The organism is Actinosynnema sp. NPDC050801 (assembly GCF_040673975.1).
Lineage (GTDB): Bacteria > Actinomycetota > Actinomycetes > Mycobacteriales > Pseudonocardiaceae > Actinosynnema.
In genome coordinates this window covers 173,015-230,685 of sequence record NZ_JBFAQZ010000012.1, presented here as the reverse complement: position 1 = coordinate 230,685, position 57,671 = coordinate 173,015, and the positions used below count along the sequence as shown (strand labels likewise).

At 69.9% G+C, this 57,671-nt stretch carries 47 protein-coding genes and 17 tRNA genes (1 of these 64 cut by a window edge); 35 read left to right on the top strand and 29 right to left on the bottom strand.

Features of this window, described 5'->3' with window-relative positions; all coding sequences use genetic code 11:
- Positions 1-180: 180 nt before the first annotated feature.
- Positions 181-879: a TetR/AcrR family transcriptional regulator gene (locus tag AB0K14_RS26205; RefSeq protein WP_360462944.1), complete on the bottom strand. Its 699-nt coding sequence runs from the start codon at positions 877-879 to the stop codon at positions 181-183.
- Between the two features lie 156 nt (positions 880-1,035).
- Between AB0K14_RS26205 and AB0K14_RS26200 the strand changes: the two genes are divergently transcribed.
- Positions 1,036-2,379 carry a serine hydrolase domain-containing protein gene (locus tag AB0K14_RS26200; RefSeq protein ID WP_360462941.1) on the top strand — a complete coding sequence of 448 codons (1,344 nt, stop codon included), beginning with the start codon at positions 1,036-1,038 and terminating at the stop codon, positions 2,377-2,379.
- A 263-nt stretch (positions 2,380-2,642) separates the two neighbouring features.
- Here AB0K14_RS26200 and AB0K14_RS26195 read toward each other — a convergent pair whose 3' ends face one another.
- A complete protein-coding gene (locus AB0K14_RS26195) occupies positions 2,643-3,746 on the bottom strand; it encodes a M60 family metallopeptidase (protein WP_360462939.1) in 1,104 nt (367 codons plus the stop codon).
- Positions 3,747-5,422: 1,676 nt separating this feature from the next.
- Here AB0K14_RS26195 and asnB point away from each other — a divergent pair.
- Positions 5,423-7,258: an asparagine synthase (glutamine-hydrolyzing) gene (asnB, locus tag AB0K14_RS26190; protein ID WP_360462936.1), complete on the top strand. Its 1,836-nt coding sequence runs from the start codon at positions 5,423-5,425 to the stop codon at positions 7,256-7,258.
- Positions 7,259-7,376: 118 nt separating this feature from the next.
- Here asnB and AB0K14_RS26185 read toward each other — a convergent pair whose 3' ends face one another.
- Positions 7,377-8,720, bottom strand: a complete 1,344-nt coding sequence (locus AB0K14_RS26185; protein WP_360462933.1) for a cytochrome P450 — start codon at positions 8,718-8,720, stop codon at positions 7,377-7,379.
- Positions 8,721-9,459: 739 nt separating this feature from the next.
- Here AB0K14_RS26185 and AB0K14_RS26180 point away from each other — a divergent pair.
- Positions 9,460-10,701: a cytochrome P450 gene (locus tag AB0K14_RS26180; protein WP_360462930.1), complete on the top strand. Its 1,242-nt coding sequence runs from the start codon at positions 9,460-9,462 to the stop codon at positions 10,699-10,701.
- Between the two features lie 299 nt (positions 10,702-11,000).
- Here AB0K14_RS26180 and AB0K14_RS26175 read toward each other — a convergent pair whose 3' ends face one another.
- Complete coding sequence (locus AB0K14_RS26175; protein ID WP_360459355.1) at positions 11,001-12,434, bottom strand: MFS transporter; 1,434 nt, start codon at positions 12,432-12,434, stop codon at positions 11,001-11,003.
- Positions 12,435-12,546: 112 nt separating this feature from the next.
- Between AB0K14_RS26175 and AB0K14_RS26170 the strand changes: the two genes are divergently transcribed.
- On the top strand, positions 12,547-13,101 hold the full coding sequence (locus tag AB0K14_RS26170) for a helix-turn-helix domain-containing protein (protein ID WP_360459353.1): 555 nt from the start codon (positions 12,547-12,549) through the stop codon (positions 13,099-13,101).
- Positions 13,102-13,325: 224 nt separating this feature from the next.
- Here the strand turns inward: AB0K14_RS26170 and AB0K14_RS26165 are convergent, their stop codons facing one another.
- The 4 genes from AB0K14_RS26165 to AB0K14_RS26150 form a co-directional block, all read right to left on the bottom strand.
- Entirely contained in the window at positions 13,326-13,484 is a 159-nt protein-coding gene (locus tag AB0K14_RS26165; RefSeq protein WP_360459351.1) for a hypothetical protein, read from the bottom strand.
- 52 nt (positions 13,485-13,536) lie between these two features.
- Entirely contained in the window at positions 13,537-14,460 is a 924-nt protein-coding gene (locus AB0K14_RS26160) for a hypothetical protein (protein ID WP_360459349.1), read from the bottom strand.
- Complete coding sequence (locus AB0K14_RS26155) at positions 14,457-14,792, bottom strand: PadR family transcriptional regulator (RefSeq protein WP_360459347.1); 336 nt, start codon at positions 14,790-14,792, stop codon at positions 14,457-14,459. Before AB0K14_RS26155 ends, AB0K14_RS26160 begins: the two co-directional genes overlap by 4 nt.
- 291 nt (positions 14,793-15,083) lie before the next feature.
- Positions 15,084-15,557 (bottom strand): cupin domain-containing protein, encoded by a 474-nt coding sequence (locus tag AB0K14_RS26150; RefSeq protein WP_360459345.1) that lies wholly within the window; start codon positions 15,555-15,557, stop codon positions 15,084-15,086.
- Positions 15,558-16,020: 463 nt separating this feature from the next.
- On the opposite strand from AB0K14_RS26150, the gene AB0K14_RS26145 reads away from it, so the two are divergent.
- On the top strand, positions 16,021-16,530 hold the full coding sequence (locus AB0K14_RS26145; RefSeq protein WP_360459343.1) for a hypothetical protein: 510 nt from the start codon (positions 16,021-16,023) through the stop codon (positions 16,528-16,530).
- Between the two features lie 56 nt (positions 16,531-16,586).
- On the opposite strand, the gene AB0K14_RS26140 is transcribed toward AB0K14_RS26145, so the two are convergent.
- Positions 16,587-17,030 (bottom strand): GNAT family N-acetyltransferase, encoded by a 444-nt coding sequence (locus tag AB0K14_RS26140; RefSeq protein ID WP_360459341.1) that lies wholly within the window; start codon positions 17,028-17,030, stop codon positions 16,587-16,589.
- A 106-nt stretch (positions 17,031-17,136) separates the two neighbouring features.
- Positions 17,137-17,814 carry a hypothetical protein gene (locus AB0K14_RS26135; protein WP_360459340.1) on the bottom strand — a complete coding sequence of 226 codons (678 nt, stop codon included), beginning with the start codon at positions 17,812-17,814 and terminating at the stop codon, positions 17,137-17,139.
- Positions 17,815-17,979: 165 nt separating this feature from the next.
- Here AB0K14_RS26135 and AB0K14_RS26130 point away from each other — a divergent pair, with 165 nt between their 5' ends.
- Positions 17,980-18,783: a hypothetical protein gene (locus AB0K14_RS26130; RefSeq protein WP_360459338.1), complete on the top strand. Its 804-nt coding sequence runs from the start codon at positions 17,980-17,982 to the stop codon at positions 18,781-18,783.
- Positions 18,784-19,193: 410 nt separating this feature from the next.
- On the opposite strand, the gene AB0K14_RS26125 is transcribed toward AB0K14_RS26130, so the two are convergent.
- The 7 genes from AB0K14_RS26125 to AB0K14_RS26095 form a co-directional block, all read right to left on the bottom strand.
- Positions 19,194-19,910, bottom strand: coding sequence for a hypothetical protein (locus AB0K14_RS26125; RefSeq protein ID WP_360459336.1), 717 nt, complete (start codon positions 19,908-19,910; stop codon positions 19,194-19,196).
- Positions 19,911-20,050: 140 nt separating this feature from the next.
- On the bottom strand, positions 20,051-20,578 hold the full coding sequence (locus AB0K14_RS26120) for a hypothetical protein (RefSeq protein WP_360459334.1): 528 nt from the start codon (positions 20,576-20,578) through the stop codon (positions 20,051-20,053).
- Positions 20,551-20,997, bottom strand: a complete 447-nt coding sequence (locus tag AB0K14_RS26115) for a hypothetical protein (RefSeq protein ID WP_360459333.1) — start codon at positions 20,995-20,997, stop codon at positions 20,551-20,553. Before AB0K14_RS26115 ends, AB0K14_RS26120 begins: the two co-directional genes overlap by 28 nt.
- A 64-nt stretch (positions 20,998-21,061) precedes the next feature.
- A complete protein-coding gene (locus AB0K14_RS26110) occupies positions 21,062-22,462 on the bottom strand; it encodes a hypothetical protein (RefSeq protein WP_360459331.1) in 1,401 nt (466 codons plus the stop codon).
- A gap of 48 nt (positions 22,463-22,510) precedes the next feature.
- Complete coding sequence (locus tag AB0K14_RS26105; protein ID WP_360459329.1) at positions 22,511-23,560, bottom strand: hypothetical protein; 1,050 nt, start codon at positions 23,558-23,560, stop codon at positions 22,511-22,513.
- Positions 23,561-23,989: 429 nt separating this feature from the next.
- A complete protein-coding gene (locus tag AB0K14_RS26100; protein ID WP_360459327.1) occupies positions 23,990-24,130 on the bottom strand; it encodes a hypothetical protein in 141 nt (46 codons plus the stop codon).
- 92 nt (positions 24,131-24,222) lie between these two features.
- A complete protein-coding gene (locus AB0K14_RS26095) occupies positions 24,223-24,816 on the bottom strand; it encodes an RICIN domain-containing protein (RefSeq protein WP_360459325.1) in 594 nt (197 codons plus the stop codon).
- A 394-nt stretch (positions 24,817-25,210) separates the two neighbouring features.
- Between AB0K14_RS26095 and AB0K14_RS26090 the strand changes: the two genes are divergently transcribed.
- The 22 genes from AB0K14_RS26090 to AB0K14_RS25985 all read left to right on the top strand — a co-directional run bounded on the left by AB0K14_RS26090 (position 25,211) and on the right by AB0K14_RS25985 (position 35,494).
- Positions 25,211-28,126 (top strand): tetratricopeptide repeat protein, encoded by a 2,916-nt coding sequence (locus AB0K14_RS26090; RefSeq protein WP_360459323.1) that lies wholly within the window; start codon positions 25,211-25,213, stop codon positions 28,124-28,126.
- Between the two features lie 126 nt (positions 28,127-28,252).
- Entirely contained in the window at positions 28,253-28,774 is a 522-nt protein-coding gene (locus AB0K14_RS26085; RefSeq protein WP_360459322.1) for an NUDIX hydrolase, read from the top strand.
- Between the two features lie 314 nt (positions 28,775-29,088).
- Positions 29,089-30,816, top strand: coding sequence for a carboxypeptidase-like regulatory domain-containing protein (locus AB0K14_RS26080; protein WP_360459320.1), 1,728 nt, complete (start codon positions 29,089-29,091; stop codon positions 30,814-30,816).
- A 313-nt stretch (positions 30,817-31,129) separates the two neighbouring features.
- Complete coding sequence (locus tag AB0K14_RS26075; RefSeq protein WP_360459318.1) at positions 31,130-32,356, top strand: hypothetical protein; 1,227 nt, start codon at positions 31,130-31,132, stop codon at positions 32,354-32,356.
- A gap of 121 nt (positions 32,357-32,477) precedes the next feature.
- The gene (locus AB0K14_RS26070) at positions 32,478-32,750 is read left to right on the top strand and encodes a hypothetical protein (RefSeq protein WP_360459316.1); all 273 of its coding nucleotides are present in this window, start codon (positions 32,478-32,480) and stop codon (positions 32,748-32,750) included.
- Between the two features lie 576 nt (positions 32,751-33,326).
- Positions 33,327-33,399 (top strand) — tRNA-Arg (locus AB0K14_RS26065).
- Positions 33,400-33,433: 34 nt separating this feature from the next.
- Positions 33,434-33,506, top strand: a tRNA-Gly gene (locus tag AB0K14_RS26060).
- Between the two features lie 21 nt (positions 33,507-33,527).
- Positions 33,528-33,602 (top strand) — tRNA-Arg (locus tag AB0K14_RS26055).
- Positions 33,603-33,639: 37 nt separating this feature from the next.
- Positions 33,640-33,712: transfer RNA gene (locus AB0K14_RS26050), tRNA-Asp, on the top strand.
- Positions 33,713-33,871: 159 nt separating this feature from the next.
- Positions 33,872-33,943: transfer RNA gene (locus tag AB0K14_RS26045), tRNA-Glu, on the top strand.
- Positions 33,944-34,006: 63 nt separating this feature from the next.
- Positions 34,007-34,080, top strand: a tRNA-Thr gene (locus AB0K14_RS26040).
- A 38-nt stretch (positions 34,081-34,118) separates the two neighbouring features.
- Positions 34,119-34,191 (top strand) — tRNA-Leu (locus AB0K14_RS26035).
- Positions 34,192-34,198: 7 nt separating this feature from the next.
- A tRNA-Pro gene (locus AB0K14_RS26030) sits at positions 34,199-34,270 on the top strand.
- Between the two features lie 17 nt (positions 34,271-34,287).
- Positions 34,288-34,360 (top strand) — tRNA-Gln (locus tag AB0K14_RS26025).
- Between the two features lie 15 nt (positions 34,361-34,375).
- Positions 34,376-34,459, top strand: a tRNA-Leu gene (locus AB0K14_RS26020).
- Positions 34,460-34,470: 11 nt separating this feature from the next.
- Positions 34,471-34,557, top strand: a tRNA-Ser gene (locus AB0K14_RS26015).
- 115 nt (positions 34,558-34,672) lie between these two features.
- A tRNA-Ser gene (locus AB0K14_RS26010) sits at positions 34,673-34,761 on the top strand.
- Position 34,762: 1 nt separating this feature from the next.
- Positions 34,763-34,839: transfer RNA gene (locus tag AB0K14_RS26005), tRNA-Lys, on the top strand.
- 3 nt (positions 34,840-34,842) lie between these two features.
- Positions 34,843-34,915 (top strand) — tRNA-Arg (locus AB0K14_RS26000).
- Positions 34,916-34,926: 11 nt separating this feature from the next.
- Positions 34,927-34,998: transfer RNA gene (locus AB0K14_RS25995), tRNA-Asn, on the top strand.
- A gap of 123 nt (positions 34,999-35,121) precedes the next feature.
- Positions 35,122-35,194, top strand: a tRNA-Val gene (locus tag AB0K14_RS25990).
- 228 nt (positions 35,195-35,422) lie between these two features.
- Positions 35,423-35,494: transfer RNA gene (locus tag AB0K14_RS25985), tRNA-Cys, on the top strand.
- 76 nt (positions 35,495-35,570) lie between these two features.
- On the opposite strand, the gene AB0K14_RS25980 is transcribed toward AB0K14_RS25985, so the two are convergent.
- Positions 35,571-35,933, bottom strand: coding sequence for a helix-turn-helix domain-containing protein (locus tag AB0K14_RS25980; protein ID WP_360459314.1), 363 nt, complete (start codon positions 35,931-35,933; stop codon positions 35,571-35,573).
- 71 nt (positions 35,934-36,004) lie between these two features.
- On the opposite strand from AB0K14_RS25980, the gene AB0K14_RS25975 reads away from it, so the two are divergent.
- Positions 36,005-36,415 carry a RidA family protein gene (locus AB0K14_RS25975; RefSeq protein ID WP_360459312.1) on the top strand — a complete coding sequence of 137 codons (411 nt, stop codon included), beginning with the start codon at positions 36,005-36,007 and terminating at the stop codon, positions 36,413-36,415.
- 69 nt (positions 36,416-36,484) lie between these two features.
- The gene (locus AB0K14_RS25970; RefSeq protein WP_360459310.1) at positions 36,485-37,282 is read left to right on the top strand and encodes a hypothetical protein; all 798 of its coding nucleotides are present in this window, start codon (positions 36,485-36,487) and stop codon (positions 37,280-37,282) included.
- 294 nt (positions 37,283-37,576) lie between these two features.
- On the opposite strand, the gene AB0K14_RS25965 is transcribed toward AB0K14_RS25970, so the two are convergent.
- The 7 genes from AB0K14_RS25965 to AB0K14_RS25935 all read right to left on the bottom strand — a co-directional run bounded on the left by AB0K14_RS25965 (position 37,577) and on the right by AB0K14_RS25935 (position 45,460).
- Complete coding sequence (locus tag AB0K14_RS25965) at positions 37,577-38,029, bottom strand: SRPBCC family protein (RefSeq protein WP_360459308.1); 453 nt, start codon at positions 38,027-38,029, stop codon at positions 37,577-37,579.
- The gene (locus AB0K14_RS25960; RefSeq protein ID WP_360459307.1) at positions 38,026-39,294 is read right to left on the bottom strand and encodes a hypothetical protein; all 1,269 of its coding nucleotides are present in this window, start codon (positions 39,292-39,294) and stop codon (positions 38,026-38,028) included. The genes AB0K14_RS25965 and AB0K14_RS25960 overlap by 4 nt, the downstream gene beginning before the upstream one ends.
- Positions 39,287-40,681: a hypothetical protein gene (locus tag AB0K14_RS25955; protein ID WP_360459305.1), complete on the bottom strand. Its 1,395-nt coding sequence runs from the start codon at positions 40,679-40,681 to the stop codon at positions 39,287-39,289. Before AB0K14_RS25955 ends, AB0K14_RS25960 begins: the two co-directional genes overlap by 8 nt.
- A 56-nt stretch (positions 40,682-40,737) precedes the next feature.
- Positions 40,738-42,024: an AarF/UbiB family protein gene (locus tag AB0K14_RS25950; protein WP_360459303.1), complete on the bottom strand. Its 1,287-nt coding sequence runs from the start codon at positions 42,022-42,024 to the stop codon at positions 40,738-40,740.
- A 293-nt stretch (positions 42,025-42,317) separates the two neighbouring features.
- A complete protein-coding gene (locus tag AB0K14_RS25945) occupies positions 42,318-43,064 on the bottom strand; it encodes a hypothetical protein (protein WP_360459301.1) in 747 nt (248 codons plus the stop codon).
- Positions 43,065-43,321: 257 nt separating this feature from the next.
- Positions 43,322-44,281: an endo-beta-N-acetylglucosaminidase H gene (locus AB0K14_RS25940; protein ID WP_360459357.1), complete on the bottom strand. Its 960-nt coding sequence runs from the start codon at positions 44,279-44,281 to the stop codon at positions 43,322-43,324.
- A 189-nt stretch (positions 44,282-44,470) separates the two neighbouring features.
- A complete protein-coding gene (locus AB0K14_RS25935; RefSeq protein ID WP_360459299.1) occupies positions 44,471-45,460 on the bottom strand; it encodes an RICIN domain-containing protein in 990 nt (329 codons plus the stop codon).
- A 330-nt stretch (positions 45,461-45,790) separates the two neighbouring features.
- Between AB0K14_RS25935 and AB0K14_RS25930 the strand changes: the two genes are divergently transcribed.
- The 5 genes from AB0K14_RS25930 to AB0K14_RS25910 all read left to right on the top strand — a co-directional run bounded on the left by AB0K14_RS25930 (position 45,791) and on the right by AB0K14_RS25910 (position 50,170).
- Positions 45,791-46,147, top strand: a complete 357-nt coding sequence (locus AB0K14_RS25930) for a response regulator (protein ID WP_360459297.1) — start codon at positions 45,791-45,793, stop codon at positions 46,145-46,147.
- Positions 46,147-47,877, top strand: a complete 1,731-nt coding sequence (locus AB0K14_RS25925) for a histidine kinase (protein ID WP_360459295.1) — start codon at positions 46,147-46,149, stop codon at positions 47,875-47,877. The genes AB0K14_RS25930 and AB0K14_RS25925 overlap by 1 nt, the downstream gene beginning before the upstream one ends.
- A complete protein-coding gene (locus AB0K14_RS25920; protein WP_360459293.1) occupies positions 47,868-48,512 on the top strand; it encodes a response regulator transcription factor in 645 nt (214 codons plus the stop codon). The genes AB0K14_RS25925 and AB0K14_RS25920 overlap by 10 nt, the downstream gene beginning before the upstream one ends.
- Positions 48,513-48,611: 99 nt before the next feature.
- Positions 48,612-49,406: a hypothetical protein gene (locus tag AB0K14_RS25915; RefSeq protein ID WP_360459291.1), complete on the top strand. Its 795-nt coding sequence runs from the start codon at positions 48,612-48,614 to the stop codon at positions 49,404-49,406.
- 218 nt (positions 49,407-49,624) lie between these two features.
- Positions 49,625-50,170, top strand: a complete 546-nt coding sequence (locus AB0K14_RS25910; RefSeq protein WP_360459289.1) for an EF-hand domain-containing protein — start codon at positions 49,625-49,627, stop codon at positions 50,168-50,170.
- A 57-nt stretch (positions 50,171-50,227) separates the two neighbouring features.
- Here the strand turns inward: AB0K14_RS25910 and AB0K14_RS25905 are convergent, their stop codons facing one another.
- The 4 genes from AB0K14_RS25905 to AB0K14_RS25890 form a co-directional block, all read right to left on the bottom strand.
- Positions 50,228-50,929 (bottom strand): hypothetical protein, encoded by a 702-nt coding sequence (locus tag AB0K14_RS25905; protein WP_360459288.1) that lies wholly within the window; start codon positions 50,927-50,929, stop codon positions 50,228-50,230.
- Positions 50,930-51,084: 155 nt separating this feature from the next.
- Positions 51,085-52,119: a hypothetical protein gene (locus tag AB0K14_RS25900; protein WP_360459286.1), complete on the bottom strand. Its 1,035-nt coding sequence runs from the start codon at positions 52,117-52,119 to the stop codon at positions 51,085-51,087.
- 54 nt (positions 52,120-52,173) lie between these two features.
- The gene (locus AB0K14_RS25895) at positions 52,174-52,494 is read right to left on the bottom strand and encodes a hypothetical protein (protein ID WP_360459284.1); all 321 of its coding nucleotides are present in this window, start codon (positions 52,492-52,494) and stop codon (positions 52,174-52,176) included.
- A 3-nt stretch (positions 52,495-52,497) separates the two neighbouring features.
- Positions 52,498-57,671, bottom strand: partial view of a polymorphic toxin-type HINT domain-containing protein gene (locus AB0K14_RS25890; protein ID WP_360459282.1) — the 3' portion only. Its footprint extends 1,276 nt past the window's final position; 5,174 of the gene's 6,450 nt are visible here — the last part of the coding sequence; its start codon lies off the right edge, out of view; its stop codon occupies positions 52,498-52,500.

The window sequence follows — 57,671 nt, the reverse complement described above, 5'->3', positions numbered from 1 at the left end:
GAGAACGCACTACTTCGTCGAGGAAGATCCTCAAACGCCAAAGATTTGTTGCCCCCTCCCCCGCGAGGCGCCGTCCCGACTGAAGGCGGCAGCTCGCCCTGACGCACAGCCGCACCTCGGCGAACCCCGCCCTGCATCGGGGGTCGTGCCGAGCGCGGTGTCAGCGCCATGGCTGTCACCTCACGGGCGTCGTGCGGCCAGGCCGTCGAGCATCGCTTCCAGGCCGTAGTCGAACGTGTCCTGGTCGGAGTTCTCCTGCGCCGCGGTGAACGCCGCCACCAGGCGCGGGTACGGCGCCGCCGCGGCCAGGGTCACCGGCTTCAGGCGTTCGGTCCACTCCTCTTCCGTCAGTCCGCTGCGGGCCAGTGACGTCAGCCACGCCGCCTCGCCGACGCCGGCGCCGATGACGTAGGCGAGCAGCACGGACAACGCCTTCTCCGCCGCACCCGGCGAGAACCCGGCCTTCTCCAACAGGCCGAGCATGTGGTTGCTCAACCGCATCACGTTGGGGCCCAGGTAGGACAGCCCGATCTGGCCGAGCACCGCGGCGACCCACGGGTGCCGCTTGATCATCTCCCGCACCGAACGGGCACTGATGATCAGCCCTGCCCGCCACTCGGCATCGGGTGAGGACTCGCCGACCTCGCCGTAGACCTCGTCGATGGCGAACTCGATCAGCTCTTCCTTGCTCGCGACGTGCCGGTAGAGCGACGTCGCGCCCGCGCCCAGCCGTTTGCCCAGGTTGCGCATGCTCAGCGCCTCCAGGCCGTCACTGTCCAGCAGCTTCACCGCCTCAGCGACGATCTGCTCCCGGCTCAGCGCCGGCTGTTCGCGGCCCCGTCTCGGGCGCGCCCACACCGACGGGATGTCACTCGTCATGCGCCCACCGTAGCGCACGGCGTTCGCTCTTGCGCCATCGTTCGCATCGTGCGTACAGTGTTCGCAAGAGGGCACGATGTACGCAGGCTGAACGCCGGCCTTGCGCTCGCAAGCCTCTGAGATTCGCGAACACCCGACACGGCAAAGGACGCCATCATGAACACCACGCACTGGCAGAAGCGCCTCGACGACCTCCGCGCCACCTACCATGTACCCGGCGCCTCGCTCGCCATCCTGGTGAACGGCGAGGTCCACGAACTGGCCAGCGGTGTGCTGCACCGGGGCACGGGGGTCGAGGCCACCCCGGACTCGGTCTACCTGCTCGGCTCCATCGCCAAGGTCTACACCGCGACCCTGGTGATGACCCTGGTCGAGGAGGGCAAGCTCGACCTGGACGCGCCGGTCGTGGACGTCCTGCCCGAGTTCGCCACCGCCGACCCGGAGGCCACGCGGACCATCACCACGCGCCAGCTGCTCACCCACACCAGCGGTCTGACGTGCGACTTCATGCACGACGGCGGCCGAGGCGACGACTGCCTCGCCAACTACGTCGAGGCCGCGAAGGGCGTGGCGATGGACTGCCCGCCCGGGCTCACGGTGTCCTACAGCGGCGTCGGGTACGTCACGCTCGGCCGGATCGTCGAGGTGCTGACCGGCCAGACCTGGGACCAGGCGTTGCGGGAGCGGGTGTTCCAGCCGCTCGGCCTGACCCACTCGATGACGCTGCCGGAGGAAGCGCTGAGCTTCCGGGCCGCGATGTCCCACCTCGGCGAGCCGGGCGCCTACCCGGAGCCCGCACCGGCGTGGGACCTGATCCCCCGCGCGGCCGGACCGGGTGCCCGCGTCATCGCCTCCGCGGGCGACGTCGTCCGGCTCGCCAGGATGCACCTCGACGGCGGCGCGGGCGTGCTGCGGCCGGAGACCGTCGCGGCCATGCAGCAGCGCGCGGTCGACGTCCCGGACAAGTGGACGGTCAGCGCCGACGGCTGGGGCCTCGGCTGGACGCTGTACGACTGGGACGGTCGGTCCGGCTACGGCCACGACGGCGCCGCGGTCGGGCAGTACGCGTACCTGCGCGTGATCCCGGACGCCGGCGTGGCGATCGCGCTGACCACCAACGGAGGCGGCGCCCGGCAGCTGTACGCGGCGCTGTTCCGCGAGCTGCTCGACGAGCTGGCCGGGGTCACGATGCCGGAGCCGTTCGCGCCCGCCGCGACGCCACCCGCGGTCGAGGTCGGCAGGTACGCGGGCACGTACAAGCGGGAAGGCGTGCTGATCACGGTGACCGGGGACGCCCACCTGACCTACGAGTTCGTCGACGGCATGGCGGGCCTCGCGCCGCCGATCGAGGCCGACCTGGTGCCGATCTCCGCGACGGTGTGGGCCGCCGACGGCGCGGGCCCGTCGTTCAGCGAGGGCTTCATGCCCGTGGTGTTCGCCGAGATCGACGGTCACGACTACTGCTACATCGGCATGCGGGCCGCCCCGAAGGTCGTCTAGCGGCGGTCGAGGTGGTCGCGACAGCTTCTCTGATGAGCCTCACACACCAATCGATCACCGTCACGTGGGTTCACCGCCTGCGGTGATGGATCACGATGACGCCCCGTAGACAGGGGTTCGGGACAGGTCCGAACCAGGTGCGGGCAGCCCCAGCTCGGCGATCTCCCAGCGCGCCTGCCCGCCGTCGGCGTCAAGTTGCCTGCGCTACCCCCACTTGTCGAAGAAATCCGTCAGGTCCATCCCGGACAACCGACTGGCGGTGATCATGAAGAGCGTTGCTTGTCGATGTCGGGCACGTCGTCGTCCCGCGTTCGGCCGATCTTGTGCAGTTCGCGGTAGAACGACTCGCCGAAGATCACCCGAAGCTGCTCGAACATGACCAGTCGCTCAACGGTGCACCAGTAGATCTCGTCCTCACCCAGGGGTCGGTTGTAGTCGAGGTCCTCGGTCCGGACCTTGTGGAGGAACGCCTTCGCGCCCTCCCACTCCTGAACGGTCGCGTGTCCGTGACTGTCTTCCGAACCCTTGTGGTGCTGGTGCACCGCGAGGGCGTACAGGTTCACCGAAACCTCTTCGATCGCCGACCAGTCCCAGGTTTCCTGCTGGTGGTGGTGACCGATCTCGTGCCAGGCACCCCAGCTCTGCGGGAGCCCGGCGGGTGTGAGCCAGAACCGGGCGTCGTCACCCGCCGGGAAGCTGACGATCTCGTCATAGGCGTACGGGGAGCTGTCCGCCGTGCCCTCCACGACCGAGTGGCGCAGTGGTGTCGGTCGATCTGTCGGCGATGTGCCGTCCAGTCCGCTGATCCTCTCCTCGATCCCCACGATGCCGTCGTAGGCGTCCAGGACAGCGCCGGGGTACTGCCGGACGTGCGAGCGGATGGTCGTGGTCCTGGCGGTCACGATGGTCCGCGCGCTCACGAGTTGCGCGTACGGCGAGGTGGTCTGGTCAAGCGTCCGGCGCCACCGGTTCTCGTCGGCGTTGTCCGTGGTGTAGAAGGGGATCGGTTCCGCGGCCGCCCCGAGCTTGACCACCACGCGCGAGTTCGGAAGTGTGCCGCCGGCACCGTCCACCACATACCGAACCGACAGGACGCCGCCCAAAGGATCGGTGATCCTGGTGATACCGGTGTTCAGCGGGTACGTCCTCGGTTCCTTCCCCGGCCCCTCCTGGGTGTCGTGCTCCACCAGGCCCGGGACACCGACCATCAACTCCAGCGTACTTCCGCCGCGAGCACCGGACGGGTAGCTGTGCACGGTGAGGGGCCGGTGCGGTGGGAGGTAGAAGCCGATCGGCTGGAAGTCGGCTCTCCGGAACGCCGCGCGCAACCGTTCCCGCTCCGAGCCCGCCGACGGCAGCGCAGTCAACGTCAGGATCCTCGACAGTCCGACACCGGGAGCGCCCGGCACCTCCACACCGACCGTCTGCCCTGCCGCAACAGGTGCCGGTGACGCCAGAGCGGTAGCCGGCGTCACCAAGCCGACCAACACGACGGCCACGGCCAGGAGCGGTCCGCCGATCAACCGCGAAGCCGTGTGGAATACCCCCATCTGCAATCGCCTTCCCGAGGTCAGGGACTCATCGCGTTCCGCAGCAGTCTCACCCTCCTACCGGGACGACCGGTCCGGGTTCACCCGACGTGACCGCGAGACCCACTACCAGGCTGGCGCAGTCGTGCCGGTGCAAGCGAATGGTGACGGACGATCCGCCGAATACGGGCCGCAGCGGCGGTGCTGGACGACGGAGACCGTTGTGGACAGTCGCGGGTTCACCCCGCCGGTGTGGCGGAATCACCGGCAACCGTCCGGAGTCGACACACCGGTCGCCTCCGACACCTCGTCGGTCAGCACCCGGCGGCAACCGCCGTGCAGAACCACCTCTCGATCAGGGGTGTTGCGACGGCCAGTTGGATCCGCCCTCGCCACCGCGGTCGCGATCGCGTCGGTGACCAGCTCGGCGTCGATGTGATCGGCGACGCTGTGGTCGAGTGCGCTGCGGGAGTGCCCGCTCCGTCGTAGCCGCCGACGGCCCCAGCGTGACGAGGTCCGAGTCGCCGTCACCCATTTCGAGCAAAGACAACTCACCTGAACTAACGGATGTCACCGTTGCGCCGTATTCGTCGACCCACCGTCGCCGGCCTGTGCAGGCCGTGATTACGAAGTGTGGCTGAAGCCACCATTTGTCACCCATACAGGCTACTCGGCGCTGAGCAGAATCGAGTCTCGCCAGCGCGGCTGACGAGAAACCCGAGCTCGCGTGCGGTTTTCCCGTTGATTTGGAATTTACGGCGGACGAGTACGTGCCATCCGAATCCGGATCCTTCCCGACACACCCATAGGGCAACCACGAAGAAGAGCTCGCCAACAGGATCCGTCAATACTGGACAAATCACTCCGAGTACCTGTGCCGCGGAGAGGGGGGCAGCGTCGCGAGCAAGCCGTCAACAGGTGCAGTGCGGACAGGACCGGCGAGTGCGGACGCCGCTGTCGCGCATGTGCCGCGATCGTGGACTACCCGCAGGACGGGTTCGGGCGTCGACGAGCACGGTATACAGGGGTTTGAGTCGACTCGGAGGCCGACCGGGCAAGGGGGCGCATGTAACACACGGATGCCTTTGACACTTATCACACCGTCGGTGAATCTGGGCTGGTCACCGACGTGCACGACCGTCCGACTTGCGCGGCGCTGCCGGGAGCGGGCCGATCGCCGACGGTTCCCGGAAGAACAGATACCCGCTGGTCGCCATGGAATGCGCTGCCCGGTTACGTCGCCCTGCGGATTCGCCTCGGTCGGCAACGCGTGTATGAGCCGGCAGATGATTTGGGCGCGACGGGTGACGCTGTTGGCGTACAGGGTCGCTATTCCACCGATTCCTTCGAGATGTCGGGCATGCGTGCGCCGACACGAACCACCACCATCCTGATTTGACTACGAGTCGCCGCATTGCCGCGGCAATGACATGAGCCGGGGGTTCGGGGGAAGCGGCCCGCAGGTGCGGAAGCAAGAACACAGAATCCGTTTGAACTTCTCAGGAGGCTGTCACATGTGTGGGATAACCGGGTGGGTCTCGTTCGACCGTGATTTGAGCCACGAGCACGAGACACTGCACTTGATGACGCGAACGATGGCGTGCCGAGGCCCGGACGCTTCAGGAACGTACGTACAGCGGCACGCTGTTCTCGGGCACCGACGGCTGGCCGTGATCGACCTCCCGGGTGGTACGCAGCCGATGTCGGTGCACACGCCCGCCGGAGAGGTGTCATTGGTCTTCAGCGGTGAGGTCTACAACTTCGTCGAACTGAGGAACGAGCTGATCCAGCGAGGGGAACGGTTCACGACGGCGAGTGACACCGAGGTCGTGCTGCGCGGGTACCTGCACTGGGGTGCCGCGCTGGCCGAGCGGCTGGTCGGCATGTACGCGTTCGCGATCTGGGATTCGCGGGAGCAGAAGCTGGTGATGATCCGCGACCGGATGGGGATCAAGCCGTTCTACTACTACCGCACGCCCGATGGCCTGCTGTTCGGCTCGGAGCCGAAGGCCATCCTGGCCAACCCGATCGTCAAGCCCGTGGTGGACGTGCACGGGCTGCGGGAGGCGATGTCGTACGCCTACAGCCCGCGGGAGGCGTTCTGGTCCGGGATGGACCAGGTGGAGCCCGGCACGGTGGTCACCGTCGACGCCGACGGTGTGCGTGAGCGCACCTACTGGCGGCTGGAGACGCGTCCGCACACCGACGACGTGGACACCACTGTCGACCGCGTCCGCGAACTGCTCGACGACAGCGTGCGCCACCAGCTGGTCGCCGACGTACCGCGTTGCGTGCTGCTGTCCGGCGGCCTGGATTCCGGCGCACTGACCACACTGGCCGCGGCCAACCTCGGCGAGGAGCGGGTGCGGACGTTCGCGGTCGACTTCATGGGCCAGGCCGAGAACTTCACGCCGAACGAGTTCCACGTCACCGCCGACACGCCTTTCGTCAAGGACGTCGTGGCGCACGTCGGGTCCGAGCACACCGACATCGTGCTCGACCCGAAGACCCTGGCCGATCCCGATGTCCGCAGGGCCATGGTCGCCGCGAGGGACTCGCCGATGACGCTCGGCGACATGGACCTGTCGCTGTACCTGCTGTTCAAGGAGATCCGCAAGCGGTCGACCGTCGCCCTGTCGGGTGATGCGGCGGACGAGATCTTCGGCGGGTACCGGCACATGCGGACACCGCAGGCCAACGAGGCCCGCGCGTTCCCGTGGATCGCGGTCAGCGTGGGTCCGCTGGACAAGGACGGCACCGGGGTCCGGCCGGAGGTCCTGTCCGCGTTGCAGCTGGAGGAGTACCGACGGGACAGGTACGACGGTGCCGTCGCGGCGGTCGAGCGGTTGGACTCCGAGGACGACGACGAGTACCGGATGCGGGTCATGATCCACCTGCACGTGACCCGGTTCCTGCGGTTCCTGCTCGACCGCAAGGACCGGATGAGCATGGCGGTGGGCTTGGAGGTGCGGGTGCCGTTCTGCGACCACCGGCTCGTCGAGTACGTCTACAACGCGCCCTGGTCGATGAAGACCTACGACGGCCGGGAGAAGAGCCTGCTGCGCGGTGCCGTCAAGGACATGCTGCCGGAGTCGGTCGCCTGGCGGCCGAAGAGCCCCTACCCGTCCACCCAGGATCCGCACTACGCGCGGGAGCTCCAGCAGCAGGCGAAGGAGCTGCTGGTCGACCGGGACCACGCCGTGTTCGAGCTGATGGACCGGATCTGGTTGCAGGGCGCGGTCGGAGAGGACCCGACCGCGATGAGCAGGCTCAGCCGGCTCGGCCTGGAGCGCACTCTCGACCTCGCGACGTGGCTGGACCTCTACCGGCCTGAGTTGAAACTCTCCTGATGTTCCAGGACCCGTGAAGCCGGCCGGGGGCTGTCCCTTCGGAGTACAGCCCCCGGCCGGCTTCGTCGGCGCGTGCGGTCGGACGCTCGGATCGGTCAGACCGCACACGACCTCGTGGTCAGCTCTTCCCAGGGGTGCGAGGGACGACCGTCATCGGCAGCTGGCTGGGTACCGGCACGTTGGTCACCAGCTCCTTCACCGGTTTGCCGGGCACCGGTTCGAGGCGCACCCGGGCCAGCACGGTGGCGATCACCACGGTGATCTCGGTGATCGCGAAGTTGCTGCCGATGCACTGGTGCACGCCGGCGGCGAACGGGATGAACGCCTCGCGTGGCATCTCGGCGACGCGCTCGGGCAACCAGCGGTCCGGGTCGAACCGGCCGGGGTCGGGGAAGCTCCGGGGGTCGTGGTGCAGCGCATGCGGGCTGACGATGAGCTCGGTGCCCGCCGGCATCGGGACGCCGCCGAGTTCCACGTCGGTGATCGGACGCCGCATCAACAACCACGGCCCGTAGAAGCGGAGAACTTCGTTGATCACCCGACGGGTGTAGGTCAGCCTCGGGAGGTCCTCGACCCCGACCGGCCGGCCCTGCAGAACCTCGTCGACCTCGGCCAGCAGTTGCGACTCGATGTCAGGTCGCCGACCGATCTCGTGGAAGGCCCAGGCCAGCACGCGGGAAGCCGTCTCGACCCCCGCCACGAACAGTGTGATCATCTCGTCGTGGATCTCCTCGTCGGTCATGCCCTGGCCCGTGTCCTCGTCACGAGCGGCCAGCAGCATCGCCAACAGGTCGGAGTGCCCGTCGAGGTGGGCGCGACGATCGGTGACGACCTCGCGCACGGTCCGCCGGACGTGCTCGACGGCCCGGTTGAAACGACGGTTGACCGGCAGGGGCAGCGTGCCGAGCACCGCGGGCGACATCGCCCGCACGGTGCTCCCGGCGACGAGGATCCTGTTGCAGCGCAGGAACTCGTGCAGCCCCGGTGTGTCCAGGCTGTCGGAGAACAGGGCCCTGGCGACCACGGTACCCGCGACGACCTGCATGTCGTCGTCGATGGGCCGTGATTCCCCGGCACGCCACGAGGCCACCATCTCGGTGGCGGCCTGCTCCATGCTCGTGACGTACCCGGTGATCTCGCGCCGGTGGAACGCCGGCTGCATCAACCGCCGCTGCCGGCGGTGCCGCTGACCGGTCGAGGTGACGAGCCCGTTGCCCATGAACGGCCGCAGCTTGTCGAAGACCCGGCCCCGCTCGTAGTTGCGCGCGTTGCTGACCAGGACCTCGTGCACCAGCTTCTTGTCGGTCAACACGTAACCGGGCTGCGACCCGATGTGGACCTCGACGATGTCACCGTACCGGTGCAGTGATGAGGTGAACCTGGTCCGCTGTAACAGCAGTGGAACCGTGTGACCCAGCAGCGGCAGCCAACCTGGCGCCCTGGGTGCTGTGGCAGTCGCCATCGTGGGACCTCCCCAGTTCAAGGGTTGTTCCGCCCGCCACGCCGGTCCTGATCGCCGCAGTGACGGGAGATCTGTGTCAGGACGGCTCAGCCGCCCTTCGAACTTCCGGTTCGGGAAACAGTTCGCCGGCTACGGGAGTGCCGGCGAGCAGGCAGGGGCTCGTCCCTCCGGCTTGCCACGGGTCGGGTGGTGCGTCGGGTTGGCTCCGGTTTCCCACCGGCGTGTTCCGGGAGTGTATCCGGATTTCCGACGGTGTAACCAAAACGTCCTCATGCCGGCTCGTGTCCCACATGATCCCCCATGCCCACAGCCAAGAATCCTAACTGACGGGAAGGGACGAACAACAGGTCGGAATCCGCTCGCCGACCGCTGTCACTCGTTTGCCTTAACTACGAAGATGAACGCGGGGTCCGACGCGGCGCACGTCCGGATCGATGCTTTCTCCGGTATTGCCTTTCTGGTGCGGAGCCGTACTTGTGGTGTGGTCGTCACTCGACCGAACCTCATTGGGTGGCTAGGATTTTCGCGGTGGAACCGGTTCCCAGGCGAGGAGAACCCGTGTTATTTCAGTTCTCTCGGGCCCACGAAGGGTGGAGATGGTTCCGGTAAACGGAAACCGGCCGGACGAATCGGCGAACTACCGGCCGCACGAGGTGATCCGGAAGGCGCGTCGGGTGTCGGCGCGGGGCTTCCGCGCCGACAGTCAGATCCTCAGCGAGCAGGACGGGAGCGAGTCAGCATGACGAGCCAAGCGACCTACCCGGTCATCGACACGGCCGGGCGCGACATCCACGGCGAGTCCGAGCGCCTGCGGGCCTTGGGGCGCGCGGTGCGGGTGGAGCTGCCCGGCGAAGTGATCGCGTGGTGGGTCACCGACCACGCGCTCATCAAGCAGTTGCTCACCGATCCGCGGGTGTCACGTGACACCTACCGGCACTGGCCCGCGTGGGGCGGCGGAGAGAGTGAGCTGGCCAAGACGTGGTCGCTGGGGATGTGGGTCGCCAAGCGCAACATGATCAGCGCGTACGGCGCGGAGCACACCCGGCTGCGCAAGCTGGTGGCCAAGGCGTTCACCGCCCGCCGCACGCAGGCGATGCGCGCGCGCATCGAAGAGAGCACCGCCGAGCTGTTGGCAGGACTGGAGAAGGTGCCCGCGGGCGAGGTGGTCGACCTGCGTGAGCGGTTCGCCTACCCGCTGCCGGTGCAGATGATCTCCGGGCTGCTGGGCGTTCCGGACGAGATCCGCAGTCCGCTGCTCACCGCGGTGCACGAGGTCATGGACACCTCGGCATCGCCGGAGCAGGTCATGGCCAACGCGATGGAGGTGGACCGGCTGCTGCACGAGCTGGTCGCGATCAAGCGCACCCGGCCCGGCGATGACGTGACCACCGGCCTGATCCAGGCGCACGGCGAGGACTTCGGCTACTTGAACGAGGAGGAACTGGTCGCCACCATCATGCTGATGTTCACCGCGGGCCACGAGACGACGGTCAACCTGTTCGACCACACCATCACCCTGCTGCTGACCCATCCCGAGCAGCGCGCCGCCGCGATGGACGGCACGGTGGCGTGGGAGGACGTGATCGAGGAGTCGCTGCGCTTGGAAGCTCCGATCACGAACTTGCCGCTGCGCTACGCCGTGGAGGACATCGACCTCGGTGACGCGTTCATCCCGAAGGGCGACCCGATCGTCATCGCCTTCGGCGCGGGTGGACGGGACAGGAAGGTGCACGGCGAGACCGCCGCGGAGTTCGACCCGACCCGGCCCACGCGCCGCGACCACATGGCGTTCGGTCACGGCGTGCACCACTGCCTGGGTGCCCCGTTGGCTCGCCTGGAAGCCGCGGTCGGCCTGCCCGCCCTGTTCACCCGGTTCCCGCAGCTGCGGCTTGCGGTGCCGGCCGAGGAACTGCGCCCGTTGGGGTCGTTCATCTCCAACGGCCACGCGGCGTTGCCCGCGGTGCTGACCCCGGGCGAGTAACGACCTGTCGGCGCGCTCAGCGGAGATCCAGGCCATCTCCGCTGAGCGGGTGCCCCGGTGGACGACCACGTCCGCCGGGGCACCCGACTCCTGGGCACCTCGACCGAGCGGCGCCTCGGCGCCTCCGGCTGACGCATCAGCTGTCGACACGTCCGGTTCGGCCTCCGCTGCCGGCGGCAGCTCCCGACACCGACCAGGTCGTGCGCGGAGCCCGTCCATTCGGAACGCTCGATCGGTGGCGTGGTGCGGGCGGGTGGGGGTCCCGCCCGCACCACGCGGGCCTGGATGCCGGTGTTCCGTCAGGACGGTCGGGCAGCCGGTTCCGCCGGCTCAGCGATCACCGGCGGCTTGAGGTAGCTGGTGGCCCAGGCGAGCACGATGGCGATCCCGGCGATGATCGCTGCGGTCAGCACCGGCGCCGAGGGACCGAAATCGCTGATCGCCACCCCGCCGGCGGCCGAACCGACCGCGATGCCCACGTTGACCGCGGAGGCGGGCAGCGAGGACGCCAACGCGCCGCCGGGGCCGGCCAGGGTCACCACGCGGAGCTGCAGCGCCGGGGTCATGCTCATGGCGAGCACCCCCCACGCCAGCATCACGACCGCCACGAGGGCCGGCGTGGAGCCGACGAAGTAGAGCGCCAGCAGGGCGATCGCGGTGCCGATGGTCCCGACGATCAAGGTGCCCGTGGCGTTCTTGTCGGCGAAGCGACCGCCGCCGAAGGAGCCCACCGCGGTGGCCAGGCCGTAGGCGAACAGGAACGCGCTGACCACTGCACCGGTGACGCCCGTGACGTTCTGCAGGAACGGCACGATGTAGGTCAGGGCCGTGTACAGCGACGCGAACACCGCGATGTTCACGGTCAGCATCCCGAGCACACGGGGAGCGAAGGCGTACTTGGCCTGGCCTCCGCCGCCGCGACCGGTCCCGGCCACGGAGGGGACCACCAGCAACGTCGCGATCAGCGCGACCACGCAGAGCACGATGATCCCGGTGAACGAGCCTCGCCAGCCGAACCCCTGGCTGGCCAGCGTGCCCAGGGGCACGCCCACCGCGGCCGACACCGTGACACCGGAGATGATGATGGCGATCGCCCTGCCCACGCGCTCCGGCGGGACGATCGACATGCCCGTCACGAACGCGACACCGATGAACAGGCCCTCGACCGCGCCGGCAATGAAGCGCACCACGAGGAACACCACGTAATCGGAGCCCGTCACCAGGACCAGGTTGGCCAGGACGAACACGACGAGCGCCACGATCAGCACCGTTCGCCGGTTCATCTTCACCGTCAGCATCGTCAGCAACGGGCCGCCGATCGCGATGCCCAGTGCGAAAGCGGTCACCAGCGCGCCGGCCGCGGAGACGGAGACGCGGAGGTCAGCCGCGATCAGGTCCAGCACACCGACCACGAGCAGTTCCGCACAGCCCATGACGAACACGCCGAAGAACAGCGTGACCAAGACGAGGGTTGTACTCCGACTCGATACCGCTTGCTGGGTACTCATGTGAACCGCCCTTTGTGGGTGTCTGCGTGTTTCTCGTTGTTGCGCAGGGACCTCTCCACGAACAGGTCCGGCCAAGGCCTGTCGCGAAATCCCGCAGCGATGTGAATGGAGTAGTCCGTCGTGTTCCCGCCCATCGGGCGCGTTGACGTCGTCACGGTGTCGGGTCGGTTCCTTCTCCCACGCAAGGGGCTCCTTGCAGGCAGCGAGCACCTCCTCGCGCGACACCTCGGGAGGTTGGCGCGACACCACCCCCGAGGCCAGACTGCTCTCCTTTCGCAACCAGTTGCACACTAGGGCACAATGGTACGAGTAGGCAACTTGCCCGGAGGTGGGTGCGGTGCGGAAGGACATGCGGTCGAACTGCCCGATCAGCTTGTCGCTGGAGATCTTCGGCGACCGTTGGACCCTGCTGGTCCTCCGCGACGTGATCTTCGCCGGAGCCCGGCACTTCCGCGAACTGCTCGCCAGCCCCGAGCGGATCTCCTCGAACGTCCTCGCCGACCGGCTCGCCGCGCTCGTCGAACACGGGCTGCTCACCAAGGCCGACGACCCCTCGCACAAGCAGAAGGTCACCTACAACCTGACCGAGCAGGCGATCGAGCTGCTGCCCGTCTTCGTCCAGCTCAACATCTGGGGAACCCGACACCTCGCGGTGACCGAGGTCCACGCCGCCCGTGCCGAGTTGCTTGCCGCGGGCGGCCCGCCGATGTGGGAGGCCTTCATGGACGAACTCCGGGAGTCCCACCTCGGACCGCAGGCCCGCCGGCGACCGGCGCCGAGCGGTCCTACCGTCGCGGCACGGATGGACGCCGCCTGCGCGGCCGCACTCGACAGCGCGGCCGCCACCTCACCGGGTCTCCGGGACCGCGGGATCACGCTGGCGGCGACGTAGGCCGCAGCGCCACCAACACCCAACCGGACTGCCCTCGCCAGACGGAGGAGCGATCCAGTCCCGTGCCGGACCTGTGCAGTACCGGTGCTGGGGAGCAGGACGCCGGCGGCACTGCCAGGGGACCGTGCGCGGACGCGATCGCCGCCGCGCTGGGCCGCCTGCCCTCGGCACTGGAGCAGGCCGCCGCCACCCTCGCCGACCGCACCATGACCGCACAGGTCTACCTACGGCTGCTCGACGACCACCTGCTCCACGGCACCCCCGTCCCGACCGGCGGCGACCCGACCACCGGCCACGACGCAGCAGCCGGGGCTGTCGGGTCGTGGCCGGTGGTCCTCGATGTCGGGCGATGCGGCGTAGGCCCGCAGGATCGCGTCCGTCACGGTGATGGCGGGTGGGTGTGCCGACCGATGACCGGTGTCGGCGCGGGCCGCACTACGTGACCGGCTGGTCCGGCTCGCGCCGGACGCCGCGCGGCCACCCTCCCAGCGTCAGCAGGACCACCAGCGGCACGCCGTAGAAGATCAACGCCGTGACCGTGCCGTTCGGCCGGAACGCGAGCGGCACCACCACCGCCTCGATCGCCACCGTCATGACCGGCACCAGGAGCACCAGCGCGGCCCGGCGGCCTACGCGTGCCCCGATCCCGGTGGCCACCGCCGCACCGACGACCAGTACGACCAATCGCGCCGCGTCGGCGAGCGGCTCCCGGTGACCCAGGACCCCGATCGCCGCGGCCATCACGACCGTCGCCGCCATCACGAGGACCGGTGCCCTGCCCGCCAGCTCGCGTCCCCGCGCCGGTCCGGGGGACAAGGTCAACGCGACGGCGGTCACCGCACCCAACAGCACCCACCCGGCCTCCGCGTAGGCCCACAACCAGCTGCGTTGCGACACCGTGGCGACCAGCACGAGGCCGATCGTGCCGATCCACGCGCCGATCGCGGCCGCCCACCGTCGTCCGAACACGGCGAGCACGGCGACCGCGAGCCAGACGAACCACACCGGCGTGTCCGGGGCATGTGTCCACAGGGACATCTCCCGCAAAGCGCCTGCCCGTACCCACCACGCGACCTCGTGCACGCTCGACGTGGCGCCGGCCAGGATCGAGATCGGGCCGAGCAGACTCACGATCGCCAGCACGCCACGTGGGTCGATGCCGCCGTCGGCCCCCACCGCACGGCGCAGGTGCAACCGGAACGCGCCCCACAGCAGGTCCGTGGTGTCCTTCCAGCCCGGGCGTCCCCCGTCACCGCCGGAGGCCATCAGCACGTCGAGCATCTCCTCGCCGTGCTGTGTGCGGTGGTCCCGCGGGTAGAGGGCAAGAAGTCGCCGGTACCGCTGTTCGCGTTCGCTCACGCCGTTCCTCCGATTGGCCGTGCGCGGAGCCGTTGTTCCGCCACACGGGTATTCGCCCGCAGCCGTTCCACCTCTGCCGCGAGCCTGGCCGCCCCCTGGTCGGCCAGGCGGTAGTAGCGACGAAGCCTGCCGTCCACGACCTCTTCCCGGTCGATCACCACCCACCCGTCGGACGACAACCGGTCCAGCGCGGTGTAGAGGGTGCCCGCCCGCAGCAGGACACGACCGCCGGAGATCTCCTCGACGTCGCGCAGGATGCCGTAGCCGTGCTGAGGCCGGGCGGCCAACGCCGTGAGGATCAGGAAGGTCGGTTCTCTCAGCGCGTCCGTCACGGTAACGGTATATACCGATGATCGACCTATGCGCAACTGGCGAACCCGACTTAGCCTCACGTTCAGCACATCGTGGGTGAACCCCTGGATGCGCCAGGATGCTCGTCCGGCCGCCCGGTACGCGGTGCTGCGCCGGCTACTCCCGCTCCATGCCCGTGAGCACGCTCGTGACATTCGGCGTGCGGAAGACGGCGTGTTCGTCGTGGCGGTCATCTACGGCCGGAGAGCGACCCAGAAGCCGGTCAGCCCTACGGCTTGGGTCAGACCGAGTGCGTCGCCGGCGGTTGGTCCTCAGCGCTGGGGTGGGAGCTGGAACTGCATGCCGTAGCGTTCGCCGACCGCCGCGAGCCGTTCCAGGTCCGGCGGGGAGTCCGGCGGTGGTGGGATTTCCCTCCTCTGCGCAGGTTCGCCGATCTCGGCGAAGAACCGGTCCATACCGCCCGGCAGGTAGGTGGTCAGGATCCGCACGGTGTCCGTCACGGGCTCGTAGGTCTCCAGCGTGCCTGCCGGGAAGTAGAAGAAGGCTCCCGGTCCCCCCTCTACGGTCTCGTCGTTGATGTATGCGCGCACCCTTCCTTCAAGAACGCGGAAAGCCTCGGCCCCCGGGTGGGTGTGCGGCGGTGGGCCCATGCCGGCCGGAACCGTCATCTCCATGATCGTCATTTCGCCGTTGGTCTCGTCACCGGCGACCCTGACCTCGTAAAGCCCGCCCAGCACCCAGTAGGCGTCACCCTCACCCTGCTCGCGTACGACTGTCTTAGCCATTCGATGCTCCCTCCACAGAGGACGCTGATAGCTCCACTGTCCTCCCGAAAGGGCACGCGGGCCAGGGGTGGGGCGCGGGATTTCCACCTGCAATTCCCCCTGGGTGACCAATGTGGATGTCGTCGGAGTAGATCATCAACTGTGCCCGTGGGGGCGTGAGAAGCGCCCTGGCGGCCTGTCTGCTCCCCCGCGTTTCTCCGACAGCCGCTCGCCACCCCGGATGTCGGCTCACGGCTAGCGCGGGCACAGGTCAAGGCGGGCCGGGTACACAGAGTGCCGCCCTGTCTCCGGCTCGTCACCGACCTGCCCCGGCCGCCGCGGCCGGCCATCGGAGGTCAGAACGATTCTTCCTCGAACTGCGACAGTGCACCCGGTCGTCCACGGCCTGGCCGGCTTCCGCAGGGGCGGTGGCCACGACGTATCGTTTGTGAGCATCGCTCGGCATATGTGGACGGAGTACCTCGTGGAGTCGAAGACACCGACCGTCGATCCCGACCGGCTGGACCGGGAAGCACACGAGACGTTCCTACGCCTGAGCCCGGCACCGGTGATCGCCCACGACGAGAACGGCCGACCCGTCACCGTCACCCACAGCCAACGGCTCACCGAGATCACCCGTCGGGCACGGTTCATCGCCGTCAGCGACACACTCGCCCGCGCCGTCGCCGCACTCCTCACCCGACAAGGTGTGCAGGCCGAGGTGGGACACGTACACGTCGACCCCGCCGCCGAAGGCGACGAACAGGTCCTCGGACTCCACATCACCATCGACAACACCCACGCCGTCGTACCCATCCGCCCCGGCACCCCACACCTACGCGCCTACCCCACGACCGACCACATCGACCTCACCGGACACCAACCCCTCCTCACCATCGACCTCCCACCCGACGCGGCAGGTCAGGACGGCTGGATCACCGCCGACACCATCACCACCGCCCTCATCGAACGAGTGCGTCAGCCGACCTCCTGAGCACACGGACCTCCTACCGGCCGAGCGCGCCGCTGACCGGGTGCCGCAGGTGTCCCTTACCGCGGGCACAGGTAGAACAACTCGGGGTCACCCTCGTCCAGGCCGTGGAGCAGGCCGACCGGGTTCCACCCCGCGCGCTGGAGCAGTCGCTGCATCGGCTGGTTGGACACATTGGTCGAGGTGAACAGCTTCGGAGCCGTGCGGGAACTCTCGGCGGACTCAAGCAGACGCGCACCGACACCTCGGCCACGGGCGACGGGCGCCACCATCAGCATCGTGACAAAGCCCTGGTCGAAGAAGGTGTACTCCACCACGCAGTAGCCCACCGGTCCGGACGCACCCTCGGCCACAGCTACCAGGCCCTCCCCGCACCACCGCCGGATGCTCGCCCGCCGCGGACCGTCACCCCCGGCCGCAACGGAGTCGATCCCGACCAGCGTCTCCACATCCGACTCACCCGCGCGGCGCACGGCCAACCCGCCAAGATCCACTGCACCCATGGAACCATGTTGTCAGCTCGACATGGCCACCCGCCATCTCATCGACAGCGGTGTCGAGGCCGACCTAACGCCGACGATTCACCCTGCGCATCATTACATCCCCGCTCTATCGCGACCCGGTGAACAAGTCGACCAGTGGATCCCAACGGTTGCGGCGACCCGACGGAAACCGGTGCTGCGCCTTGATCAACCGCCGCGAGCCCGGCCGGTACCAGCGGCGGGCCCACGGCGATCCCGGCCTGGCCACGCGGCACGTGGCGAACAGCGCCAGAAGCGGCACGAACAGACCGAGGATGCCCAGCAGAGTCCGTCCTTTCAGGATCGCGACCACGGCGAACACCAGGTTCGCCGCCACCAGCAGCACCGCAGCGAGGCTGCCGTCGTCGGGATCGTCGTCGAAGGGCGAGAACCCGGCGAGCAACAGCAGCCCGATGACCACCGCGACCAGCACGGCGTCCACCGATCGTCGTCCCTCCGGACCCCAGTACACGTCGTCCAGCCGCAGCCACAGCGCGAACTCGTCCAGCGTCAGAGCCGCCCCGACGCCGAACGCGACCGCGGTCGCGTCGGCCCAACCGTCCGCCGGGCGGAACACCAGTGCGACCGCCCCGGTCACCAGAACCAGGAAGATGCCGAACACCTGGTGGTGCACGTGTACCCCGCCCGCGCTGATATCCCGGAACGGCCCGCGCCCAGCCCGGATCATCCGCGTCACCAACCGCGTGACGACGAACGCGACCACGAAGGCCGCGAGCATCCACGCCACGACCGATCTGTCCACCACCCCGCGCACTCTCCCACCCCACCTGCCCTTCCGCACGACGTCACCGCGCATGCCAGCCGACAGGGACGCCGTTGCCCAGGTCTTCGAACGGTCATGCGCTGGTGGCCCGTAGGTACGTCGGCAGTAACTGACCTTCCGGGTGAGTGGTGCCGGCATCATTGACGGGTGTCGATCCTGGTGCTGGCGGGTGTGGTGACGGTGGTCGCGGCGTTGCTGTACGTGGTGCTGGCCGTGCTGAGCAGGCGACCGAAACCGGCGGAGCGTGAGGTGCGCGCGGCGCTGCCCGGGCTGGAGATCGACCCGTTTCACGCGCTCACCGTGCGGTCCAAATACAGCGGCGCGATGGACGACGACGCCGTCGCGACCCTCCTGCTCGACGACCTGGTCACCATCGACGCCGAGGGCATGATGACGGTGACGGAGCGCGGCCGGGACCCGAGGCACGTGCCCGCCCACCCGGTTCCGGCCGCGTGGCTGGGCGCCGTGGCCCGCGCCGGCCGGCCGGTCGCCCTGTCGGAGGTGCGGCGCGACCCCGAGCTGCGCGAGCGGTGCGAGGCGTTCGTGCGGGAGCAGAATGCCCGGCACGCCCGGTGGATGCGTCCCGTGCCGGACCGCGCGGCGACGGCCGCCCTGATCGTCACGTGGCTGCTCGGTTTCTTCTACGCGGCCCTGCTGCTGTTCTCCGGCGGGCGCCGTCCGCCGGGCGGGATCGCCGGTGGGCTGGGCTTGACGCTGCTGCTCGGGGTGCTGTTCACCGCCCTGCTGAGCTGGCTCGTCAGTCGCGCCTTCCCCGACCCGCCGGAGCTGTTCCGGGAGCACTGCGCCGGGTTGCCGCGGCACCCGGCGACCGGCCTGCTGGGTTCGGACCGGCGGGCGCTGCTGCGGGTCAGCAGCAGCTACAAGACCGAGTACGAACTGCACCAGCAGCGCATCCGCGACGCGTACGACAGCGACAGCGGCGGCTTCTGACCCGGATCCGCGGATGAGGAATGCACGACGGTCCTGGATCCTGCGACAGCCCCGGCCGGCGTTCTCCCGCAGAACCGCGGAGCTCAGCCCGCGTCGCCGGCGACCAGTCCCCATTGACGCACGCCGTCGTACCGGCCACCCTTGTTCAACGCGGTTCCGGCTCACTGCACCGCAGGATCAAGCTCCCACCCGATCGGACACGGGTGCGTAACAGGTCGTTGACAGCCGCTTCATCCTGATGAACTCGTCACCGCACCAAGTGCCCAATCGAATTGGCAAACGTCTCCCGACCGTGCACGTGTCAGGGCCGCAGCCCGATCCAGGCGCAGGCGATGTTCGCCAAGGTCGGCCACTTCAAGGGGACGACGTTCGACAGGAGCTTCCGACTCTGCGGCTGCGCTCCCCGCAGGTCAGTCCGTGGCCAGCGGGCCGACGATCGCCTCGATCCGGCGCAGCCCTTCCGCGCTTCGGTACCAGGCCATCACCACTTGGCTGCGTTCCTCGTCGTATGTCTGGCGCCAGGAGTGCACGGCCATGTGGTCGTCCACGAACCAGCGGTTCCACTCGCTGGATGCCGCCCGAACCTCCGCGACGATGCCGGTGAAACGGTCGACCCCGACGTCCAACCCCCAGCCGGGGCCCCTGCCGCTCACCGGTACCGCTTCCCGCCACGACCCGTCCAGGTGGATCTCCTGCCCGAGTGCCGCCGACTCGATCAGACCCTCCGCCGAGTCGGCGATCCAAGCCTCCGGGTGCAGCACGTCAAGACCGATGCGCCCCGTCGACCAGCTCAGCATCAGCGGCCACGCTTCCTCGTCGCCGACCTCTGCCACCCAGTCACCGGACTCGACCTGCGTCCAGCCGGACGTACCCGAGGGATCGAACCGGTATCGGGCACCCACCCGAGGCCGCTCGGTGGCAAAGGTGAGCCCGCCGAAGCGGGCGAAGAACCGCTGCAACCGGTCCAACCCGCCGTCCGGCCCCGGCACCTGGCGATCGTCGCCATCCGTGCAGACGTACCAGGCGTCATCCCATGCCGTCGGCGCCTGCGGACGGGCGTGCGGCACCAGGAAGCGCCGCGCCCGCTCACTCAACGCACCAGGATCGTCGAGCACGTGCCGCGTCACGACGCCATAGTAGGCACGCGTGGCGTCCCGGCCTCCTGGTCGGACGTTCGGTTTCACGACTCCGCTCCCGAGATCATCACCTCCGGCTGATCCGAACCGGCCGGCACCCCGTTCGCGCCCGACGTGCAAGCGGCGGTGGGTCAGGGGGCGAGGCAGCCACCCTCCGGGAGGTGTCCGGCGACGTAGTGCCCCGCGCCGCCGCCCGGGATCGCGGTGAGGTGGCCGACCACGCAGGCCCCCGCCTCGACGTCCACCGCGTACAGCAGCGATCCGGTCGGCGCGGGATCGTCGGCCGCGGCGATCCGCGCGGTGGTCGTGAGGCCCTGGGCGGTCAGCGCGCGGGTGAGGGCGTCGACGTCGTCGGCGTTGGGCGGGCGCGGCGCGGGTGTCGCGCACTTCGCCTCGACCACCGGGCAGCTGCCGAGCAGCGACGCGGTGCGCTGGACGACGGTGGCGAGCTCCTCGGCCCGGCGGCGGCCGGCCTCGTCGAGCGCGGCCCGGCGGGTGATGTCCTCGGCGATGCGCGTGCAGTGCCGGGTGCCGGTGTCGCCGGCGGCGACGCAGCTGAACCCGCCCGACCGCAGGACCTCCGGTTCGGCCGGCTCCTCCGCGCACCCGGCGAGCGCGAGCAGCAGGGCGGTCACGCCGGCCAGATGCGCACGAGCCACTCCTCGTCCTCCGGTTCCTCGTCGGGGTCCGCCTCACCGCGCACGAAGGCTTCCACGTGGTAGTCGCCGGGCCCGGGCAGGACGAGGGTCCTCTCCCCCAGCGCGGCCGTCACCGACCAGAGCCGCAGCTCCGTCCCCGCGGAGGTGAACACCGCTTCGGCGGACTCCCGCCACCGGGTTTCCGGGGGTTCCGGGCGGACGGCCCACAACTCCAGCCGGATGGGCGGGTTGTGGTCGCTGCCGGCGCTGCGGAACAACACCCCGCCCGGGCCGCCGACGATCAGCCAGTCGTCGTCCTCCGGTGGCCGCAGCGACAACGCGCCGTCCATGCGCACCATGTCCTGGAGGCAGAACCGCGAGTACTCCACGTCCACGGTGTCGTCGAACGCCGTCACGGGTCCGTGTGCGGGGGTCGTCACGGTCGACAGGCTAGCGCGGACGGCGACGGGTCGAGGCCGCCGCCCGCGCCACTCCAGCCCGGCGTCAGGGAGTGATGATCACGTAGAACGGGTCGCCGTCGAGGATGCGGTCACGGCTGAGCCATTCACCGTAGTAGTTGCCGGCCGCGCCGTTGTCCGTCCTCGGCACCGGCCGCACGGCGTAGTTCCACACCGACTGCGGGTCGACCAGGGCGGCGTTCTCGTAGGTCGTGGCGAACGGGTACTCGTCGCACTCCATCTTGATCCCGCCCGGTCCGCGGGTGTAGTTGCTGGCGAAGTAGTCACGACAGGTCCGCTTGATCTTGCGTCGGGACGCGGGGATCTTCTTGTTCGTGTCGTAGGCCTTGTAGAGCCGGTGCAGCTCGCTCTCCCCGAACCGGCCTGGGACCTTCTTGCCGGAGAGGATCGGCGCCACGTTGGGGCCGCCGTTCTGGGCGTCCCGGATGAACGACGCGGACTTGCCCATTGTGGTGCTGGTGGCGCTCATCTGGATCGACGGGATGGCGTGGTGGAAGACGCACCGGCCGTTGGTGTTGTAGACGTACTGGGCCGAGTCGCACCGCCAGAACTCGTGCCGCAGCGCGGTGGAGTTGGGCGGCAGCCCCTGCGACGCGATCCGGATCTGGAACAGGTAGGAGAAGTAGCCCCGCAGTTCCGCGGCGTACTTGTCGGTGCCCGGCACGGCGGTGGTGGTCGTGCGCGTCGTGAAACCGAAGGGCAGGCCGCTCAGCACTCCCTGCCAGGCCGAGAACGGGTACCCCACCGCGAGGGCGGGCTCGTCGGCCTCGGCGGCGCAGGTGCTGGTGCGCGACGGGTCGGCGTTGAAGCAGTCGAGGGTGATCCCCATGACCGCGGGCACGGTCGTCCCGATGTCCCGCAGGTGGCGCAGCCGGATGCCGAACCGGATGTCCTGCGCGCCCGGCACGGACGTCGCGATGACGGTCGCCTCGAAGTAGGAGTGGCCGACGGGCACCGGGTTCGGCAGCTGGTAGTGCGCGACCTCGACCTCCTGCGTCATGCAGAGGTTGAACCGGTTCTTGAACCAGAACTGCTCGACCTCGGTGTTCTCCTCGCACTCCTCGTAGCCGACGTCGTCCGCCGGGGCCTGGAACGTGCCGCTCTGCTCGTCGTACTCCGAGGGGTGGGTGGAGACCTTGTACTTGCGGTCCCGGTGGAGGTGGTAGAGGTCGTCCCCCTTGGGGACCTGCCGCAGCAAGTCCTCGATGGCCTCCTCCCGGCTCGGCGAGTGCTGGTCCGGGCCGCCCGCGTTGAGCCGTGCCGGTTCGCGGTCCGTGCCGGGCTCGTCCGGCGCCGGGGTACCGGCGGGCACCGGGGTGCCGGTGGGCGCCGCCACGGCCACCTGGTTGGCGGTCAGGTCGCCCGCGGGGATGATCACCGCTAACGCCAGGGCGACGGCGGCCACGACGGTCTTGCGCCTGCTCAACGTAAACACCTCGATCTCGGCTGGGGAGCGCGGGTGGTGGGCACGGGATCAGGTGATGACGTCATAGACGTCCCACCCGCTGCCGAGGAAGACGCGGGCGTCGACGCCGGCTGTCTGCCCGAGCCTGGGCGCGCGCACCGGGTGCAGCCACAGTTCGCCGTTGTAGAGGGAGGTCACCAGGTCCTCGCTGCCGTTGCCGGTGACGTCGGCGAGCGTGACCGTGGCGCTGGACACGACCGCGTCGTAGGAGACGACCCGCGCGCCGGAGCCGTTCCAGCGCGCCCACGTGCTCTCGTTCACCGGGCCGTGGCTGTTCGGCATGTAGTAGACCGTCCCGCCGCTGCCGGGCAAGGCCGAGATGAAGTCGGGCGCGTCCTGGTACCAGGGCGCGAAGAAGTGGTACGCCCGCACGTCGCTGGACGGTCCGGCCACCGACGCGGAGACCTTGATCCTGGCGGTGAACGTGCCGGCGCCGTTGAGGAACCGGGAGTTCGGGTAGACCCAGACGGTGAACTGGCTGTCCATGGCGATCAGGTCGTCGAACCCGTCGAGGTCGGCGTCGGCGACCCAGATCCGGCGCACGGTTCCCCAGCCGGTCGCGACGACGACCGGCGGCAGCCAGGTGGACGTGCCGTTGAACGTGCCACTGTGCTGGTACAGGAGAAGCGCGCCGTCGCTCGCTCGGCGCGCGATCAGGTCGCCCAGGTAGACCTCGCGCTCGTCCTGCTCGGTGCCGTCCTTGGCGACGCTGTCGGTGAAGTTGCCGACGCCTATCCAGTTGTGGACCTGCCAACCCGTGCCGACCTGCACGCCGGGCAGGAACGTCGACGTCCCGCTCACCAGGCCGGAGTGCGGGTGCACCTGCAGCACGCCGGACGCGCGGTTGCGCGTCACGAGGTCCGGCCAGTTGTCGCCGGTGACGTCGTAGGCGCGGCCCCCGGACAGCCCCGCGTCGGTGTTGGCCTGGATCGCCGGCCCACCGTCCGGCTCGTTGTGCGTGGGAGCCGCCGAGACCGGCGTGACCACCACCAGTGCGAGATGTGCCGAGATGATCAGGAGGATGCTCGTGGTCTTGGACCAACCTCTTCGATGACGCATGCCACCCCTTCACCGAACATGTGAATGCGCATGGGAAATACGGCCGACGTTCGCGCCGGGATTCGGCGATGGGAGTGAATCCGCTCTCCTGTGCCCCACGGACCGACTGCCGCCGATCTGGTGCGTGATTCGCCCTCGAACCTGGCACGTCGGCGCGGAGGCCGTCAAGAAATGCGCAGCGCATCCGAAAGCGCGCGGCGGGGTCGAGCCGTCGACGGTGATTTCGTTGTGGCTGTTCGGATTGCCGCCACCTGGGTCGGCTCGACGTGCGTCCGGCACGGCCCTACCGGCCGCTGCGGTGGCCTGGGTGTCCCGCCGGCAGGAGGCCGTCACCACCGCGTCCGGACCATGGCCGATCCCGGCTGGATCTCACGTCCCGCAAAGGGTTCGTGGGCACGATCGCGTCCATGACCGGGGAGTGTTCGGAGGTCAAAAAGCATGCTCACGGAGGACCTCGGGCCGGACACCCCTCGTGTCCGGCCCGAGGTGGTCGTCGCCGACGACGCCCTGCTCGCACAAGGCGAGCAGGGCGCCTGCCGCGTGCGCCTCGATGCCCGTGGGGGCAGCCACAGGGCTTCGACGCCGAGCGCGACGTGGTCGGGTGCTGCTCCACCACCGCGGCCGTCCGCTCCGGGCCGCGATGACGAACCACCGGTCCGTGCCTAGCCGACGGCCTCCACGGACCAGTCCTGGTTGGCGAGACCGTGGGTGTTCATCAGGTGGACCCGGTAGCCGAGTCCCGCGGTGTACTCCAGTTGCTGGTCCAGCACCTTGTCGCACAGCTGCGCACGCCACATGCAGACGACGCCGTGCGAGGGCGGCTGGGAGAACGCCCACGCCTGGTTGGGGCTCTTGTTGCAGTCGTACAGGTGGATGATGTTGCGGTGCACCACCCCGTTGCGGTCGTGCGCGTCCAGGCACCTGCCGGCGGCGTTGCGGACCTCGTTGAAACCGGACGGGAAGGTCGGGTTGGCCGACCCGAAGAGCCACCTCTGGTAGATGCTGTCGCTGCACGGCACCATCGCCATCGCGGTACCGATCGCCGGCGCGGTCCTCGGGTCCGCCTGGAGGCAGTCACCGGGCCGGTGCATGTTCCTGATGCGATAGGTACCGACTGGTACGGCCGCCACGGCCGGCGGTGTCGCGGCGGTTGCCGCGTCACCCGCCGCGAGGCTCGGACCGCTCGCCACGGCCAGCCCGCTCACCGACATGAGCAGGGTGGCAGCGACGGTCGCCAGTCGCCGTCGAATCGACATGGAGGTACTCCGTTCCGCGGACCGGTGGACAGGTCGCGAGGTCAGCGTGGGCGGACTCCGTGCGGCTGGTGCCGCGCTCGTCCGTGCCACCGCCGGCAAGCCGCCGGCACCGCCATGCTTCCGGCCGCGGCTGGACGGCGACTGGACGACAACTGGCCTGGCACGCGGCCAGCAGGAGCGCGTCCCGCAACGAACCCGAGGCGAAGTGCACTCGCCCCTCGGTGAGATTCACTTGGCGCGCTTCGGTTCCGCGTTTTCCTCCTGGTCGACGGGAGAAGGTCGTCGAGCCCCTGGGGGGAATCGTCTGGATGGCCCCTGGAACCGCTCTGGACGGCGTGCCAGCATGGAACCTCCGCCCTGCCCGCTGCGCTGATCAGCATGATGGGGGTCGTCGGTGCTGGTCGTCCAAGTGCTCGGCCCCATCCGGGCCTGGCGTGACGGCACCGCGCTGGCACTCGGCCCCGCCGGCCGCAAGGTCGTGCTCGGTGTGCTCGTCCTCGCCCACGGCAAGCCGGTCACCCGTGCCGAGCTCGTCGACGCGCTGTGGGGACAACGGCCGCCGCCCAGCGCGGCCAACGTCATCCACACCCACGTCAAGCACCTGCGGCAGCTGCTCGAACCCGACCGCGGCGCCCGTTCGCCGAGCACGACGCTGCCCACGGTCGGCGACGGGTACGCGCTGAACCTGTCCCCCGACGCGGTGGACGCGTTCCGGTTCCGCTCGTTGGTCGCCCGCGCCGACTCCGTGTCGCGCGACGAGCCCCGGCGCGCGGCGGACCTGCTGGGCCAGGCGTTGGGGTTGTGGCAGGGGCGTCCGCTGGCCGACGTGCAGCTGCTCGGCGCCAACCCCGGCGTCGTCACGTTGACCGAGGAGCACCGGGCGGCGCTGGCCCGGTACGCCGAGGTGATGATCGCGACCGGGGCGGCGCGCGACGTGCTGCCCGCGCTGGTCGAGGACGCCGCCGGGAACGAGCTCGACGAGGCGGCGCACGCCCTGCTCATCCGGGCGTACACCGCGGCCGGTCAGCGGGACCGGGCGTTCGGCACCTACGACGCGATGCGGCGGCGCCTCACCGAGGAGCTCGGTGTCGGCCCCGGCCCCGAGCTGACCGCCGCGCACCTGGACGCGCTCAAGGACGTACCCGCTGACAGCGCCGCCGCACCGGTGGAACCGCCGCTCGTGTCGCCGGGCGTGAACCAGCTGCCCGGAGACGTGTTCGGCTTCACCGGCAGGCAGGCGGAGCTCACCGAGCTCGACGGGGTGCTGCTGTCCCGGCGGACCGGGGTTCCTGTCGTCGCCGTGTGCGGCACGGCCGGCGTGGGCAAGACGGCGCTCGCGGTGCGCTGGGCCCACCGGATCCGCTCGCGGTTCCCCGACGGCCAGCTGTACGTCGACCTGCGCGGCTACGACCCGCGGTTGCCGGTACCGGCGGAGGACGCCCTGAGCCGCCTGCTCGACGGTCTGGGCGTCACCGGCGCGGACGTCCCGGTCGACCCCGATCAACGCGCCGCTCGGTACCGGGCCGAACTCGCCGACCGGCGGGTGCTGATCGTGCTCGACAACGCGTCGACGGTGGACCAGGTGCGGCCGCTGCTGCCCGGCACGTCGACCTGCCTGGTCCTGGTGACCAGCCGCAACAGCCTGGCGGGTCTGGTCGCGCTGCACGGCGCCCACCGGCTCGACCTGGACCTGCTGCCGGCGCCGGACTCGCTGGCGCTGCTGGACGCGCTGGTCGGCGAGCGGGTGCGCCGGGAACCCGCGGCCGCGGCGGAGCTGACCGAGCAGTGCGGTCGCCTGCCGCTGGCGCTGCGCGTGACCGCCGAGTTGGCCGCGTCCCGACCGACCAGCACGCTGGCCGAGCTGACCGGTGAGCTGGCCGACCGCCGACGCCGGCTGCACGTGCTCGACTCGGGCGACGACGCCCGCGCCGCCGTGCGGACCGTCTTCTCCTGGTCCTACCCGCAGCTGCGGCCGGAGGTCGCGCGGGCGTTCCGGCGGTTGGGTCTGCACCCCGGCCCGGACGTGACGCCGTTCGCGCTCGCCGCCCTCACCGGGAGCGACCCGGACGCGTCGCGCCTGGCCCTGGAGGTGTTGGCGCGCAACCACCTCGTGCAGCCGGCGCCCGGCGGCCGGTTCTTCGTCCACGACCTCCTGCGCGCCTACGCCGAGGAGCTGGCGGGTGAGCACGACCCGGCCCCGGAGCGGTCCGCCGCCGTCGAGCGGTTGCTCGCCCACCACCTGGCCGCCGCGTCGGCTGCGATGGACCTGCTCTACCCCGCCGACCGCCCCTACCGACCCGATGTCACCGTGACGCCGCCGGCGCCGTTCCCGACAGCCGACGCGGCACGCGCCTGGCTCGACGCGGAACGGCCCACGCTCGTCGCCCTGTGCCGCTTCGCCGAGCACGACGACCGGCCCGACCACGTGGTCGACCTGGCGGCCACGCTGTACCGGTACCTGGAGGGTGGCCACTACGCGGACGCGTCGACCATCCACGGGTCCGCGTTGCGCGCCGCCCGGAGGGTCGGCCAAGACGGCATGCTCGCCACCGCACTGACCAACCTCGGCGCGCTGCGCCGGCTGCTCGGCGACTACGACCAGGCGGCCGGGTACCTGCGCGAGGCGATCGCGCTGCACCGGCGGACCGGCGACCAGTACGGCGCGGCTCGGGCGCTGTCGAACCTCGGCATCGTCCAGGAGCGGCTCGGGGAGTACGAGGAGGCGGCGGCGCTCCAGCGGGAGGCGCTGGACGTGCACCGGCGGCTGGGCAACCGGTACGGGGAGGCGTCGGCGCTGCTCAACCTGGGCAACGCCTGCAGCCGCCCCGGTCACCACGCCGGTGCGGTCGAGCACCTGGAGCGTGCGTTCGACCTGTTCCGCCACCTCGACGACGCGGTCGGGCAGGCCAGCGCGCTGTCCAACCTCGGCGACGTGTGCGCGAGCCTGCGGCGCTACCCCGACGCGGTCCGGCACCTCACCCGCGCCCGGGAGTTGTTCGAGCGCCTCGACCACGACTACGGCGTCGCGGTGACCCTGAGCAACCTCGGCAACGTGCACATCAAGCTCGGTGACTGGTCGCAGGCGCACCGCTGCCACACCTCCGCCCTGGCGACGTTCCGGGACATCGGCCACCGGTACGGGGAGGCGAGTGCGCTCAACGGCCTCGGTGAGGCCCTGCGGATGGCGGGCCGGCCGGGCGAGGCCCGCGCCGCGCACACCAGCGCGCTGCTGATCGCCACCGAGACCGGCGACCAGGACGAGCGGGACCGCGCCCGAGCCGGCCTGAACGCCGCCCGCCGGTACGCGTGAGCCCGACGACCTCGGGACACCCCGACGGGGGAAAACGACCCTCGTAGTTTCTTTCTCCTCGGCCCGAGCCGTGCTCTCGCGGACGGTTTCGCCACCTCCCGCCGGCCGACGCGGTTACATGGACTTGTGCAGCCACTTCCGGTACGGGACCGCGCGGGCAACGCGTTGACGGAGTTCCGCCGCGTATCCGAAGAGGAGCTGGAGAGCCTGGGCAGCCGGGACGTCCCCGCGGCCCTCGTAGTGGTCGAGTACGCGGGCGCCGTTCTCCTGGTGTTCGACGCCTGGCGTGCGGAGTGGGAACTGCCGGGCGGTGGACGTGAGCCAGGCGAGACCACACGCCGGACCGCGGTCCGGGAACTGCACGAGGAAACCGGTATCCGCGGAGTGCGGCTGGACGCCGTCGCCGTGGCCGGGTTCGACCTCGTCGCCCCGGACCGCCACGAACTGCTCGCCGTCTACCGGACCAGGCTCCGGGTCGCACCCCGCCTGCGGGCCAACGACGAAATCCTCGACTTCCGGTGGTGGCCGCCGTCGAACCCGGTCGACGAGGACATGAGCCCGCTCGACGCCGAGATCGCCAGGCGAACTACTGCGACTTCCCCATCCTCGCCGAAGAACTCACCTGCTTCACACGACTCACCGAATTGACCACGTGAGATTTGGTCCCACTACCCCGCGCACCTCCATGACGACTCGCCCGACACGGTGAACGCCCTGTTGCCGTCGACGTCGACGTCGACGTCGACGTCGTTATCGGCCGCACCTACCTGGACTATTCCAAGATCACCGGCAGGGTCGGGCAGCCGATAGACGTCCGATAAGGCCCGGGGTTCCCACATTCGGTCGATCGTGGCGAAAACGTGCCGAATTTCCGTGCCATCGACTCGGAACGGTCACGTTTTCGGCCCTGAACTGTCAGAACGGCGCGCCGCAGCGATATCCAACCAGAGAGGAGAAATGCCATGTCGCATTTGCACCGATCCATTGGCGCGCTGTTGCTGACGGTCGTCGTCTGGGCGGGAACGTCGGCGGGACCGGCGTTCGGTGACACGTCGGCCCCGACCGGGTCCACGACGACCGAGTCCACCACCGCGGAACCCCCGGCAACCCCACCAACCGAGACCGAACCGACCACCACGGAGCCGACCGTCGAGCCCACCGTTCCCACGGGGCCGACCGTTCCCACGGAGCCGTCGGCTCCCGAGGTGCCCGCCGACCCGGCGGAGGACTCGGTCGACCTGACGATCTCGGTCACCTTCGACAAGCCCTCGTACCTCGCCGACGAGACCATCCGCGCGCAAGCCCTCGTGACCAACACGGGGACCGCCACCGCGACCGGGGTCACGGTCAGCTCGACCGGAGCCGTGGACAGCAACTACTGGCACGGCCTCGGCTCCAGCCCGTCGATCGAGCCCGGTCAGGCAGCGGAGGGCACGCTCATCACGCGCCTGAACGCCCAGGTCGACCTGCTGACACTCGAAGTCACCACCCGGTCCGGGGAGGCGGACGCCGACCCGGCCGACAACACGGCCACGGTCACCGTCCCGATCACCTACGTCCGGGGCACCTCCAAGGGCACCGTGTACGCCGACTACAACGGCAACGCGGCCAAGGACGCAGGCGAGGAGTTCACGGACCTCACGGTCACCACGAGCGGGGGTTCCCCGCAGGGCACGTACGCCACGGTGACCGACTCGGCCGGGCGCTTCGCGTTCCAAGACCTGCCCCGGGGCCGCTACCAGATCTCGATCGCTGCCGAGGGCTGGGCGTTCCCGTGGACCTACGTCGACGTGGACGGTGAGGACGACCCGGACCTCTTGTTCCGTGCCGCCCACCTGCTCGACGCGGTGCTCACCGCTTCGGCGGCATTCGACCGGCAGAGCTATCAGGCCAACGACACCGCCCTGCTGACGCTGACCCTCACCAACAGCGGTGCGGTGCCGATCCCCGGCATCACGGCGTCGTGCACGACCTCGGCGTGGTCCCAACTCGAACTCGGCGAGTTGGCGCCCGACGGTCCGGGCGCCACCGTGCCCGCGAACGCCGGCCGCGCCTTCGGTGTGCGGATCCCGATCGACCAGGGGATGGCCGGTCAGGGCTACCTGAAGGTTCGGTGCGGGTTCGGCGAACAGCGCTACTCCAACGGTGACGTCACCGCGAGCGCGATCGCGCGGATCTCCGGTGCGATCGCGGGGACGGTCTCCGGCCAGGTGACGTTGCCACCGGGGATGGCGTACCCCGAGGCGCAGTGCGGTTGTTCGGGGCCGCGTCCGGGCGTGCCCGTGCCGGACCTGAAGATCTACCTGAAGGACCAGTTCACCGGTGCGATCCTCGCCCGTGCGACGACCAGCGCCTCGGGCGGCTTCGAGTTCCGCGACATCCCGACGGGACTGCACAACCTCGGCGTCGTCGGGCCGTGGAAGGTCCTGAGTGGGCCGGAGTTCCCCGTCGTCGCCGATGAGGGCCGGTCCCGCCTGGTGTACGTCGTACCGGGGCCGGATCAGGCGGACCCCGACCCGCCGCAACCGGGCGACCCACCGGCGCCCGCCCCCGGTGCCGGCGCGGGGCAACAACCCACGGCCCTACTCGCCTCGACGGGCGTGAACGCGACCTGGCTCGCGCTCGGCGGGCTGCTCACGTTGCTCGCCGGCGCCGGCCTGGTGTTCCGCGCCCGCAGGAGGGCGAGCTGAGGTGAAGTCGGGCACCGGACCGCACCGCCCGGTGCCCGCTTCAGGCAGTCCCGCCCACGGGCCGCGGTGCAGGGTGGTCGCATCGCGGAACCGCGGGGTTCAGGCCATCCGGTCTTCCGACTCCGCGGACCGATCGATCCGGCGCGGCTCTCGTCGCGGAGCACTGGGCGCCGAGCCCACGGCACGCCGGACGACGAACGCCACGGCGAACAGCAAGGACACCGCACCGCAGATCACCAACCACACCGTCGCGTCACCGGTGAGGCCAAGGTCATCGAGTAACAAGGTCATCCACTCCAAGAGTCGGCGGTCCGTGACATCTGTCGCCGTCCGGCACGCCGGTGTTTCACCGCTCGGGCCCGCGTGGCACGAGGTGCGTCGGCTGCACGGAGCCAGCTCGTGCGGGCCGTGGTCGCGCGTGGTTCGTCACGGAGACCCACGCTCCACATTGAGCCAAACGGGTCATGGCCATAGGCCGAGCGGAACATCTCCCCTGTTCCGAACGACTTACGGTCAAGGCGCGGTCGGCCACGGCGGTAATCGCGCGAAGCGTGGTACGTCAGGGGTGGTCCCGATGACCCAGTCAGGAAACGCGGCCGCGGCAGGTACTCCTCGTGGCTGGCAGGAACAGGCGCCGCTGGAGATCAAGCGCGGCACCCACGACCAGGCAACCGTCGACGGGCGCATCCTCGTCTGCGGAGGCTTCAACCCCAACCCGCTGGAGATTCTCGGGTCCGTCGAGGCCCGTCGGGTCCAGCCCAACGGCACGTGGCGCCCCTTGGCGTCGATGACCCCTCGCGCGAACGTCGCCGCCGCGGAACTGGATGGCGTGGCGTACGTCGCCGGCGGGTTCGTCATCGACCAGAACGGGGACGACGTCGAGGTGGACGTGGTCGAGCAGTTCGACCCGCGCGTGGGTTCGTGGCGTCCAAGCCCGAAGATGCCCGACAGGCGTGCTGCCGCGAGTGCCGCCGGCCTCGGTGGACTGCTCTACGTCGCAGGAGGGTTCATCGCCGGTGCACCCACGGATCTGGTGATCGCCTACGACCCGAGGGATCGCACCTGGACCGAGGTCGCACCGATGCCGACCGCCAGAACACGGTTGAGGTTGATAGCCACCGGCGGACACCTGTTCGCCATCGGCGGGCAGGACAAGCGACTGGACAACCTCGCGACCGTCGAGCGCTACGAGCCGAGGACGAACACCTGGACCGGGGTCGCATCGATGAACGAACCCCGGGGCGTGCCCGGAGCCGTCGCGATCAGTCACGGGAACAACCGGCTCATCGTGGTCGTCGGCGGCGCCCAGGCGGTCAACGGCGAAGTCACCGGCTTCCTCGACACCACCGAGGTCTACGACCCGGACACCGATCGGTGGCACACGCTCCGTGCGCGCCTGCCGGTGCCGAAGGCCGGTCTCATCTGCGCGGCGGAGATCGACGGCACGGTGCTGGCGATCGGCGGTGGAGTGCTGACCGACGACGGCCTGGCCGCCACCCGCGAGGTGTACGCCCTCAAGGTGACAGGTCAGGATGCTTGAGGGCAGTAGGACATCGTCCACACTTCCGATGACCAGCTCCGGCACAGTCGACCCATGCCGCCTTGTCAGGTGGACATGACGCCATCCCTCAGCGTGAGGTTCGGCGGTCGGGGTCATTAGGGTGCCGGAGCTCCGTGACCAGGCGGGCCGGGTGTTGCTGGTCGAGCCGTCCTACAAGCCGAACTTCGACATTCCCGGTGGCGCGCGAGCAGGGGCGGCGCATCGCCTGATCGGGCGATGGGCCGTTCCTCGCCGGTGGCACGGCTACGCGGTCGACGGAACGGACTCCGGCCTGGCACTCAAGTCGCCGTCCGTGATCATGTTCGGTCAGCTCGTCGATCTTGTGTTGTGGACGGAGCACCCGACCAATGCCGGACGAGCGAGGTCCGCTTAACCCTGATCCGTGACACGAGCCAGAAAAGGCGTTGTCGCAATCCCGGGCAACGTGCATACTTCAAGCACACCGCGAGAAGAAGGGTCGAAGTCATGACGAGCATGTGGAAGCGAGGTTCGCAGCGCTTGCGTCAACGCGCCGCGATCATCGCCCTGTGCCCGTCCTCCGATCGGCCCAAGCCCGTCTCGCAGCGGCACGAAATGCTGCTGAACTGCGCGGACTCCCCGCCCTGACCTCACACGGGTCATGTGGACAGGGAGCCGCCCATCGGGGAACCGATCCGGGCGGCTCCTCTATTTCCGGCACCAGAAATAGTTTTTCCTGGTGGCGTGCTTGGGAAGCGGAACGGCCTCCAAAACCGTTACCCGAGGGTTCGATTCCTTCCGCCACTGCTGAATGCCGCCCATTCATCGATGGGTCCGGCGTGTTCGTTGACAACTCCACAGCGGAGCAGACATGTATTCATACGCCTCGTCCCGGGCCGCCCTGCGGCCACGGAGCGGGGTATCGGAGGGCGGCCGTCGCATCCCGGACGCGCCGGCCTCCGCGGTGGAGACGGGCAGCCTCCACCACCAAGCCCTCGTAGCTCAGCGGACAGAGCAGCGGTGTCCTACACCGACGCGCGCAGGTTCGACTCCTGCTGGGGGCACGCGCCCTTCCTCCCGAACGGAGGGGAGCGCTTCGCGGTCGCGGTGAACTCGGCGGACACGTCGGTCTTCCAAACCGAAGCAGCGGGTTCGATGCCCGCCGACCGCTCGGACGAGCCCGCACCACCACACCCCTGTAGCTCAGGCGGAACAGAGCGCGACGCTACGAACGTCGAGGTCCCAGGTTCGAGTCCTGGTAGGGGTACTGGCCGACGTCCACCAACTGGCGTCGGCTTCAAGATGCTCACGTGGCCCAGTGGCGAGGGCACCGCATTGTCGATGCGGCGATCGCGGGTTCGAGTCCCGTCGTGAGCGCGACCCGCCGACGTCCGCGTCGGCGGCACCGGATGCGAGGGGCACGGCGACCCCACCTGATTTGGGATCAGGACGCACCGCGTTCGACTCGCGGGCATCCGACAGGGCACCGACGGCGCGCGCCGTTCGGAGGCCGGTGCCCCACTGAGGGTGCACCACAGCGCGTTGGTCCAGCGGAACGGATACCGGCCTCTCAAGTCGGTGACGCGGGTTCGACCCCCGTACGCGCTACGACGGGCCCGGCTCGCCACCGGGTCCCGAAGGTGGCCCCTCTGGGAGCCACCCGTCCGACCCGCCTCTTCAGCTCAACAGGCCGAGAGCACCCACCTCGTAAGCGGGAGGACCGGGTTCGAGTCCCGGGAGAGGCTCGCGGCAACACCCGCGCGGGCAGCCCGTCTGCGCACCAGCCCCTGTAGCCCAACGGAAGAGGCAACGCGCTCAGAACGCGTCGAGTCCAGGTTCGAATCCTGGTGGGGGCACGCACGATCCCGGTTGGTGTAATCGGCAGCACGGCGGACTTGGGATCCGCGCGCCCAGGTTCGAACCCTGGACCGGGAGCGCCGAGCACCACCCGATGCCCGTAGGTCCAGTTGGCACGGACGCCGCGTTCTGGTCGCGGAGACCGAGGTTCGAACCCTCGACGGGCAGCGCACCACGAGCAAGGCCCCTGTGGCGGAACGGCAGACGCGCACGGCTCAAACCCGTGCATCCGCGAGGGTGTGCAGGTTCGAACTCCTGCCGGGGGCACGCACGACGAAGGAGGGCCGGCCGAGCGGCAAGGCACCGGATTGCTGGTCCGAGGTCCGGGACGCGTCCAGGCGCGCGTTCGATCCGCGCACCCTCCGCGCACGACGACGAGGTGGTACGGCGGTCCGTGCGGCACTCTGATGAAGTGTCCGAACCAGGTTCGACACCTGGCACCTCGACCACTGCGGCGACGCCCGGAGCGTTGCCGTGCAAGGAGGATTGGCCGAGCCAGGCAAGGCATCCGTCTCGAAAACGGTAGTCGGCGCGGGAGCGTCGCGCAGGTTCGAATCCTGCATCCTCCGCGGGTCGCCAGCTCATCAGGCCAGAGCAGTCGCCTCTTAAGCGACGGGTGCGGGGTTCGAGTCCCCGGCGACCCACCACAAGCCCTTGTGGTCCAACGGAACACGACACCGCCCTCCGACGGCGGAGATGCGGGTTCGAATCCTGCCGAGGGCACGCAACGCCAGTCCCCCGAAGTGCACCAGGCCCCACACCCGACTGTTACTCGGGAGGACCAGGTTCGAGTCCTGGCGGGGGAGCATCCGCCGAAGGCCGCGGCCTTGAGCGGATCCGAGGGGGACGCGCCGGCGCGCAGACGATCCTTGCAAGATCGTCGTGGAGGGTTCGACACCCTCGTCCTCCACCACCACTGCCCGTGGTGACGTCCCATAGCTCAGCAGGCAGAGCATCCGCCCGACGTGCGGAGGGTCCCAGGTTCGACTCCTGGTGGGACGACCGTGACCGAGGCCGAAGAAGTCGAGGCGCCAGATCGTGATTCTGGTCCAAGCCGGTGCGAGTCCGGTCGGTCACCCCAACCACCCTGCCCGGCAGCGCTCGGCACGGGTGGTCGACGCGCGTGGCCCGGCGGCCACCCGGAGCTCATATCTCCAGGTCCCCTGGTTCGACACCAGGACGCGCGACGGGATCGACGGCCCTACCACGCCGGTGGGCCGCGATCATCCCGGCCCACGTCACGACGGTCGTGAGGCGGCCTGCAAAGCCGTCGACTTCCGGGTTCGACTCCCGGGTGGGTCTCGTCACCGATCTGCTCCGCTGTGGAGAGCACGCTCTCGGCCCTGGTGCCGAGGAGGCGGGCAGCCGTCCGGGTTGTTCAGCGGCCCACCTGGGCATCGAAACGTGCCCGAGCCACGTCGACCTCGTCCAACCTCGTAGTGGTCCAGTGCAGCAGCGCATCCACCAAGTCCTGCAACGACCTCCCCGACACCGTGATGCGGTATTCAACCGCAACCGGACGGGTGTCGATCACGACTCGCTCCACCATCCCGTTGCGTTCCAACCTCCGCAGTGCCGCGGTCAGCGACTTCTGCGTCACCACTGGGATCGCCCGACGAAGTCCGTTGAAGCGCAACGGTTTCTCGCACAGCGCGTCGAGGACCTGCAGTGACCACTTGTCCAAGATCTCGTCCAGCAGTTCGCGGTGGCGTTCGGTGAGGGCGGGCGTGGTTTCCGGCATGACACCTAGTCTCGTTGAAGTGCCCTTTCGATACCAGGTAGACATCGGATACCTACGACGAAGGGTCTCCCATGTCGGTGCAGTTGTCGACGCCCGAAGGCATGTTTGCTCCCGTCCCTTACCACCACGTCTCGGTCGCCACCGGCAGCCGCCAGGTGCACGTGGCCGGGCAGATCGCGCGTGACGCCGAGGGCAACCCCGTCGCCACCGGTGACCTGGCCGGGCAGGTCGCGCAGGCGTTGCGCAACACCTCACGCGGCCTCGCGGGGGCCGGGGCGTCGTTCGCCGACGTCGTGCGGTTGCGGTTCTTCGTCACGCGGTGGAGTCCGGACAAGTACGACGAGTTCGTCGCGGGTATCGAAAGGGTCTCCGACGAACTCGGCCTGCCCCGCCCGCTGCCGCCGCTGTCGGCGATCGGGGTGGACTACCTGTTCGAGCCGGACGTGCTCGTGGAGGTCGAGGCGTACGCGGTGCTGGACTGACTGCTCCATCCGGGGGTCGGCGCCTGCCAACCGGTACACCGTGCGCGGCCCGGCGATCACACTGTCCTGGTGTCTGGCGACGGCGGGCGGCGCGATGTCGGCCTGTGGACGGGGATCCTGGCCGCAGCCGTGTGCCTCGCGCTGGCCGGTGCTGCCCTGCGCGGCGGCGGTGGACTACAGACAGCAGCGAACTGGGCGCAGATCGTGTCGTTGGCCGTCGCACTGCCGTCGCTGGTGCAGGTGGTGCGGCTCTCGCAGCGCATCCCGCCGATCCGAGCCGAGGTGGCAGGCCCCGCCGAGGACGTGCTCGCGGCCGCGGTGGCCGCGCTGTGGCGGGCCGAGGCCGTGCGGCGGAGGTTGGACGACCCCGACCCCATGCCGGTGCGCTGGCGGATCACCGGCCGTGGCGAGGTGATGGACCACGCGGACAACATCACGTCCGGTTCGCTGCTCACGCTGTCGGCCAACAGCGCGCAGATCAGGGCCGTGGTCACGCAGTTCCGGGCGCTGCGGCGACCGCGCCTGGTGTTCCTGGGTGACGGAGGCACCGGCAAGACGACCCTGGCCGTCCAACTGGTGCGCGAACTGCTCGCCACCCGGACCGCCGAGGACCCGGTGCCCGTCCTGGTCGGCCTCGCCGGCTGGGATCCCCAGCGGGACGGAACCTGCACGCGTGGCTGGCCGACCGGGTGCGGCGGGACTACCCGGCGTTGTGCCCGCTCGACCGGGGCGGAGACATCGCGACGCGCCTCGCCGGCCGGGGCCGACTGCTGCCCGTGCTCGACGGGCTGGACGAGCTGCCCGAGCCCAGCCGCACGGCCGTCATCGAGCAGCTCAACCGGTCGTCGGCGGACCAGTTCGTCCTGACCAGCCGCACAGCCGAGTTCACCGCGGCGGTGCTCGACGCCGAGGACGTGCTCACCTCCGCGCTCGTCCTGGAACCCGAACCGCTGGACGGGCTCGGCGCTGTACCCGGTAGAGCTCGAACGGGCCGAGGCGTTCCACACGGCCCACGAGGCACAGGGCAACGACGCCGCACTCACGGCCTGCACCCAGGTCCTGATGACTGCGCGACCTTCCGGCGCGGCTACCGGCGCCGCCGTGGCGAAGAACTTCGGCCGCGGGTACACCGACTGGCGATCGGCAGCGATGCCGGGTCTTTCACGGTCGCAGGCACGCCACCAGGAGGGGCAGGAAGTACTCCCACCCCTCCTGGTGTGACGACGACGCCGCACGGCCGTCGTCGGAATCCGCATAGGTTCCGTGGGTGAGGGTGAGCCTGCTGCCGTCGCCGGTCTCGTCGACCGTGACCGAGACGGCGTAGCCGGGCGCGTTCGGCTCGTGGTCCCACGCCCAGGTGAAGGCCAGGGTCGTCTCGGGGTCGTACCCGGTGATCGAGCCCCGCATGGTCTGGTCGAGCGCGTCGAACCGGACCACGTACTCGCCGCCGGGTTCGAGCCGGGTGGTGAGCAGGCCACCTGCCCACCACCGCCGCACGAGGTCCGGGTCGGTGAAGGCGCGCAGCGCCTGACGGGGCGTGACGCCGGTGATGTCCGCGGTCGCCCGGACGGCCGGGCCTTCGTTCACCACGCCGACGGTTCCGTGCTTCGTCATGCCCCTCGCTCCGTCACCAGGCGGTGGACCACCCCGGCGATGCCGGCCTGGTCCCGTGGCACGAAGTAGTAGCACCCGGTCAACGGCTCCACCAGACCGGACTCGGGCGCCAGCAGGGGATCGGGCGCGCCGTTGAAGTCGGACATCAGCCACTCGTTGTGGATGAACTCGAACCCGCCGACCTGGATGTCGGCCTGGAACGCCATGAACAGCATCCCGGCTTCCGCACGCCCGTCGACCGTCCTGGTGTACGGGTAGCTGCGCCGCAGGATGCGCACGTCGCGAACCCGCACGTCGGCCCCGAACGGCGTCGTGCCGCGCCCGCGCGGGTTGGCCTTGCGCAGGTGGGTCAGCGGCAACGCCCGACTGCCCTGCGCCTCGTCCGGTTCCGGGGGCAGGAGGCGTCCGGTGTCGGCCTCCACCACCAGGCCCGACGCGCGGCAGCGGCCGATGACCTGCTCGGCGGACAAGGTGCGCTCGGCCACGCCGCGGGACGCGGGCAGGTGCAGCAGACCGTCCACCGGCAGGCGCTCCGGGCGGGCCCGGTACCGGCGGAACGCCAGGTACGTGCCGTCGACCTCGCCGGAGGGATCGGTGGTGAACACGTGCCCGCGGTAGCGGGTCGGGTCCTGCTCCCGGAGGTGCTGGAGGTTGCTGATCTCGTCGTGGAAGCCGAACGGGTCGCGCCCGTCGGCGTTCCGCGTGCCCTCGTGGGACCGGCGCAGGCGCAGTCCTCCCCCGGCCTCCAGTCGTGCCACCACGTCGTGCACGGCGTCGTCCACCGCGCGGTCGTGCGACTCGACCACCACGCACAGGTCGGTCTCGTGCCCGGTCCGTTCGGGTTCCGTCGCGAACGCCGGGAACTCGTCGTCCCGTTTCGCCTGCATCGTGCGCAGCGACGGCGGGCACGACACGTCGTGCCCCCACCGGGGCGAGTGGTCGGAGTCGTCACGCCACGCGGTCCACTCCCCCTTGAACAGCCGGACGGACACGCCGATCAGCGAGGTGGGGTCCGAAGTGGGCCGATCACCCGGGAGTCGCTCGAACCCCGGCCGGACACCGATCCCCCGCAGCCCTTCGGCCAGGTCCCCGATGACGTCCAGGCAGGAGTCGAGCCCTTCCGCCAGGACGTCGAACTGCAGGACGAGCGCTTCCCGGCCGGGTGTGCTGTCCACACCCGACCACACCTCCGGCCGGCCGGTCGGCCCGGGGCGGGGGTCGAGCCCGCCCCGGGCCGAGCCGGTCATCTGCGGAACTTCACGCATTCGGGTACTTGAAGGTGGTCATGTCGATCCCGACGACCATGGGGTCGGTCAACGACATCACGCCGAACGCGACCGTCTGGCTCAGCTCCGACTTGCGGACGGGCGCCTGGACCTCGACGACCGTCGAGCCGTTGGCCGAGCCCGCCGGACCCAGGTCGATCGCCGCGTCCGTGCGGGCGAAGCTGGTGTCCGCGTGGTCGCCGATGAGCACCCAGCGGCCGGACATCACCGAGTCGGTCTGGTTGGCCACCTCGTAGGCGAGGTGGATCGTGCCGCTCGCGTCCACCCGGCTGCCGATCTTCTTGATCGACAGGCCGTTGTAGTCGTAGAGCGACATGGAGTTCTTCGTGACGGTCAGCAGGGGGCGCTGCGAGTCGTGCTCGTCGTAGAACGTCACGGGCTGCGCGAGGTGCATGGGAGTCGAGTAGGGCGGCCAGGTGAGGCTCTCGCTCGGCAGCAGCATCGGACCCGAGGTGAGCCCGGTCAGGCCGATGTCGAGCATCTCGATCCGGCAGTGGATCGAGTTGAGGCCCTGGGAGGGGAAGAAGTTCGCGCCGTTCGCCGCCTTCATCGACAGCACCGAGGGCGCTTGCGAGTCGTACGTGAACCTGAGCAGGCCGAGGATGTCCTCGACGCCGTAGTAGCGGGCGTGCCGCCACTGGATCTGCCGCTCGGTCGGCGACACCGGGATCACGTTGCCGAGCACCGTGGCGCGCACCCGCAGCGTCACCGGGTAGTCGTCCTTCAGCGAGTCGAGGATGGCCGCCCGGCGCTCCGCCGTGAGGTGGGCGGTCATCGGTTCCAGCGCGGCCTTCAGGCTCGACGCGCTCGACACCGTGGCAATGCAGGCGCCACCACCGGCGCTGCCGATCGAGAGCTGGTGCACCGGGATCGCCCCGGCGTCGTACCCGATGGCCGTCGACTCCCCGGCGACGGCACGACCACTGGTGGAACCGGCCAGCCGGGCCGCGACGCTGCCCGCCTCGGCGACCGCGCGGGCCTCGACCACCTCACCCGATCCCGGCTTGAGCAGGATCGCCCCGGTGTACTTGTCCTGGCGGACCTCCGCGCGGCCCTGGGTCAGCTCGATGCGCAGCCCGTCGCTGAGCCGTAACGGGTTCCGGCCGTCCCACATGCCGCGCCGCACACCGGCGGGCACGGCGGCGAGCACGTAGTGCCGGTCCACGTAGTCCACGACCCGGAGGTCGACGCGTGGTTCTCCCGATGACGCCTCGGCGGACGGCGCGGCGCTCGCGGTCGCCTGGCCGGCCAACTGGCCGACGCCGACGGCGGCGGCCCCGGCGCCCACCATCCTGAGGAACCTGCGGCGGTCCGCCGGGTCTCCGGATCTTCCGGCGCGCTCGTCCTGGGTCGGGTTGTCGTTCACGTCGTTCTCCGTTCTGTTGGAGGTACGTGCTCCGGTCGAGCAGGTGGACCGGAGGTTCACCCCGCGGCGCGGCTCGCGAGCAGGATCGGGAGCGCCTCTGCCTGGAAGTCGACGTCCGAGGCCAAGCTCTTGATCATGCCCTCGACGACGAGCAGGGACAGCAGCGGGAAGACGAACTCGGGCGTCGCGTACAGGCCGTGCCTGCGCTGGAGGTCGAACAGCCGGGTGGCGAACACCGCGAGGTCGAACTCGCCGGACCGCGAGCCGGTCTCGCCCTCGACCAGCTCGGCCATCTCCCGGCGGAAGCCGTCCAGGCTGCCTTCGCCGGTCCACGAGGACGCGCTCTCGATGACGATGTCCGCGCACCGCCTGCCCCGTCCGAGCACCATGTTGGCGAAGAACGCCGAGAACAGCCGTCGGACCTTGTCGGGCAACTCGACCACGAACCCGGCGTCGAGGATGACGACATCGAGGTCACCGTCGAGGTAGAGGTTGCCCGGGTGCAGGTCGCAGTGGACGACGCCGTCGGTGAAGAGCATCCGGTAGACCACGCGCAGCGTGCGGATGGCGATCTCCCGGCGGCGGTCCGGGCTCAGCGAGTCCGGTTCGAACGGCGCCAGCCCGGGCAGGTACTCCATGACCAGCACGCCGTCCGCGCACAGTTCGTCGACGGGCTCGGGCACCCGGACGAACGGCAGCGCGCCCAGGTTTCGGCGCAGGGTCTTCAGGGCCTGGTGCTCCGCGGTGAAGTCGAGTTGGCGGGACATCGCGTCGGCGACCTGGCCGACGAGGTCGTCCAGCGGGACGCGCTTGAGCGCGGGCACCCGACGCAGCGCGCGGGCCAGGCCGCGCACCAGCTCGGAGTCGAGCCCCATGGTCCGCTCGATGCCCGACCGCCGGACCTTGACCGCCACCACGCGGTCGTCCTCCAGCACCGCCCGGTGCACGGAGGCGATGCTGCCGCACGCGGTCGGTCGCGGGTCGAACTCCTTGAAGGGCCAGGACTCCCGCCCGCCGTAGGCCTGGTCCAGGGCGCGCTCGACCGATCGCCGGCTCGGCGGCGGCACGTCGTCGTACAGCCGCCTCAGCACCACCCGCCAGTGCTCGGGCACCACGTCCTGCCGGGTGCTCAGGATCTGGCCGCCCTTGACGAACGACGGCCCCAGTTCGACCAGCAGCGCGGTGACCCGCTCGGCCAACGACCGCCCGGCGGTTCGGCCGCCCGCGCCGGCCAGTCGGCGGACCGCGTCCACACCGACGGCTCCCGAGCACACCAAGCTCAGGGCCATCACCTGCACGCCCCTGGCGACCACCCGCACCCGGTGCGTGGTTCCGGACCTCATGGCTGCCCCCAGCCGCGGAAGTGGCGTTGTCGGAAGTCCGACACAAGCCCCCATACCACTCCACGTTTCGATAGCGAGTCTATCGATGCGTCAAGGGCCACGACCTCCTGGCGAGCAGGCTATGTTCGACAAACGGCCGCTTAGCGCACGTTCGGCCCGAGCGCCATGGGCCGTTCAACGCAACCGGGTCGGACGGGATTGCGACACTTGTGTATAGCCGGTTGCCGATCGGATCATCGGCGCGGTGGTCGTCGAGCGCTTGTCCCGAAGATCGGACCCCATCACCCGTTCGGTCAGAACGTCGCGAACATGAGGTAGGCGTTGTGGTCCGAGCCCCACGTGGGCTGGCGCTGCGCCAGGCTGTGCTCGATGTTCGACGGCGCGTAGATGTGGTCGAAGGGCACCTCGCCGCCCCCCTGCACCGGCACGTACCGGACGGGCGCGGGCATGTCCATGGCCCGGTGGCGGTTGAAGTCACCGACCACGAAGATCGGCGTCGCCGGGTGGTTCAGCCGCATCTCCGCCACCTTGTCGCGCAGGATCTCGTAGTGCCGGTTCCACCGGGCCTGGCGCTCCGGGTGACCGGTCCACGCACCGGAGATGAAGTGCGTGTTCATCACGATCAAGCGCTTGCCCGTACCGTTCAGTTCCAGGATGACCCAGTTCACGTAGCGCGCCGGGGTCACCCCCGCCTCCCCGCCATGGGTGAGGATGCTGCCCGACCTCGCCGAATTGAACCTGTCCTTCCGCCAGGAGATGGGCACCGCCTTGGCCGCCTCGGCATCGGGGTAGAACGTCTCGTACTCGGCACCCAGCCGGTTGTTCAGCTTGGTGCGGTCCTCCGCGTCGTTCACCTCCTGCCACCCGATGACGCCGGCGAAGGGCTCGAAGCTCGCCGCGCCGCGGAGGGTGTTGTGGGTGCCGATGGAGATCGTGTCGAGCGCCGCCGCCTCCGACTCGGCGGAGGCCGGCACCCAGGCCGCGGTCAGCACGGTCAGGGCGGCGGCGATCACGGCGGTGACCGACCTGGCGAGTTTCACGGTGTTCCCCTTGTGGTCGGGATATCGGTTACCAACCACCCAAGACCATCACAACCGTGTGAACAAGGACCAGAAGCGGCATTGACATCGAAGAGCACAGCTGCGCCACGACCGGGCTCGTCGTCATCAGCGCCGACGCACCGGCGCCGGTCGCGATCGCCGAGGTCGCACTCCGTCAGGCGCGGGCCGCGCTCGTGCACCTCACCGGCAGGTGACACGGCCTGGAGGGAGTGGGTGCCAACCGCGACGACAACGGATCAACCGCGGCCCGTGATCATGTCGTGCGACGTCTCCTCGCGAGGGGTTGCCGCGAACGGCACGTTGTCGCCCACGTAGACCGTGTCACTGCCGTACAGCTCGCGCGTGAACGCGGAGGCGTACCGGTGGGAGTCGGAACGCGGGAGGTTGTAGGTCAGGAACGCGCCGTACCCCTCATCGACGGTCCTGCGGGCCAGTTCGGCGGCGTCTTCCACCGGCGTTCCGGTGAAGTTCACGGCGGCGGGCGCGAGGCGATCCTCGGGCAGGTTGATGCGAGGCACCGCCCAGGTGCCGTAGTCCGGGTTCCACGAGTAGTCGAACACCTCGGCCAGGTCGATGTCGCCGTACTTCAGCTTGTTCTTCGCCGGGCCGTAGAAGTACAAGGTGATCAGCTTGTCGGGGAGGTGGTCGCGCAACGCGGAGACCAGGAACGGGAACGAGTGGTCGTTGACCGGCTCACCTTTCCCGTAGTCGGCCCACTCGTCGTCGAAGTCGATGCGGTCGAGGCCGTACTCGGTGACCGCGTCGGACAACTGCTTCGCGAACGCGGCGGCTTCCTCCCGGGACCTGAGATTGGACACGCCCACGCCGTCGTGGTCGCCGATCACCGACAACAACACCTTGATGCCCCTGCGCTGGAGCGGCCGGATCTGCGTGTCGGCATCCTGGAGCACCGACCGCAGGTTCTGGTTGAAGGACAGGATCGGATTGCCGCCGGGGTCGGCCTTGATGTTGGCGGCGAAGATGATGGCGATGTCGAACGCGTTGCCACCGGTCCTGGCGAGCCGGTACTTGCCGACCTCCCGCGGTTGGGGGTTGTTGTTCACCTCCACGTAGACCGCGGTGACCGGCCCCTTCTTGCCGGGTAGTGCCGCCGCCGACGTGGGCGCCATCGACCCGGCCAGGAGTCCCGCCGCGGCCATCAGCGCGAGAGCGGTATTGCGACCGAGCACCACCATCACTGATCAACCTCCCCACCGCGACTGCCGTTTGGTGAAGTGTGGCAGCGGAATCGCACGCGCGCGGACACGCGATCTGCTGAAAGACACGCCCGGATCGTGTACTTCTCCGCATCACCCTGCGCGCACATCGTGTCCATCCAGGATGGAGTCGTTCAAGGCCCACGGCTCGCCGCGGACACGAAGGACCTAGCGCCAGCGCTGGTAGGAGTGGTTCGGGTAGCACCAGTAGAGCTCGACCCGGTTCGGGTACAGGTTGAGGTAGCCGCCACCGGTGAGGCACAGCCGCGGATCTCCGCCGAAGCGGTAGAGGTATTCCGGGGTGCCGAGCCAACTCGTGCCGACCTGCTCGCGGAACCACAGCAGGTAGCTGTCGCGGCTGGTGTCCGGGTCGCAGGTGTGGCCGCCCACAGGGTTGTTGGCTCGTGCGGCCCCGCCGAGGCACAGGCGTTTCCCTGGTGTGTACAGGAGGTGGCCTACGCGGCCCGCCGAGTCGATCACCGTCGTCGGGCGGACCAGGAAGTCCTCGTGCTCGCTCGCGTCGTACCGGGACATGACGGACTCGAACGAGTAGACCATCTTCAGGACCACGGTGGTGGGCGGGTCGCTGATGGGGGCCGGTTGGACCAAGGGCGCGCTGTAGGTCATCCACTGCCCTTCATGTGCGCCGCAGACGTCCATGAACAGCGGGCGGCCCTTGACGGTGGGCATGGTCAGGCACAGACCGCCCGGTCCGGCCAGCCGGAAACCGCCGTTCCCCGTGGTGTGGATCCGCCAGAGTTGGGGATCGCCGTCGTAGCAGGGCCAGCTCCAGACCGGTGTGCCGGGTGCGTTGTTGCCCCACTCGACATCCACGCAGAGGTCGCTGTGCGCCGCCCGGACCGAGAAGTAACCGGGCCGGCGCCGGCTCTCCTCCCAGACGAAGAACTGGTTGGCGTAGCCGACGAACGGGTAGGACACCACCTCGGCGGTCTGGCCGCCCCCGCCGCCCACGTCCCACACGAATCCGTTGAACAGCCCCGCCATCACCACACCGCTGCCGGTGCGCAGCGCGGTCGGCGGTGAGGCGTTCGCGTCCGGCGCCGTGGTGACGGCGACCGCCGGGACGGTGAGCAGCAACGAGAGGATGACCGGCAGCAGGCGCGATCTCCTGTGCGATCGCCAGGTGCGTTCGAGCATGGCGTGTTCCCTTCCCGAGGAGTCGCCGTTGACCGCTGACGGTGGTCATCGTCGTTCGCGGTGTGCGCGCTGTCGTCGTGGGAAACAGTGATTTCCGGGCGGCGGCCGGCGCCGGGTGCGGCCGAGGCTGTCGGCCGGTACCGCGCGACCGGCCCCTTCGGGTCGGTGGTCGACGGGGCGTGGCGATACGGCCGTTGAGGTGGTCGTGCGGGCGCGAGGTTGGACAGCGGCAGGTGTGCCGGCATCCTGCCGGCGTGCGCAGGTCGTGGAGATCCGTGATGTTCCGCCCGCGGTCTCGCGTCCGGTCCATCGTTGACGGATGGTGTGGGCATGTCGCGTGTGCTCTTGGTCGACGATCAGGTCTCGTACCGGCGACTGGCGGCGCGGCTGTTGCGGACCGGCGGGTTTGACGTCGTGGGCGAAGCCGGGACGGGGCACGAGGCGCTCGCGCTCGTCGCGCAGAGCGTGCCGGACCTGGTGCTGCTCGACGTGCTGCTCCCGGACTTCGACGGGTTCGAGGTGGCGAGACGGCTGGAGGCGGGACCGGTGCGGCCGTCGATCGTGCTGGTGTCCAGCAGGCAGCGGGAGGACTTGCGGGACTTCTCGGACCTGGTGCTGGTGCGCGGGTTCCTCGGCAAGGCCGAGTTCACCGTCGAAGGGCTCGTGACCCTCCTCGGGGAGCGCTGATGCGCCGGCCGTTCGTCCTCACGTGGGTGTTGTCGATCGCGGCGGTCGTGGTCGCGATCGTGGACGTGGTGCTCGCCGCGACCGCCGGCCGGCAACCCGCCGTCCGGTACGTGTGGGAGATCGGTTCGCCACTGGTGTGGGGCGGCGTGGGCGTGCTCGCGGTGGTGATCCGGCCGGACCGCCGGTTCGGCCTGCTGATGCAGGTGCTCGGCCTGATCCTGCTGCTCGACGCACCGGCCGGTTTCGTGATCGAGACGACGCAGGCGTGGGCCGCGGTCGACCTCGTCGTGGCCCGGGCCGCGCAACCGTTCCAGATCGTCGTGTTCGCGCACCTGCTGCTCTCCTACCCCGACGGTCGGCTGCCCCGTGCGTTGCCGCGCCGGTTCATCGCCGCCCTCTACGGCTACGGTGCGGTGGTCTGCGTCGTCGACGTCGTGCACACCGTCGACGCCGTCACGTCGCGACCCTGGACCGGGGCGTCGCCGGAAGCGGGTTTCGCGGGCGGCGGCTCGTCCACCTTGATCAACGCCGGCTGGCTCGCCTTCGCCGTGGTCTACCTCGTGCTGATGTGGCTCAAGATCAGGCAGGCCAGCCCCGGCGGACGGCGGACCCTCGCGTATCCCCTGGTCTGCGGTTTCGTCATGATCACGCTGTTCGCGCTGACGACGGCACTGGCCGCGCTGAACGCGGAGCCGACGGGCAGCGCGCTGTCGGATGCGCTCCCCTACCTCGCCGTCCTCACCATGCCCGGCGCCTTCCTGCTGGGCCTGCTGCGCGAACGGCTGCGGTACGGCTCGGTGGCGGACTTCGTGCGCGCGATCGAGCACGCGCCCATCGGCGGGTTGCAACCCGCACTGCGCAAGGCGTTGCACGACCCGACGCTCCGGCTCGCGTTCCCCCAGGACGACTGGTACGTGGACGAGAACGGCGACCACGTCTCGATCGGCGGCGACCAGGCCGCGCTGCCGATCGGCGGCACCCCGCCGATCGGCCTGGTGCTGCACGACCCCGCGTTGAACGACGAACAGCGGTTGCTGGCGGCGGCCTCCGCCGCGACCCGTCTCGCGCTGGACAACGCCCGCCTGCACGCCACCGTGCGACGCCAGCTCGTCGAGGTCCGGGCGTCACGGCGGCGCATCGTCGAGGCCGCCGCGGCGGAACGGCGACGGTTGGAACGCGACCTGCACGACGGCGCCCAGCAACGGATCCTGGCCGTCGGCATCGCCCTGCGGCTGCTCCAGCAGCAGCTCGACCCCGCCGACGAGGCGGTCAACGAGGCGTTGGAGGAGGCCCAGCAGGAATTGGCCGGCGCGATCGCCGGGTTGCGCGAACTGGCACGCGGCATCCACCCGGCCGCGTTGACCGAGCAAGGGTTGTCCGCCGCCGTCCGCGCCCTGGTACGCCGCCAACCGATCCCCGTGACCGTGGACGACGCGCTGCCCGGCCGCCTGCCCCCACCGGTGGAGACGGCGGCCTACTTCGTGGTCAGCGAGGCGTTGACCAACGTGGTCAAGCACGCGGGGGCGCGGCGGGCACGCGTGCTGCTCGCCCTGCGCGGACGTGTGCTGCGCGTGGACGTGGTCGACGACGGTGTCGGTGGCGCCGACCCCACCCGCGGCAGTGGACTGCGCGGGTTGGCGGACCGGGCGGCCGCGTTCGACGGCACGCTGTCCGTGACCGACGTCGAACCCACCGGCACCCGACTGCGAGTGGAGCTGTCGTGCGACTGATCCTCGTGGACGACTCGTGGCTGATCCGCGAAGGCCTCGCCCGCCTGCTGTCCGCACGCGGGCACGCCGTCATCGCCGTGGCCGAGGAACCCGGTCGCGTCGAGGAACTGGTCCACGCCAACACACCGGACGTCGTCATCCTGGACATCAAGATGCCGCCTACCTTCACCGACGAAGGGCTGGAGCTGACGCGCGTCCTGCGCCGCGCGCACCCCGACCTGCCGCTGCTGCTGCTGTCCCAGTACGCCGAACCGGCCTACGCCACCGCGCTGCTCGAACTCACCGGCTCGCGCGCCTGCGGGTACGTCCTGAAAGACCACCTGCTCGACGCCGCGCAGCTGGAGACGACGCTCACCCGCCTCCGCGCCAAGGAAGTCGTGATCGACCCGACGGTGGTGGACGAGGCCCTCGGCGCCCGGCTCGGCGCGCTCACCCGCCGTGAACGCGAAGTGCTCGCGCTGATGGCGCAGGGGTTGACGGACCGGGGCATCGCCGAACGCCTCTTCGTCTCGCTCAACACGGTCGGCACGCACGTCCAGCGCGTGCTCGCCAAGCTCGACCTGCCCGGCACCCCCGCGGACAACCGGCGCGTCCTCGCGGTGCTCACCTACCTGGACCGCCTGCCCGGCCGCTGACCCACCCGTGCCCAGCACAATCACGGTTTTCCGGGACGCGCCGTCGTCGGCGCGCTGCCACGATTCCGGACAGGTCCGAGGTCGCGGGAGGAAGCCGGAATGTCGCACACCCAGGCGCCGGAAACCGGGCGGATCGAGCCGGAGCAGACCCGTTCCACCGCCCGGCGCGCCACGGTGCTGGCAGGCCTGGGTTCGGTCGCCGACGTGGCGGCGGTGGCCCAACTGACGACCACCGGCGCCGATACGGGTGTGTTGGTCACCGGACTGCTGTCGGTGCTGGCCGGATTCCTCGGGCTGCTCACCGGACGACCCGCCAGGGGCCGCGCGGCGCTGATGGCCCTGCTGATCGCGGTCGGCGCGGGTATGACGGGAGCCGCCTTCCACGGGTACTGGGTGGACGCGGCCACCGACCGGAGCCGGAGCGCGGGCACCCCCGCGACGACCACCGGTTCGACGACCACCACCGCGTCGCGTGCGTCTGGTCCGGTGTCGGGGACTTCGTCGGCGACGAACGCCACCGTCGCGTCGGGGGCCGTCATCCGCACCGAGACCGTGTCGCTGCGGGACCAGGACTACCTCGACGTGGAGACCGGCCGGATCGGCGAGGTCGAGCCGGGTGCCAGTGACCTCTGGTACGTCGGCCCGTACCGCGAGCTGTGGACCTCCGGCGGAGGACAGCTGCCGATCGCGCCGATCGCCACCCAACCCGACGCCGCCGCCTGCGCCGACGAGCTGGCCCGACGCAGCTACGACCAGGTGTCCATCGGGCAGCAGCGGCCGGGCGCGTGGATCTGCGCCCGCACCGCGGAGGACAACGTGGTCGCCGTCCAGGTCACCGCCGTCCCCGCCGGCGACGACCCGTTGGTCATCGCGTACACGGTGTGGCAGGCGTAACCGGTGGTGCCGGCGCGACATCCAGCGGCGCGGCGGCGGCAGGTTGCGGCTGTCCGGTGGAATTCGGGCGGTGAGTGCTACTCCCGGTCGTTGTCAAGATCCGGAGGACGACCCATCGGGTAGAGAGGTGGACCCGTTTCCCGCTGCCGGATCCCGGATGTCCGTCGTTAGGCTGCGGTTCTCGACCATTCGGGCTATCGACGGACGGGGTGTTCGCCATGTCGGACCAGGTTCGGCTCGTCAACATCGACCGGGTCTTCGCGATCCTCGACATGGACGGCGACGGTGGGATCAGCAAGGGCGACTTCACGTCGATGGCCCGGGGAGTGGTGCGGGAGTTCGGGCTCGACGCGGATTCCCCACTGGCCCGGGGACTGGTCGAGGGGTACGAGGGCATCTGGGACTACATCTGCGGTGCGGACCTCGACGTGGACGGCGTGGTGGGCGCGGCGGAGTTCCGGGAGGCCCACACCTCGGGACGGGTGACGACCGAGGTGCTGGTGGAGAAGTGGGAGTCCGCGTCGCGGCGGTGCTTCGAGGCGGCCGACGGTGATGGTGACGGCTACATCGACCTGGAGGGGTTCGCCGCGATCTACCGCGGGGGCGGGGTCTCGGACCCGGAGGTGGCCGAGGCGGCGTTCGGGGCGATGGACGTCGACGCGGACGGCCGGCTGGACTGGGCCGAGCTGTCCGCCCACGTGCGCGGCCTGTTCACGGCGACCGACGAGTCCGCGAAGGGCGCCCACATGGTCAGCGGCGACTGACCACGACAACGGTGACCGCGACGTGACACCCGTGCGGTCGCGGGCGTGCAGGGCCGGTCAGCCCTGTAGCGGCTGCTTGAGGCCCGGCACCCGTTCCGCGCCGTAGAGCGTGCCGAGCGCCGTGTCGACGAGCTGGTCCACGGTCACACCGCGCTGCCCGGCGACGGTCTTGAGCGCTTCGTCACCGGCGGCCATCAGCGGTCGGGCGTCGAATCGCCAGGAGCCGGACTCCTTGTGGAACCGCAGCTCCACACCGGCGGACTGGCCGCGCGAGGTCATGTCCGCCCGCGCCGTGTCACCGTCCACGACCACCGTGCCCAGGTCGACGTTGGCCAGGCTGTTCTCGCTCACCATGCCCTTCGCCACCGCCGCGGACACCAACTGCTCGGCCGACATCCCCCGCAGCTGGTCGGCACCGAACTCGGCGCGCAGCACGTAGACCAACATCGACGAGGTCACACCGTGTTCGCGCACCTGCTGCTCCGAACCGGTGAGGGCGAGGTCGCGGGCCTTGGTGTAGTAGCCCAGCATCTCCTGCGACAGCAGCGCGGCCGCGGCGACGCCGCCCTTCGCCTTGGCGGCCTCCCGGTAGTCGGCGAAGGTCTTGCGGATCGCCTTCTCTTCGGCTGCGGCGTCGACCGACGGCGCGGTGGTGGTGGTCGCCGACGAGGAGGACGTGGCGGTCGGAGTCCCGCCACCGCACGCGCCGACGAGCAGGACCGCGGCGACGACGAGCAGGGCGGGAGTAGTTCTGTTCACGCATCGCAGCGTACGTGGCCGGCGTCGGCCGTCCGTCCTCGGCCGCGGAGGCACCAGCCTCTGCCACGGCAGCCTCCCGCCGTCACGCGCCGAGCGGCCGGACGCCCGCACCACCGCGGGTGCGGGCGTTCGGCCGCCTCGTCGGGTGGGCCGGCTCACCACCCGACCGGGTAGCGCTCGACCTCCAGGCGCGGCTGCGGGTCGTTGTTGTACCGGGTGACCACGAACAGCGTCCGCTGGTCCGCCGACCACGCCAGGCCGCGCGGCTGCACCGTCTCGCCGCTGTCCAGCGAGACCGTGTTCACCGGCGTCGCGCCGCCGACGCGGTAGACCAGCACGTCGTTGGCGTCGCTGGTCAGCGCTCCCGCGGCCACGTACGCGCTGTCCGGCGACAACGACACCGCGGCCGGTCGGGGCCGGGTCGCGTACGCACCCCGGCGCGCCAGGTCCGCCGTCGCGAACGCCTCCACCCGGTCACGGGACCCGGCCGCGCTGAACAGCGTCGCCCCGTCACCGGTCACGTCGAGGTCCGTGAGCCCGGCGCCGACCACGTCACCGGACGTCGCGGCCGTCAGCGCTCCGCCCGAGAGCGTGTAGACCTGCACCGTCGACTGGCTCAACGACAACTGCCCGGCCACCAGCGGCCCGGCTTCGGCGCCGGACGACGCCAGCAGCGGAGCCCGCTGGAACCGCGTGGCGCCTTGCCGCTCGCCCCGCACCGGCTCGGCCGCCGCCGGGTCCAGCTTGCCGATCTTGCCCGACCAGTTGCCGTCCACGCAGCCGTACCCGAACCACACCACAGCACCCGTGCGGGCCAGGTGCGTCGGGCACGTCCCCGCCCCGGTGGCGTACCGCGCGGTCTCCGCCAGGGTCGACGTGTCGATCACCGAGATGCCGTCGCCCGCCGACAGCGCCACGAACAGCCGCGTGCCGTCCGCGCTCAACTCCAACCCGTCCGCACCCGGCTGGTTCTCGATCACCGTGCGGACCCTGCCGGAGAAGTCCGCCACCGCGACGCCGTTGGACGACGCGCCACCGGAGATGAACACCCGCTGACGCGCGCTGTCGACCGCCACGTCACCGAATCCCGACAACGGCAGCGCCGCAGCCGCCGACGCCGCCGGCGCCGAGAGCACCGACGCCGCCGTCACCACGGCGACCCCGAGCCCCGCAGAAGCAATCCGCCTCATCCCGCTCCCCCTCGTCACTGACACGTTCCCCGCCCCGTCACCGCTGGGGCGTGATCACCAAGTGGCCCTCTTGAGCAGCCGCAGATCCGGTGCGCCCGCGAGCGTCGCCACCAGTTCGTCGCCCCGCTCGGTCTCCTCTATCTCGACGATCACCGCGTGGTCGGCGAACTCCGGGTAGGTCACCTCCCCGTCGTCGTCCTCGACGGAGTTGTCGACCACCTTGATCTCCTCGTCCAGCTCTGTGGTGACGGTCAAGTACTCGCCACCGAAGTAAGAGCTCTCGTGCGGTTCGAGGGCGACACCGAGCAGGCGGTCCACCTGCCCACCCACCTCGTGGATGCTCGTGGTGCCGGATCCGTAGATGATTGTTTCCACGACCTACCTCGGAATCGTCATGCTCGCTCCCCGCCCGGTGGCGTCCTGGACCGAGCGGTACACCATGAAGTTCACCTTGCGGCCCGCCATTCTGCTCAGTTCGCCGCGAAGGCCGGCGAGCCCCAAAGTCCGCAGCGCCCGGCGGTCGAGCGGACCGGTCCGGATACCGCCGGACCTGGTGGCCAGGCCGGCGCCCTGCGCGGCGCCGAAGATGTCGTCGCCGGCGAGCGCGACGTCGAAGTCGCTGCGCCTGCCGACGTCGAAGGGCGCGCCGGTGGTGTACTTGCGCCCGGTCACGGCGCTGCCCTGCATGACGCCCTGGGCGCCGGGGTAGCCGGCCCGTGCCAGTCCGTCGTGCAGTGACCGGCCGAAGCTCTCGAAGTCGCCCCGGTTGGCGAAGCCGTGCGGCGTGGACTCGCCGCAATTGTGCACCAGCACGTCCTCGTCGGCGACACCGACGTAGTACGTGTGCACCCCGTGCACGGTGAGGTTGTGGACCTTGCGGGGCTCGCTCCACTGCCGGGTGCCGAGGACCTCCCGGCGCTCACCGTCGGCGGTCAGGACCAGGTCGCCGACCCGCAGCCGCTCGGCATCGACCCAACGACCCTGGTCGTCCACCCAGAACGGGTGCTCGGCGGTGGCGACGACGGTTCCGGGCGTGTGACCCGCCTCGATGGTGAGCTCGACCAGTTCCTTGGCGCCCTCGCCGACGATCAGCGCGGTGACCGGGCGGGCGGCGGTCGCTCCGGTGTCCGGGTCGCCGGCCAGTACCTGGTCGCCCTCGCGCACCTCCTCGATCGGGCGATGCGTTCCGTCGGCCATGAGCACCGGCGTGCCGGGGGTGAAGCTGTTGCGGCACGCGCCCGAGCCGCCCTTGGTGGCGCTCGTGCCGCCACCGTTGGCCGCCTTGCCGCCGCCCGAGCCGCCGCCGGAGGCCTTCTTCCCCGTCGACGCCGTGCCGCCGGCCTTGCCGCCCCCGCCACCGGAGGGTTTGCCACCGCTCGCGCCGCCGGCCTTCGGCGCCGGTTTCGGCGCGGGCGCCGCCTTCGCGCCGTTCGCCCCGGCATCGGCGGCCTGGCCGGCCGTCTTCGCCGTGCTCTGCCCGGCGGTCGCCGCCTTCGCGCCGCCCTGCGCCGCCTCGGCGCCCTTGACCGCGTACTTGCCCGCCTTCACCGCGGTGGCGCCCCACCCGGCGAACGGCACCGCGGCGGCCGCGGACAGCGCGGCGTTGGCGTAGTCGCCGTCGGAGGCGTACCAGGCGGCGTTCGCCAGGTCCGCGGCCTCGCCCACGACGGGGATCACGCCGACGACGTCGAGCGCCGCGTGCCCGACCTCCTTGGCGTTGTCCTTGACCCAGTCGGCCGCGTCGTCGAGCCAGCCGTGGCCGTCGATCTCCACCTGCGACAGCGGGTTGCCGGCGCCGAAGGCGTAGCGGTTGTTGGTCCACGGGTCGGTGGTCATGCCGAGGTCGGCGAGCGCACCGTTGTAGAGGTCGAGCGTCAGGAACCGGTTGAGCCCCGGCGAGTAGTCCCGGAACCCCATGTCGTAGGTGTCGGTGCTCTTGTCGTGCCGGGCCGTGTTGAACCGGTAGGAGTTCTCCTCCGGCTTGTCCGGGTCGGCCTGGTCGGGCTTGTCCTCGCCGGAGAACTCCTGCTCGTCGTCCTTGCCGTAGGCGGTGTAGCCGTAGGTGGACTTCGTGTCGCCCTGCGAGTCGGTGACCTGCTCGACGTCGGAGTGCGGGTTGAACCCGTAGACCGAGTCCTCCTCGCTCCCGTCGTCGGCGTACTTGACCTGCGCGAGCAGCTCGCCGTCGTTGGAGTACTGGTAGGACTTGCGGAGCTTGCCGTTCTCGTCCTCGGTCAGGACCTGGTCGGACAGGCCGAGGTAGTGGAACGCCGTGGTCTTGTCGCCCTCGACCCTGGTCTGCTGCCGGTCCAGCGGGTCGTAGGTGTACCTGGTGGTCTTCGGGCCGGAGCCCTCGTCCTTGACGTGCTCCACCTTGCGGTCGAACCCGTCGTAGGTGTACTTCTCCAGCTGCTTGCCGGACTGGGTCACCTGGTGCAGGCGGCCGAACGCGTCGTAGTCGTAGTTCGCCCGCTGCCCGTCCGTGGTGGACGACACCAGCCGGTTGCGGTCGTAGTCGAACGCGGTGTGCGCGCCGCCGACCCGCTGGTCCCAGACGTTGCCGTTGTCGTCGTGCTTGTACTCCTCGGTGCGCTCGCCCTCGCCGCCCTTCTTCGTCACCTTCCGCACCCGGTCGCGCGGGTCGTAGGTGTAGGTCGCGTCGGCGTTGATGGTCGCGCCGTGGTCGTCGGCGTTCTGCTTCCTGCCGTCGTCGCGGACCTTGTTGGAGTTGGAGTCGTATTCGAGGTTGTGCTCGACGACGACCTGCCCGCCGTCCTTCTTCCGCTCCAGCTGCCGGCGCAGCAGCCCGTCGAGGTAGTAGGTGTAGTCGACGGTGTTGCCGTTGCTCTTGACGTGCCGCTCGACGTGCCCGCGCGAGGTGTAGGAGAACGAGTTGACCTTGCCCTGGTCGCCGTCGTCCTTCTTGTTGGTGACCTTGGTGACCAGGTCGCGCGCGTTGTACTCGTAGAGCGCCGACTTCCCGTCGAACCCGGCGAACGTCAGGTTGTCGTTCTCGTCGTAGCGGTAGTCGGTGGTGTGCTTGACCGCGCCGCCCTTGAGCTCCTCGACCTTCTCCGCCAGGTTCACCGCGTTGTACGCGATGCGGTAGGCGTCGACCGGCGAGCTCGGCGTGGAGTCGGTCATCTCCACGAGGTTGTCGTTCGGGTCGTACCGGTGCTCGAAGACCTTCTTCTCGTTGTCGGCGTCGGCGCTGTTGTCGCGCACCAGCTGGACGGCGTCGGCGGCCACGGTGCCGTCGGCCCGGCCGGACAGCGTGATGGTGCGGGACTGCCCCGCCGACATGGCGTACTTGCCGATGCTGGTCCACTCGCCGGCCCGCTGGGTCTGGTCGACCCGCGCGGTGCTCGTGCCGCCGTTGTGCTCGACGGTGTACGCGGCGTCCGTGGCCGTCCCGCCGGGATGGCGCACCAGCACCTCGTACGTGCCGTCGGCGGGCACCGCGGCCTTCCAGGCGAACGCGGCGTCGTCGGCGTCGGTGGCGCGGTACGCGGTGCCTTGGAAACCCCTGCCGGACTCCTCGGTGCGCCAATTCCCCGTCACCTGGGTCCGCGCCGCGTTGGAGTTGTCCACGACGACGACGTTGCGCCCCACCGGCACGCCTTCGTCGGAGCGCTTCTTGAGCTTGCCGTCGGGGAAGTACTCCCACGTCTCCACGCGCTGCGCCCCGCCGCCCGCGCTGGTCACCGTGCGGTTGGACTGCTGCCCGGTGGCGGTGTAGTCGTAGGCGGTCTTGATGTCCCACGAGTCGGTGGACGTGCGCAACCACCCGTTGTCGTAGTACGTCTGCCGGGTGATGTTGCGGACCGACTCGCCGTGCGACGTCGGTGCGCTGACCTCCACCAGGTCGCCGACCTCGTTGTAGGTCTTGATCGTGCCGACCGGCGTCTTGTGCTCCGCGTCGTCCGGGTCGTAGGGCAGGATCTCCTCGCGCACCCGGTTGAGCTCGTCGTAGACGGTCTCGGCGACGAAGTCGTCGGCCTTGTCCGGGGTGTCCACCCCGCGCGGGTTGATCGTGCGGGTCAGGTTGCCGACCTGGTCGTACTCGTACCGGGTGGTGAAGTACCGGATCGTGCCGCCGTCGGAGCTGTGCGGCGAGCGAACCTCCCGCTGCATGCCGCGCTCGTCCAGCTCGATGAGCGTCTCGTTGCCCTGCTCGTCGGTGCTGGCCACGACGTTGCCGTCGCGGTCGTACCGCGTCTTCGCCGAGTGGCCGTCCGCGTCGATGGTCTCCAGCACCTGGTGGTTGGCGTCGAAGACGTACCTGGTGGTGAAGTCGTCGGGGTCGGGCGACTTGTTCTTGCGCGCGTCGACCTCTTCGACGAGGTTGCCGACGGCGTCGTACTCCGCGCTGATCACGTTGCCGTCGACGTCGACGGCCCGGATGGTCCGGTCGAGCTCGTCGTAGGTGAACGTGTAGGTGAAGTCGTCCGGGTCCTGCGGGGTCAGCATCCCCTTGGGCTCGGTCTGCTTGAGCAGGTTGCCGACCGCGTCGTAGGCGAACGTGGTCAGCTTCTCCGGACCACCCGCCTCGTCCTCGGGCGCGTAGACGCCGACCTGCCGGTCCATCGCGTCGTAGACGGCGCGGGTGACGGCGCCGTTCGCCGCGGTGCTGGTCACCACGTTGTCGTTGCGGTCGTACCGCGGTCCCGGCGTGACGATGTAGGCCCCGGCCGCCTGGTCCTTCGGCTCGCGCGTGTCGAGCGGGCGCTTGAAGATGTCGTAGGTGTAGCTGCCGGTCTTGCCGCGTGCGTCGGTGATGGAGGTGACGTTGCCGACGTCGTCGTAGCGGTAGGCCGTGGTGCAGTTGAGGGGGTCGGTGATCAGCCGCGGGTAGCCGTTGGCGTCGTAGTCACCGTACTTGGTGGTGTTGCCGTTGGCGTCGGTCTGCTCGATCAGGTGACCGAAGCCGTCGTAGGAGTAGCGCGACGTGTAGTCGTTCCCGTCCGGGGTGGCGTTGCCCTTCGGGTCGGTGACCGCGAGCAGGTTGCCCTTGTCGTCGTAGGTGAACGTCCACTTGCGACCCTCGGGGGTGACCTTCTCGGTCAGGTCGGCGACGTGCCCGCCGAGTTCGGTGCGGTAGCCCAGGCGGGTGGCCGGGCCGTTGGTCCGGTTCGCCTCCGCGTCGCGGATCTCCAGCGGGAAGCCGGTCTTCTGGTCGTAGGTCCAGGTCTGCGTGGCGCCGTTGTGCTCGACCAGGCGGATGACGTTGTTGTCGGCGTCCCAGTGCAGGTGGGTGGTCTCGTGCTTGGCGTTGGTGATGCGCTCGGCCCGCCCGTAGCCGTCGAGCAGGGTGCGGGTGGTGTGGCCGTTGCCGTCCACCAGGGCGGAGTCGACCTTCGAGCCCTTGTCCGCGTCCGGGTCGACGTAGTCGAAGCCGGTCGTGGCCCGGCCCCGGTCGGTGACGGTCCGGACGTTCCACTTGCGCAGCGCTTCACCGGCGCCGGTGAAGTAGTCCACCCTGGTGGTGCCGCCGTTCGGGTCCACCACGGACAGCAGCTTCGCGTTGGCCTCGTCGTAGAAGAACGTGAAGG

Excerpts from the sequence above, each read along its gene's own strand:
- AB0K14_RS26205 (WP_360462944.1), bottom strand. The coding sequence starts at position 879 with ATGACGAGTGACATCCCGTCGGTGTGGGCGCGCCCGAGACGGGGCCGC.
- AB0K14_RS26200 (WP_360462941.1), top strand. The coding sequence starts at position 1,036 with ATGAACACCACGCACTGGCAGAAGCGCCTCGACGACCTCCGCGCCACC.
- asnB (WP_360462936.1), top strand. The coding sequence starts at position 5,423 with ATGTGTGGGATAACCGGGTGGGTCTCGTTCGACCGTGATTTGAGCCAC.
- AB0K14_RS26185 (WP_360462933.1), bottom strand. The coding sequence starts at position 8,720 with ATGGCGACTGCCACAGCACCCAGGGCGCCAGGTTGGCTGCCGCTGCTG.
- AB0K14_RS26180 (WP_360462930.1), top strand. The coding sequence starts at position 9,460 with ATGACGAGCCAAGCGACCTACCCGGTCATCGACACGGCCGGGCGCGAC.
- AB0K14_RS26150 (WP_360459345.1), bottom strand. The coding sequence starts at position 15,557 with ATGGCTAAGACAGTCGTACGCGAGCAGGGTGAGGGTGACGCCTACTGG.
- AB0K14_RS26140 (WP_360459341.1), bottom strand. The coding sequence starts at position 17,030 with ATGGGTGCAGTGGATCTTGGCGGGTTGGCCGTGCGCCGCGCGGGTGAG.
- AB0K14_RS26105 (WP_360459329.1), bottom strand. The coding sequence starts at position 23,560 with ATGCGTCATCGAAGAGGTTGGTCCAAGACCACGAGCATCCTCCTGATC.
- AB0K14_RS26095 (WP_360459325.1), bottom strand. The coding sequence starts at position 24,816 with ATGTCGATTCGACGGCGACTGGCGACCGTCGCTGCCACCCTGCTCATG.
- AB0K14_RS26080 (WP_360459320.1), top strand. The coding sequence starts at position 29,089 with ATGTCGCATTTGCACCGATCCATTGGCGCGCTGTTGCTGACGGTCGTC.
- AB0K14_RS25980 (WP_360459314.1), bottom strand. The coding sequence starts at position 35,933 with ATGCCGGAAACCACGCCCGCCCTCACCGAACGCCACCGCGAACTGCTG.
- AB0K14_RS25975 (WP_360459312.1), top strand. The coding sequence starts at position 36,005 with ATGTCGGTGCAGTTGTCGACGCCCGAAGGCATGTTTGCTCCCGTCCCT.
- AB0K14_RS25965 (WP_360459308.1), bottom strand. The coding sequence starts at position 38,029 with ATGACGAAGCACGGAACCGTCGGCGTGGTGAACGAAGGCCCGGCCGTC.
- AB0K14_RS25960 (WP_360459307.1), bottom strand. The coding sequence starts at position 39,294 with ATGCGTGAAGTTCCGCAGATGACCGGCTCGGCCCGGGGCGGGCTCGAC.
- AB0K14_RS25950 (WP_360459303.1), bottom strand. The coding sequence starts at position 42,024 with ATGAGGTCCGGAACCACGCACCGGGTGCGGGTGGTCGCCAGGGGCGTG.
- AB0K14_RS25940 (WP_360459357.1), bottom strand. The coding sequence starts at position 44,281 with ATGGTGGTGCTCGGTCGCAATACCGCTCTCGCGCTGATGGCCGCGGCG.
- AB0K14_RS25935 (WP_360459299.1), bottom strand. The coding sequence starts at position 45,460 with ATGCTCGAACGCACCTGGCGATCGCACAGGAGATCGCGCCTGCTGCCG.
- AB0K14_RS25930 (WP_360459297.1), top strand. The coding sequence starts at position 45,791 with ATGTCGCGTGTGCTCTTGGTCGACGATCAGGTCTCGTACCGGCGACTG.
- AB0K14_RS25925 (WP_360459295.1), top strand. The coding sequence starts at position 46,147 with ATGCGCCGGCCGTTCGTCCTCACGTGGGTGTTGTCGATCGCGGCGGTC.
- AB0K14_RS25915 (WP_360459291.1), top strand. The coding sequence starts at position 48,612 with ATGTCGCACACCCAGGCGCCGGAAACCGGGCGGATCGAGCCGGAGCAG.
- AB0K14_RS25910 (WP_360459289.1), top strand. The coding sequence starts at position 49,625 with ATGTCGGACCAGGTTCGGCTCGTCAACATCGACCGGGTCTTCGCGATC.
- AB0K14_RS25900 (WP_360459286.1), bottom strand. The coding sequence starts at position 52,119 with ATGAGGCGGATTGCTTCTGCGGGGCTCGGGGTCGCCGTGGTGACGGCG.